At 63.7% G+C, this 47,379-nt stretch carries 52 protein-coding genes, 2 tRNA genes and 2 pseudogenes (1 of these 56 only partly in view); 24 read left to right on the plus strand and 32 right to left on the minus strand.

The window, feature by feature from the left end; genetic code table 11:
* The 4 genes and pseudogenes from E2484_RS11115 to E2484_RS11125 all read right to left on the minus strand — a co-directional run.
* Window positions 1–1,139, minus strand: the 5' portion of a protein-coding gene (locus E2484_RS11115) for a lactate racemase domain-containing protein (protein ID WP_137285251.1). It extends 100 nt beyond the left edge of the window; 1,139 of the gene's 1,239 nt are visible here — the first part of the coding sequence; its start codon is at window positions 1,137–1,139; the stop codon falls past the left edge of the window.
* 86 nt (window positions 1,140–1,225) lie between these two features.
* A complete protein-coding gene (locus E2484_RS25510) occupies window positions 1,226–1,438 on the minus strand; it encodes a hypothetical protein (protein ID WP_321112453.1) in 213 nt (70 codons plus the stop codon).
* 5 nt (window positions 1,439–1,443) lie between these two features.
* Window positions 1,444–1,581: pseudogene (locus tag E2484_RS25515) on the minus strand (methyl-accepting chemotaxis protein); the annotation flags it as partial.
* 77 nt (window positions 1,582–1,658) lie between these two features.
* Window positions 1,659–2,723: a M20/M25/M40 family metallo-hydrolase gene (locus tag E2484_RS11125; protein WP_137285252.1), complete on the minus strand. Its 1,065-nt coding sequence runs from the start codon at window positions 2,721–2,723 to the stop codon at window positions 1,659–1,661.
* 130 nt (window positions 2,724–2,853) lie between these two features.
* Between E2484_RS11125 and E2484_RS11130 the strand changes: the two genes are divergently transcribed.
* Both E2484_RS11130 and E2484_RS11135 read left to right on the plus strand, forming a co-directional pair.
* Window positions 2,854–3,144, plus strand: coding sequence for a hypothetical protein (locus tag E2484_RS11130; RefSeq protein WP_137285253.1), 291 nt, complete (start codon window positions 2,854–2,856; stop codon window positions 3,142–3,144).
* Between the two features lie 132 nt (window positions 3,145–3,276).
* Complete coding sequence (locus E2484_RS11135) at window positions 3,277–4,875, plus strand: vWA domain-containing protein (protein ID WP_170977300.1); 1,599 nt, start codon at window positions 3,277–3,279, stop codon at window positions 4,873–4,875.
* A gap of 469 nt (window positions 4,876–5,344) precedes the next feature.
* Here the strand turns inward: E2484_RS11135 and E2484_RS11140 are convergent, their stop codons facing one another.
* Genes E2484_RS11140 through E2484_RS11150 form a run of 3 tightly spaced genes read right to left on the minus strand, consistent with a single transcriptional unit; the run spans window position 5,345 to window position 7,148 of the window.
* Window positions 5,345–5,842 (minus strand): FkbM family methyltransferase, encoded by a 498-nt coding sequence (locus tag E2484_RS11140; RefSeq protein ID WP_137285255.1) that lies wholly within the window; start codon window positions 5,840–5,842, stop codon window positions 5,345–5,347.
* A complete protein-coding gene (locus tag E2484_RS11145; RefSeq protein WP_137285256.1) occupies window positions 5,839–6,276 on the minus strand; it encodes a hypothetical protein in 438 nt (145 codons plus the stop codon). Before E2484_RS11145 ends, E2484_RS11140 begins: the two co-directional genes overlap by 4 nt.
* Window positions 6,276–7,148: an NmrA/HSCARG family protein gene (locus E2484_RS11150; protein ID WP_137285257.1), complete on the minus strand. Its 873-nt coding sequence runs from the start codon at window positions 7,146–7,148 to the stop codon at window positions 6,276–6,278. Before E2484_RS11150 ends, E2484_RS11145 begins: the two co-directional genes overlap by 1 nt.
* 93 nt (window positions 7,149–7,241) lie before the next feature.
* Between E2484_RS11150 and E2484_RS11155 the strand changes: the two genes are divergently transcribed.
* A complete protein-coding gene (locus E2484_RS11155; protein WP_321112392.1) occupies window positions 7,242–7,550 on the plus strand; it encodes a hypothetical protein in 309 nt (102 codons plus the stop codon).
* A 24-nt stretch (window positions 7,551–7,574) separates the two neighbouring features.
* On the opposite strand, the gene E2484_RS11160 is transcribed toward E2484_RS11155, so the two are convergent.
* Both E2484_RS11160 and E2484_RS11165 read right to left on the minus strand, forming a co-directional pair.
* A complete protein-coding gene (locus E2484_RS11160; protein ID WP_137285258.1) occupies window positions 7,575–9,308 on the minus strand; it encodes an adenine deaminase C-terminal domain-containing protein in 1,734 nt (577 codons plus the stop codon).
* Window positions 9,305–10,261, minus strand: a complete 957-nt coding sequence (locus E2484_RS11165) for an MBL fold metallo-hydrolase (RefSeq protein WP_137285259.1) — start codon at window positions 10,259–10,261, stop codon at window positions 9,305–9,307. Before E2484_RS11165 ends, E2484_RS11160 begins: the two co-directional genes overlap by 4 nt.
* A 492-nt stretch (window positions 10,262–10,753) precedes the next feature.
* Between E2484_RS11165 and E2484_RS11170 the strand changes: the two genes are divergently transcribed.
* Together E2484_RS11170 and E2484_RS11175 are read left to right on the plus strand one after the other, a co-directional pair.
* Window positions 10,754–10,987, plus strand: coding sequence for a DUF7553 family protein (locus E2484_RS11170; RefSeq protein WP_137285260.1), 234 nt, complete (start codon window positions 10,754–10,756; stop codon window positions 10,985–10,987).
* Window positions 10,988–11,075: 88 nt separating this feature from the next.
* A tRNA-Val gene (locus E2484_RS11175) sits at window positions 11,076–11,150 on the plus strand.
* Window positions 11,151–11,285: 135 nt separating this feature from the next.
* Here the strand turns inward: E2484_RS11175 and E2484_RS25520 are convergent.
* Window positions 11,286–11,867: a hypothetical protein gene (locus E2484_RS25520; protein ID WP_321112395.1), complete on the minus strand. Its 582-nt coding sequence runs from the start codon at window positions 11,865–11,867 to the stop codon at window positions 11,286–11,288.
* A gap of 173 nt (window positions 11,868–12,040) precedes the next feature.
* A complete protein-coding gene (locus tag E2484_RS11185; RefSeq protein ID WP_137285261.1) occupies window positions 12,041–13,246 on the minus strand; it encodes a carboxylate--amine ligase in 1,206 nt (401 codons plus the stop codon).
* 247 nt (window positions 13,247–13,493) lie between these two features.
* On the opposite strand from E2484_RS11185, the gene E2484_RS11190 reads away from it, so the two are divergent.
* The gene (locus E2484_RS11190) at window positions 13,494–13,820 is read left to right on the plus strand and encodes a zinc ribbon domain-containing protein (RefSeq protein ID WP_137285262.1); all 327 of its coding nucleotides are present in this window, start codon (window positions 13,494–13,496) and stop codon (window positions 13,818–13,820) included.
* A gap of 31 nt (window positions 13,821–13,851) precedes the next feature.
* Here the strand turns inward: E2484_RS11190 and hisH are convergent, their stop codons facing one another.
* Entirely contained in the window at window positions 13,852–14,502 is a 651-nt protein-coding gene (gene hisH, locus E2484_RS11195; protein ID WP_137285263.1) for an imidazole glycerol phosphate synthase subunit HisH, read from the minus strand.
* A gap of 91 nt (window positions 14,503–14,593) precedes the next feature.
* Between hisH and E2484_RS11200 the strand changes: the two genes are divergently transcribed.
* On the plus strand, window positions 14,594–15,235 hold the full coding sequence (locus tag E2484_RS11200) for a mechanosensitive ion channel family protein (protein WP_321112398.1): 642 nt from the start codon (window positions 14,594–14,596) through the stop codon (window positions 15,233–15,235).
* 93 nt (window positions 15,236–15,328) lie between these two features.
* Here E2484_RS11200 and E2484_RS11205 read toward each other — a convergent pair whose 3' ends face one another.
* The 4 genes from E2484_RS11205 to E2484_RS11220 all read right to left on the minus strand — a co-directional run bounded on the left by E2484_RS11205 (window position 15,329) and on the right by E2484_RS11220 (window position 18,194).
* Window positions 15,329–15,571 carry a DUF7127 family protein gene (locus E2484_RS11205; RefSeq protein WP_137285265.1) on the minus strand — a complete coding sequence of 81 codons (243 nt, stop codon included), beginning with the start codon at window positions 15,569–15,571 and terminating at the stop codon, window positions 15,329–15,331.
* 110 nt (window positions 15,572–15,681) lie between these two features.
* The gene (sucD, locus tag E2484_RS11210; protein ID WP_137285266.1) at window positions 15,682–16,551 is read right to left on the minus strand and encodes a succinate--CoA ligase subunit alpha; all 870 of its coding nucleotides are present in this window, start codon (window positions 16,549–16,551) and stop codon (window positions 15,682–15,684) included.
* Window positions 16,548–17,693 (minus strand): ADP-forming succinate--CoA ligase subunit beta, encoded by a 1,146-nt coding sequence (sucC, locus tag E2484_RS11215; protein ID WP_137285267.1) that lies wholly within the window; start codon window positions 17,691–17,693, stop codon window positions 16,548–16,550. Before sucC ends, sucD begins: the two co-directional genes overlap by 4 nt.
* Window positions 17,694–17,993: 300 nt before the next feature.
* On the minus strand, window positions 17,994–18,194 hold the full coding sequence (locus E2484_RS11220) for a hypothetical protein (RefSeq protein ID WP_137285268.1): 201 nt from the start codon (window positions 18,192–18,194) through the stop codon (window positions 17,994–17,996).
* 505 nt (window positions 18,195–18,699) lie between these two features.
* Here E2484_RS11220 and E2484_RS11225 point away from each other — a divergent pair.
* The 4 genes from E2484_RS11225 (at window position 18,700) to E2484_RS11235 (ending at window position 20,518) form a co-directional block, all read left to right on the plus strand.
* Window positions 18,700–19,356, plus strand: coding sequence for a helix-turn-helix domain-containing protein (locus tag E2484_RS11225; RefSeq protein ID WP_137285269.1), 657 nt, complete (start codon window positions 18,700–18,702; stop codon window positions 19,354–19,356).
* A 69-nt stretch (window positions 19,357–19,425) separates the two neighbouring features.
* On the plus strand, window positions 19,426–19,761 hold the full coding sequence (locus tag E2484_RS11230; protein ID WP_137285270.1) for a DUF7344 domain-containing protein: 336 nt from the start codon (window positions 19,426–19,428) through the stop codon (window positions 19,759–19,761).
* Between the two features lie 45 nt (window positions 19,762–19,806).
* A complete protein-coding gene (locus tag E2484_RS24925; RefSeq protein ID WP_170977301.1) occupies window positions 19,807–19,965 on the plus strand; it encodes a hypothetical protein in 159 nt (52 codons plus the stop codon).
* Between the two features lie 277 nt (window positions 19,966–20,242).
* Window positions 20,243–20,518, plus strand: a complete 276-nt coding sequence (locus E2484_RS11235; RefSeq protein WP_137285271.1) for a YdiU family protein — start codon at window positions 20,243–20,245, stop codon at window positions 20,516–20,518.
* Between the two features lie 65 nt (window positions 20,519–20,583).
* On the opposite strand, the gene E2484_RS11240 is transcribed toward E2484_RS11235, so the two are convergent.
* Complete coding sequence (locus E2484_RS11240; protein WP_137285272.1) at window positions 20,584–21,777, minus strand: redox-regulated ATPase YchF; 1,194 nt, start codon at window positions 21,775–21,777, stop codon at window positions 20,584–20,586.
* Between the two features lie 135 nt (window positions 21,778–21,912).
* The gene (locus tag E2484_RS24930) at window positions 21,913–22,077 is read right to left on the minus strand and encodes a hypothetical protein (RefSeq protein WP_170977302.1); all 165 of its coding nucleotides are present in this window, start codon (window positions 22,075–22,077) and stop codon (window positions 21,913–21,915) included.
* Between the two features lie 81 nt (window positions 22,078–22,158).
* On the opposite strand from E2484_RS24930, the gene E2484_RS11245 reads away from it, so the two are divergent.
* On the plus strand, window positions 22,159–23,118 hold the full coding sequence (locus tag E2484_RS11245; protein ID WP_137285273.1) for an NADPH:quinone reductase: 960 nt from the start codon (window positions 22,159–22,161) through the stop codon (window positions 23,116–23,118).
* Window positions 23,119–23,225: 107 nt separating this feature from the next.
* Window positions 23,226–23,654 carry a GtrA family protein gene (locus E2484_RS11250; RefSeq protein ID WP_137285274.1) on the plus strand — a complete coding sequence of 143 codons (429 nt, stop codon included), beginning with the start codon at window positions 23,226–23,228 and terminating at the stop codon, window positions 23,652–23,654.
* Window positions 23,655–23,918: 264 nt separating this feature from the next.
* Here E2484_RS11250 and E2484_RS11255 read toward each other — a convergent pair whose 3' ends face one another.
* Window positions 23,919–25,070 (minus strand): acyl-CoA dehydrogenase family protein, encoded by a 1,152-nt coding sequence (locus E2484_RS11255; protein WP_137285275.1) that lies wholly within the window; start codon window positions 25,068–25,070, stop codon window positions 23,919–23,921.
* Between the two features lie 115 nt (window positions 25,071–25,185).
* Between E2484_RS11255 and E2484_RS11260 the strand changes: the two genes are divergently transcribed.
* Both E2484_RS11260 and E2484_RS11265 read left to right on the plus strand, forming a co-directional pair.
* Complete coding sequence (locus E2484_RS11260; protein ID WP_137285276.1) at window positions 25,186–27,159, plus strand: 3-hydroxyacyl-CoA dehydrogenase/enoyl-CoA hydratase family protein; 1,974 nt, start codon at window positions 25,186–25,188, stop codon at window positions 27,157–27,159.
* Between the two features lie 168 nt (window positions 27,160–27,327).
* A tRNA-Glu gene (locus tag E2484_RS11265) sits at window positions 27,328–27,402 on the plus strand.
* A 106-nt stretch (window positions 27,403–27,508) separates the two neighbouring features.
* Here E2484_RS11265 and E2484_RS11270 read toward each other — a convergent pair.
* Genes E2484_RS11270 through E2484_RS11280 form a run of 3 tightly spaced genes read right to left on the minus strand, consistent with a single transcriptional unit; the run spans window position 27,509 to window position 30,560 of the window.
* On the minus strand, window positions 27,509–29,005 hold the full coding sequence (locus tag E2484_RS11270; RefSeq protein ID WP_137285277.1) for a tripartite tricarboxylate transporter permease: 1,497 nt from the start codon (window positions 29,003–29,005) through the stop codon (window positions 27,509–27,511).
* Window positions 28,993–29,571, minus strand: a complete 579-nt coding sequence (locus E2484_RS11275) for a tripartite tricarboxylate transporter TctB family protein (RefSeq protein ID WP_137285278.1) — start codon at window positions 29,569–29,571, stop codon at window positions 28,993–28,995. The genes E2484_RS11270 and E2484_RS11275 overlap by 13 nt, the downstream gene beginning before the upstream one ends.
* A complete protein-coding gene (locus E2484_RS11280) occupies window positions 29,571–30,560 on the minus strand; it encodes an aminopeptidase (protein WP_137285279.1) in 990 nt (329 codons plus the stop codon). The genes E2484_RS11275 and E2484_RS11280 overlap by 1 nt, the downstream gene beginning before the upstream one ends.
* A gap of 224 nt (window positions 30,561–30,784) precedes the next feature.
* On the opposite strand from E2484_RS11280, the gene E2484_RS11285 reads away from it, so the two are divergent.
* On the plus strand, window positions 30,785–31,870 hold the full coding sequence (locus tag E2484_RS11285; RefSeq protein WP_137285280.1) for a Bug family tripartite tricarboxylate transporter substrate binding protein: 1,086 nt from the start codon (window positions 30,785–30,787) through the stop codon (window positions 31,868–31,870).
* Window positions 31,871–32,177: 307 nt separating this feature from the next.
* Here E2484_RS11285 and E2484_RS11290 read toward each other — a convergent pair whose 3' ends face one another.
* Window positions 32,178–32,468, minus strand: coding sequence for a DUF7521 family protein (locus E2484_RS11290; protein ID WP_137285281.1), 291 nt, complete (start codon window positions 32,466–32,468; stop codon window positions 32,178–32,180).
* A gap of 313 nt (window positions 32,469–32,781) precedes the next feature.
* Between E2484_RS11290 and E2484_RS11295 the strand changes: the two genes are divergently transcribed.
* From E2484_RS11295 to E2484_RS11320, 6 genes are read left to right on the plus strand one after another with little or no spacing between them, the layout of a single operon-like run.
* Entirely contained in the window at window positions 32,782–33,267 is a 486-nt protein-coding gene (locus tag E2484_RS11295; protein WP_137285282.1) for a plastocyanin/azurin family copper-binding protein, read from the plus strand.
* Window positions 33,268–35,265: a TAT-dependent nitrous-oxide reductase gene (gene nosZ, locus E2484_RS11300; RefSeq protein ID WP_137285283.1), complete on the plus strand. Its 1,998-nt coding sequence runs from the start codon at window positions 33,268–33,270 to the stop codon at window positions 35,263–35,265.
* Window positions 35,266–35,271: 6 nt separating this feature from the next.
* Window positions 35,272–36,063 (plus strand): hypothetical protein, encoded by a 792-nt coding sequence (locus E2484_RS11305; protein ID WP_321112411.1) that lies wholly within the window; start codon window positions 35,272–35,274, stop codon window positions 36,061–36,063.
* A 6-nt stretch (window positions 36,064–36,069) separates the two neighbouring features.
* The gene (gene nosD / locus E2484_RS11310; protein WP_137285284.1) at window positions 36,070–37,458 is read left to right on the plus strand and encodes a nitrous oxide reductase family maturation protein NosD; all 1,389 of its coding nucleotides are present in this window, start codon (window positions 36,070–36,072) and stop codon (window positions 37,456–37,458) included.
* Window positions 37,436–38,398, plus strand: coding sequence for an ABC transporter ATP-binding protein (locus E2484_RS11315; RefSeq protein ID WP_137285285.1), 963 nt, complete (start codon window positions 37,436–37,438; stop codon window positions 38,396–38,398). The genes nosD and E2484_RS11315 overlap by 23 nt, the downstream gene beginning before the upstream one ends.
* Window positions 38,395–39,321, plus strand: a complete 927-nt coding sequence (locus E2484_RS11320; protein WP_137285286.1) for an ABC transporter permease — start codon at window positions 38,395–38,397, stop codon at window positions 39,319–39,321. The genes E2484_RS11315 and E2484_RS11320 overlap by 4 nt, the downstream gene beginning before the upstream one ends.
* 245 nt (window positions 39,322–39,566) lie before the next feature.
* Here E2484_RS11320 and E2484_RS11325 read toward each other — a convergent pair whose 3' ends face one another.
* The 3 genes from E2484_RS11325 to E2484_RS24935 form a co-directional block, all read right to left on the minus strand.
* Window positions 39,567–40,805 carry a hypothetical protein gene (locus tag E2484_RS11325; RefSeq protein WP_137285287.1) on the minus strand — a complete coding sequence of 413 codons (1,239 nt, stop codon included), beginning with the start codon at window positions 40,803–40,805 and terminating at the stop codon, window positions 39,567–39,569.
* Window positions 40,806–40,997: 192 nt separating this feature from the next.
* Entirely contained in the window at window positions 40,998–41,384 is a 387-nt protein-coding gene (locus E2484_RS11330; RefSeq protein ID WP_137285288.1) for a secondary thiamine-phosphate synthase enzyme YjbQ, read from the minus strand.
* Between the two features lie 98 nt (window positions 41,385–41,482).
* Complete coding sequence (locus E2484_RS24935; protein WP_170977303.1) at window positions 41,483–41,653, minus strand: hypothetical protein; 171 nt, start codon at window positions 41,651–41,653, stop codon at window positions 41,483–41,485.
* A gap of 86 nt (window positions 41,654–41,739) precedes the next feature.
* Between E2484_RS24935 and E2484_RS11335 the strand changes: the two genes are divergently transcribed.
* A complete protein-coding gene (locus E2484_RS11335; RefSeq protein ID WP_137285289.1) occupies window positions 41,740–42,699 on the plus strand; it encodes a D-2-hydroxyacid dehydrogenase in 960 nt (319 codons plus the stop codon).
* A gap of 20 nt (window positions 42,700–42,719) precedes the next feature.
* Here E2484_RS11335 and E2484_RS11340 read toward each other — a convergent pair whose 3' ends face one another.
* A complete protein-coding gene (locus E2484_RS11340; RefSeq protein ID WP_137285290.1) occupies window positions 42,720–43,193 on the minus strand; it encodes a hypothetical protein in 474 nt (157 codons plus the stop codon).
* 134 nt (window positions 43,194–43,327) lie between these two features.
* Here E2484_RS11340 and E2484_RS11345 point away from each other — a divergent pair, with 134 nt between their 5' ends.
* Window positions 43,328–43,555 carry a hypothetical protein gene (locus E2484_RS11345; RefSeq protein WP_137285291.1) on the plus strand — a complete coding sequence of 76 codons (228 nt, stop codon included), beginning with the start codon at window positions 43,328–43,330 and terminating at the stop codon, window positions 43,553–43,555.
* A 26-nt stretch (window positions 43,556–43,581) separates the two neighbouring features.
* Here E2484_RS11345 and E2484_RS11350 read toward each other — a convergent pair whose 3' ends face one another.
* The 5 genes and pseudogenes from E2484_RS11350 to E2484_RS11370 all read right to left on the minus strand — a co-directional run.
* Entirely contained in the window at window positions 43,582–44,085 is a 504-nt protein-coding gene (locus tag E2484_RS11350) for a DUF2085 domain-containing protein (RefSeq protein WP_137285292.1), read from the minus strand.
* Window positions 44,086–44,170: 85 nt separating this feature from the next.
* Window positions 44,171–44,551, minus strand: coding sequence for a TM2 domain-containing protein (locus E2484_RS11355; RefSeq protein WP_394347906.1), 381 nt, complete (start codon window positions 44,549–44,551; stop codon window positions 44,171–44,173).
* A 169-nt stretch (window positions 44,552–44,720) separates the two neighbouring features.
* Complete coding sequence (gene asd, locus E2484_RS11360; protein ID WP_137285294.1) at window positions 44,721–45,755, minus strand: aspartate-semialdehyde dehydrogenase; 1,035 nt, start codon at window positions 45,753–45,755, stop codon at window positions 44,721–44,723.
* A gap of 131 nt (window positions 45,756–45,886) precedes the next feature.
* Window positions 45,887–46,060, minus strand: a complete 174-nt coding sequence (locus E2484_RS11365; protein WP_137285295.1) for a 30S ribosomal protein S17e — start codon at window positions 46,058–46,060, stop codon at window positions 45,887–45,889.
* A 129-nt stretch (window positions 46,061–46,189) separates the two neighbouring features.
* Window positions 46,190–47,379 (minus strand): annotated as a pseudogene (locus E2484_RS11370) (BREX-5 system adenine-specific DNA-methyltransferase PglX); the annotation flags it as partial.

Raw genomic sequence — 47,379 nt, forward strand, 5'->3', positions numbered from 1 at the left:
CAGTCCTCGACCACCTCGGGACGTTCGCTGTCGGTGACGAACACGTCGTACTCCCGGAGGACTCGCGCCGCGACGAAGGCGCGCTGTGCGCCGGGTTCGTAGCCCCGTCGCATCTCCTCGTAGAGCGCGTCGGCGCTCTCGGCCCGGTTCAGCCGATCGTAGAACCGCCGCTCGCCCGTGCCCTCGCCCGCGCCCTCCTGCAAGCGCGCGGGGAGGACCAGTCTCCCGCGAGAGCGCAGGGGGTCGTAATCGCCGAGCGCGACGTAGGTCGCGGCCCGCGTCGCCTGATAGAGGTTTGCGTCCTTCGGCGCGCCGACGCCTGCGACGACGGCATCGTACGTATCGCTCAGAGAAATAGAAATAGTTCTTTTACACAACTCTGAAAGGCCTCGAACCACGTCGCGATGATCGCCCGCGCTAGCGCCGAGGATGCCCGACGGACCGTGCGTGACGTTCAGACAGAAGTCCACCCCTATCAGGTCGCCCGCCTCGTCCAGCGTCTCCCGGAAGGGGTTCCCCTCTACCCTGCCGAGGCGGACCCCGTCCCGCGCGAGCATCGCCGGGCCGTGGGTGTAGCGAATCAGCGACTCCCCGCCAGCGCCGATGGCAACCGTCTTCGCGCCGCCGGAGAACCCCGCGTACTGGTGAGGTTCGACCATCCCGGTCGAGACCACGGCGTCGGCGTCGGCCACGGTGGGACCGAGTTCGACCGGGACGGATTCGCCGCCCGGCCCCTCGACTTCGCCGACGACTTCGGTCGCCTCGGCGTCGTGGTTCTCCGCGAGGTCTGCGTACTCCCCGAGCGCCGTCCGCAACTCGTCGTCGGTCATCGGGCGATGCAGGCCGAGTCCCACCACGATGCTCACCTGTTCGCGGTCGATTCCGGCCGCCCGGAGGTCCGAGAACAGCGCCTCGACCAGCACGTTGTCGGGGGTCGCGCGAGTCACGTCGGTCACGACGACTGCTACCTCGTCGTTCGCGCCGACGCGCTCGCGGAGCGGCGGCCCGTGCGGGTCGGCCATCGCTCGCTCGGCGGCCTCGCGGGGGTCCGCGGGGTCGCCGTCGGGTGGTTCTGCCACGGTGACGTTGCAGTCTGGCAGCGAGAGGTCGATGGTGGTGTCGCCGTAGGGGAGTTCCATACCGACGTGCTACGACCGGCAGGAACGTAAATCGTCGTTCTGCGACGGAACCGGCCGTCCTGTCGCCGGCGTTCGGGACTACTCCGTCACGTCTCTGGGACTCCGAGCGCCCGGGCATGCGCCCGGTCGCCGTCTGCTGTCGCCGCCGAGCGGATGCTCTCTTCGCGGACGACCCCGCCGGTCCGAATCACCGTCTCGGCCAGCGTCTCGTCCTGTCCCTCGGTTCCGAACACGTCGTAGGCGTGCTTCCCGACGACCTGCTCGCGTACCCCGTCAACGTCTCGACGGCGTGATTCCACCGGACGATGTGTCCGTCCTCGTCGACGAGAAACGCGGGTTCGGGGAGATGTTCGATCAGATTTTCGAAGGCGTGACGCCAGAAATCACCCGCGTCGGTGTCGGTACTCGGTCCAATCTTTCGGTGAGACTCGTTGATAGACATCCGTAACGCCCCCTGTCAACTCAGCGTTCCGAGGGAGGGTATAAACCTGATGCGATGACGGAGAGGGCTCGGTCGAATCAGACGTCCACGGCGAACTCCTCGCGGCCCGCCGACTCCTCGGCGAAGGCTGCCAGCAGGTCGGCCGCGGCGTCCAAGTCGTCGGTGTCGATGACCTCGACCGGGGTGTGCATGTAGCGGTTCGGCAGGCCGACGTTCAGCGACGGAATGCCGCCCTGCGAGGTGTAGAAGGCGTCCGCGTCGGTGCCGGTCGCGCGGCCCGACGCCTGCAACTGGACCGGCAGGTCGTGACTGTCGGCGGCCTCGCGAACTGCTCGGACGACTTCCGGGTGGTTCGAAGAGCCGCGGGCGACGACCGGGCCGTCGCCGAGTTCGACCTCGCCGTGTTCGTGACTCTGGTCGCTCAAGTCGGGCGAATCGACCGCGTGGGTCACGTCCACCGCGAGCGCGGCGTTCACCGGGAGGTCGAACCCGACCATCTTCGCGCCCTGCTTGCCGAGTTCCTCTTGGACCGTGCTGACCGCGTACACCGTCGCGTCCACGTCGGACTCGGCGGCGCGCCGGGCCGCCTCCGCGGCGACCCAGATGCCCACGCGGTTGTCCATCCCGCGGGCGGCCATCCGGGTCCCCTCCAGTTCACGGACCGGCGTGTCGAAGGTGATGGGGTCGCCGACGTCCACGAGTTCGCGGGCCTCTGCCTCGGTCTCGACGCCGATGTCGACGTGCTGCTCGGTCACGTCCTCGATTTCGTCGTCCTCGGTGTCCCGGAGGTGGATTGCGGTCTGGCCGACGACGCCCCGAACGGGACCGTCGTCGGTGTGAATCTCGACGTGCTGACCCTTCGTCACGGTTCGGTCGGTGCCGCCGACCCGCGAGAGGTGGACGAACCCGTCGTCGTCCACGCTGTTGACCATCATGCCGATTTCGTCGGCGTGGCCGGTGAACGCGACGGCGGGGTCGCCGGCCTCGACTACGGCCACGGCGTTGCCGTACTCGTCGGTTCGTACCTCGTCGGCGAACTCCGAGACGTACTCGACCCAGTGGCGTTGTACGTCGGCCTCGAATCCCGACGGACTCGGAGTGGTTAACAGACTGTCGAGGAAGTCGCTGTGCGCTTCGTCCATACTGGAAATAACCCATCGCGTGGTAATGAAACTTCTACTTCAGTTCGGTACTCGTCGGCTCCCCGACTCTCGAACCCCGGGTTCTCGACTGCCCCAATCGCTAAGTTCGCGCCCCGCGAAGTTCCCGAACATGGGAATCCTCGAAATCCACTTTCACGACTCGGAGTTCAGTTGGTCGATGAACTCCGGGACCGACGACGAGCGGTCGTTCTCGCTCCGTTCCGGAAGCAGGTCCGGGGCGGCCACGGACGGCGGACAGACCGACCGACCTTCGATCGTGCCGAAACTCCGGTCGCTCGCAGTGCTCGCACTGGTCGTCGGCGCAGGTATCGCGTACAACCGACTCCAGGACCGGCAGGCGCGCGAGCAGGCCGAAGCCGAGGAGTCGCGGGGTCGCCTGTCGCGTCTCCGGTCCCGGTAGAGCGAACCTCGATTCGACCCTTCCACCGCCGTCGGTTTCGGTCGTTTCGCGGCCCGTGTGACCGTAATACTCCTCCGTCGTGTCGTCAAAAATATGGAATGTAGTAAATACCAGAAAGTTGTGTTGTTTCGCATGTCGGGGGACTTTTCGAGAAGAGCGTTTCTCAGAGGAGGACTCGGAACCGCAGGATTCGCGGCGTTCGCCACTGGGTCGGCGTCGGCGGTCCGCAAACAATCGAACACGCTCCGCGTCGAGTCCGACGGCGGTGGACACGCGGCCTACGAGTTCACCGTCAGCGGGTCGGTTCGTCAGGAGGATTCCGGCGACGTGGTTCGTGGTAATCGTGCCTACGGACACGTCGGGCCGAAGCGGGGGTCGGACACGTTCAGTTACTCGGGCCAGTTGACCGGGTTCGTCCTCGCCGGACCCGCGACTACGTACCGGAACGGGAGTCGATTGAACGCGGGCGGCGTTCCCCATCCGTCGGGGTCGGTTGCCGGGAGCGACTTCCCGTCGGTACAGGGCACGAACACGATTCGCATCGAAAGCGAGGGCGGTGGAATCGCCGTCTACGAGTTCGGCGTGACAGGTTCGCTGAGTCAGGTAGATAGCGGCGACCAAGTGCGAGGGAACCGTGGATACGGTCACGTCGGACCGAAACGGGGGACCGACGAGTTCCGATACACGGGAAACGTGTCTGCTTTCAGTCTCGCCGGACCAGCCACGGTACTCCACAACGGAAGCGAAGTGAGACCCAGTGGACAACCGGGTAGCGGTGGCGGAAATCAGGGCGGCGGAAACCAAGGCGGAGGCGGTCAGAACGGGGGCACTCGTCCGGACCACGAACTCTGTATCCACGCACCTAACGACCGACTGTACCCATACCAGTTCGCGGTCGGCGGGAGCATCGACAAACTCGACGCGTCGAAAATGGCGAGTATCGACTCGAACGTGGTGACTAGCGACGCCGAGGACGACGTCGACGACTGTAGCGTCAACGGCTTCACGAGGGGCGCGTGGGACTGCTACGCTTTCACGGGTGACCTCCGCGCGTTCTCGGTTCCAGAACAGTGGATGGGGAAGTACGAAATCAGGTTCGACGGGAGTCCGGTCGGCGCGCGTCAACTCTTCACGAGTAAAGACCCCTCGGAGGTGTCGTGCGGCGGTGGAGGGAGACCGGATTGCGACCCGATTCGGAACGACGTCATGCTGGTTCTGGACCGATCGAATTCGATGACGGATCAGGCGGGGAAGTTCAACCAAGCTAAGACGGGAGCGATAAATCTCATCGACCTGTTAGCCCGAAACGACCGAGTTGGACTCGTTTCCTTCGCAACTGGCGTGAGATTGGACTCGTCACTCACCGGGAACTTCGGTCGAGTTCAGTCTCTCGTTCGTGGTCTCGACGCTAGTGGAGATACGAACTTAGGAGGTGGTGTCGCTCGCGCTCGAACCGAACTCACGAGCAACGGACGGCAGAATGCCAACAAAATCATGGTCGTACTGGCGGACGGGGAACACAACACCGGGTCTCACGGCCCAATACCGGCGGCAAACGATGCGAAGTCGGCTAACGTTCGGGTGATGACTATCGGCATCCCTCGGCTGAGAGACCGGTCTCAGTTGCAGCGAATGGCCTCTAGCCCCCGGGGAAGCAACTTTGTCAAAGCCGATAGCGTGAAGGAAATAAACGACGCGTTCGACACCATCGCCCAAGAAATCTGCCAGTGAATCTACACGATCCGAACGAGCTCTTCACTCGGTCGTCCGACTCGTCTCGTTCCCTCCACGGACAGTCCACGAAGTCGGTTTCGTCGGTCGTCTCTGTTCCATCGCCAGGGTCGGTCGTCGCAGTCGCCTCCGCCGCCGCAGTCGCGGCAACCGCGGTCGTGGTCGCGTTTTCGGTCGTCACGGTCACACTTCCGACTGTCTCGCTCTGGACCACGGTACACTCGCCGAAGTTCCGAGACTCCGACCCCTGTCGAATCGTCCCGGTCGCGCCGGTCCGGAGGTGACGACCATCGCCTGTCCGCCGTAACCGCGGGCGTCGTCTCCAGCCGAGCGTAATTAAATACCTCTCCGTTAGGATGGATATCACTGTAATTGACTCCTATCGGCTTCGACCCGTGCCTCCTCCTCCACAGTGACCGCTACAACGGGGAAACCCGTCTACGAGCCTGCTAACCGTTCAAGCTGGTCTCTATCCCTCGGGCGAATCGCCCTTTTTGAACACGTATACGTCCTTCTCCCTTCCCTCTACAGTGTCAAACGATCTTTCGAGCGATGCTCTCGTTTTGCCAGTTTCGTCGTCGAGCTGTTCGGGTTGGAATTCGACGACGATCGCCCTACAGTTCCGACGAATTACCTCTATCTCGTTTGCCAGAAGGTCGCGTTCCGATCCTTCGACATCACAAATCAAACAGAACTCGTCCAAACCATCTGTCAGGCACTGGAGCGAAACACCCTCCGTAGTGATTCCGCCCCCTCTTACCGAGGTCTGTGACGAAACGGGTGTCCGTCCGAGCGATAACCGGACATCGTTACTATCAGACGAATAGGCAGCAGGAACCAACTCGAAGCCACAATCGTTCTTCTCCGAAACGCTCTCTAAAACAGGGTGGAGATCGGGATTCGGTTCTACCACTACGTGCTTCGGAGGATCGATGTAGGTGTTCGTGTACGCAGCGACGAATCCTATTCCACCCCCAACTCTACAATCGGAGCGTCGTTTGGGAAGTACTTCTTCACGAGTTCTCGCTCTTCAGCCTCGTACACGTCTGCTACAAGCGCGGTAAGAATATAGAGTGGCAGATCGGATGGAACCTCGATACCTCGCGAGTGTACCGGTGTCCGGGACCATCGATGCAAAAGTGTCCGTGTCGTAAACACACCACCGTCCACGACCCTCGATACACCCCCTTTGGCGCACTGGTTTCTTAAGGCTGAAAGCATCACCCACACGTGCTTCACCTCGGTTTCCTGCAGTAATACTGATCTGGAGACTAGATCTATTCGGCGTGAAACACCGTGTTCTTTTTGTGGAAGACGAGCCAGGACTCTCGACAACGGCGAGGAGTCCCCGGCGACGACGAGCAGCAGTGCGAGATCGAGCGTAGAGGCTAACCCGTGCATCAGTCTGTTCCCGCAAGACCCCACCCGTGCTCGCGGAGGTACGTTTCGAGGTCCGTGAACTCCACGTCGTGGTTCGCCCGAAGCGCGTCGAGGTCGGCGTCGTACCCCTCCTCGTCGAACCACTCGAACATGTCGGCGTACTCCTCGCCCATCTGCTCGCGGATGTCCTCTACCGGAACGTGGACGGGGTCGACGTCTCGGCCCATCACCGAAGAGAAGGTTTCGGCTGCGCTTTCGAGGGTGTGTTCGTCGCTCGCCAGTTCGAAGGCCTCGCCGACGTATCGGTCGGGGTCGGCGAACGCTTCGGCGACGACCCCGCCGATATTGTCCACGTCCACCATCTGGAGCGAGACGCCCTCGGCGAGTCCGGTCGCCAGCGTCCCCTCTTCGATGTCCTCGCGCATTCCCTCGAAATTCTGCATGAAGAAGACTGGTCGGACGACCGTCGCGGGCAGGTCGAGTTCGCGGACACGCTCCTCGATCTCCCACTTCGACTCGAAGTGCGAGATGCCCGTGTCACGGTCCGCGCCGCCGACCGAACTGAAGACGAAGTGGTCGACGTCCTCCTCTGCGGCGACTTCGGCGAGGTTGGTCCCCTGCTCGACCTCTCCCTCGTAGCCAGCCTCCCAGAAGTTCGTCACCCCGTACACCGCGTCTGCTTCCTCCACGATGGGTCTCAGGACGTTCTTCTCGGCGAGGTCTCCCTCCACGACTTCGGCCCCGCGCTCGGCGAGTTTGCGTGCCTCGGTGCCGTTCGGATGGCGAGTCAGCGCGTGGACCTCGAACTCGCCGTGGTCGCCCGACAGCAGGTGGTCGGTGACTGCTCCCCCTTGATTTCCGGTCGCGCCGGTCACGAGCACAGTCGGTGGCATGACGGACCAGAGACGACGAGCACGAGCATAAACTGGTCGGTCAGTGAGGGCGACCCACACACTTTTCGCCCGGTGCGTCGAACTCCGTACGCCATGCCCGAGAGTACCTACTCCGTGTACCTCGTTCAGCGACACGGCGAACAAGGTGGCAAGCGAGAGGTCACGTCACCCGTCAGCGGCCACAGTCTGGAGTTCTACGACACCGGAGTCTGGCTGGACCGCAAGATGGGCCGGAACTTCTTCCCGTACGAGCAGATTCGGACGATTCGGGAACATCCCGAAGACGAGCAGTCCGAAAGCGAGAACCGGGACCGGACTTCTCGCCAGAGCGAAGGCGAACGACCGGGTCAGCGATCCGGGGAAGGCGACCCCGGCGCCGAAGAGGAGATGCTGGAGGAGTGACCCGGTGGGCCGACCTGCGAGCGGTCAGGGCGTCAATCCGACGACTTCCCGGTCCAGGACGTTGGCGTAGCCCGAGAACGAGAACTTGAGTCTCGGCACGCCGGGGAAGGTCAGCGTCTGGACCGCGAGCATCGGTCGGTCGCCGTCGGCACCGAGTCGCCGGAGGGCCGCCTCCACCGCGTCGTAGAGTTTCGCGGTCTCCTCGACTTCGAGGTCCGAGCAGACTCCGGCGACCCGGGTCGGGAGTTCCGCGACGACCTCGCCGTCCTCGACCACGGCCCAACCGCCGCCCATCTCGTTGACGTGAGAGACCGCGGTCCGCACGTCCGCGTCGTTCGCGCCGACCGCGAGGACGCCCGTGGTCTCCCAAACGATGCTGGTAGCGACCGCGCCAGAGTCGAGTCCGAGGCCCGTCACGAAGCCAGTGAACCCCGTCCCGTCCCCTTTCGGATGTCTGTCGAGCAGGGTCGCTTTGAGGATTCCTGCTTCCGGGTCGGCGACGAGTTCGCCGCCCTCGACCGGCGGAGAGACGGTCGTCTCGCCCGAAATCAGGCCCTGCTGGTGTTCGACCGCTCTGACCGCCCCGTCCTCGGTGACGTCGGCGGGCACCCGGAACTCGGCGGGGTCGGTCGAGACGTCCACCGAGTCGTAGAAGTGGTCGGGGTACTCGTGAGTCCGCGGGGCGACCTTCGACTCGCCCTTGTTGTAGACGACTTCGCCGCCGCTGACGACCGTCGTGACGTTCACCTCGTCGAGGTCGTCGATGAGCACGACGTCGGCGACGCTCCCGGGCGAGAGCGACCCGACGCCCTCGTCGTCGAGACCGAAGTGGCGGGCGGGGTTGAGCGTCGCCATCCGAATCGCGTCGGCGGGTTCGACGCCCTCCTCGATGGCGCGCCGGACAACCGCGTCCATGTCGCCCTCGTCGATGAGTTCGCGGGGCCACATCCCGTCGGTCGAGAGCGAGAGTTCCGCAGTCGGCACCTCGGGGTAGGCCGCGCCGATCGCCTCGACGTCGTCCCGAATCGACCCGTAGCGCCCGATGGCGTGGACGCCGTTCTCGACGCGCTCGACGATATCCTCGCCCGAGATGGCCTCGTGGTCGTCGTCGATGACGGTGGCGAAGGCCGCGAGCTTTTCGCCCGAGCATCCCGCGGCGTGGCCCGAGACCGTCTTGCCTTCTTCGCGGGCGCGTTCGTACAGCAGTTCCGCGGGCGTGTCGCGACCGACCGCGTGAATCCAGTCGGTCTCGCCCACGCCGACCACGCGGTCGTCGCCGAGCAGGTCGGCGAGGGCTCGGGCCTCCTCGTCGTTCGCTCGGCGGGGTTCGAAGGTGTCGAGCAGGGGTTGAGGCGGGACGACGGCCCGCACGCGGACCGGCAGGTAGGAGGTCGCCGCGAGGAACTGTTCGACACCCTCCGCACCGAAGGCCGGGCCGTAGCCCGTGACCTCCGAGACGACCGTGGTGGTTCCCCCTTCGATAGCGTAGTGGTAGGCGTTCTCGAACGTCTGGTGGAGGTCGAGGTGAGTGTGGGCGTCCACGAACCCCGGCGCGACGACCCGATTACCGGCGGTGATGACCTGCGTGTCGTCGCCGACGACGGGGCTGGCGTCCTCGGGGAGCGCGGCGACTCGGTCGTCCACCACCACCACGTCGCGCGACTGGAACTCGCCGATCTCCGGCAGGCAGACCCGACCGCCCGTTATCACGAGGTCGGCGGAATCGTCGCCGAGCGCGACCGACTGGAGGTCGTTCACTCTGCCACCTCCCAGACCACGACGCCGCCCTGCTCGCGGGCGTCTACCTCGCCGCGCTCGTCCAGCACGTCGAGGTGACCGACCGCCTCGCTCATCCCCGAGAAGTACTCCGTCGCGGGCAGGTCGGAGAACAGTTCGTCCATCACCTCGACCGCGGTGGTCGGGCCGCCCGCGACGATTTCTCTGACGTTCTCGGTGCGGTCCTCGTGGGACGCCAGAATCTCGCCGATGCGCTGGCTCGGGGTCTCGATTTCCTCGCGGTGGCCCGGTAGAAACCGGTCGAAGTCGCGCTCGCGGAGGTCGGTCAGCGAGCGATTGAACGCCGGGAGGACTCGCGGGCGCTCGCCGTCCTCGTCGATCGGGGGTTGCAGGAGGGGATTCGGCGTGATTCCGTTCAGCACGTGGTCGCCGACCAAGGCGCACTTCTCGCCGTCGTCGGTCTCGTAGGTGAAGACGGTCTCGCCGGGGGCGTGGCCCTGGACGGCCTCGGCCGTGACGCCGGTTCCGGCGACCTCGATGGTCTCGCCGTCTTCGAGTCGTCGGTCGGTCTCGACGCCGGGCGCGACCCCGAGGAACGACTCGGGGAGCTCGGTGACGGTCTCGGCGGTCGAGCCGGCCATCCCGTGGCGCTCGAAGAACGGCACGAAGTACGACTGCTCGTAGTCGAGTCGCGCCTCGAAGTCGGCGATGATCTCGGCGGTCGTGGGACTGGCGACGACTCGTGCGCCCGCCTCTCGGAGGCGACTCGCCAGTCCGAAGTGGTCGGGATGGGGATGGGTCACCAGCACCTGTTCGATGTCGGTCGGTCCCAACTCGCGGGCTTCGAGGCTGTCGAGCAGGGCCGCCCACGCCTCTTCGCTTCCCGGTCCGGGATCGACCAGCGTCCGCCCGACGAGGTAGGCGTTGACGGGGCCGATCTGGAACGGCGTCGGTATCGAAAGCCGCGTGAACATACGCCCACTGTGGCCGCCTGCCGATAAACCGTTTGTGACACGGGTCGCCGGTCGCCCGGCGTCGAGACGCGAGCGTTGCATCGGTCGCTGGCACGTCGCTTACGCCGGTCGGTCGTCGCTCTGTGGCGTCGGCGGCGGTTTCGAGAATCTTCACGGACCACGGGACGCGGCCGGGCCTGCGCGAGCGTAGGGAGTCCAGGCCCGGCCGGGGAGGTACGGCGGCGCGGTGGCGGTCGCGGTGCTGTACCTGCCGCTCGAACCGACGGAGGGCTGATTCCTCCCCCGGATACCACATCGAGCGATATCAGTGGGAAACAAATAAAATTCTTAAAAATAACTAAGTATGTGTTTAGGTATTGTAGAGTTATCTACACGACACTCCGCTCTTCATCGACGACGCCCGGCAGACGCCAGCACGAGACCTCGCCGCGGTTCCGACGAGGGTAAAAGCTATATCTGTCCTCGTCATAGGAACAGAATGGTGTGCGTGACATGAACAAACACTTCGAAGACGCGTGGTACTACGTCCGGCGTGCGGGCAAGCACCTCGCTCGCGGCGTGCGCGAGGAACTCGACCCGGTAGAGCGCCGCCTCCGGAAGGCCACTGGCCGCGAACGAGAGGAGACGAACCGCGCCGAGCGATGGCGCGAAGAACTGAAAAAGACCGAAGACGAGGCCGCCGAGCGAGCCCGACGAGCCGTGCGCAAGGCACGCAGGCGAGTCTGAGAGGACTCGCGTGAAGCCCCGGACGGCAGTCGGTTTTCCGACCGTAAAGTAAGCCTTAAGTCGCGGAAGAGGAAAGCATGGAGTGCACGGGTCGGTAGTCTAGTCCGGTTATGACAGCTCCTTCACACGGAGCAGGTCGGCGGTTCGAATCCGCCCCGACCCATGTTTTCCCGCGAATCACACTGCGAGCAGTTCCATCTACTCGCAACACTGTGAACGGGAAAATCGTTCGCTCCGACCCACTTCTGACGGCGTGACGTGAGATAACGGTTCTAGGATAGTGACACTGCGTGGCCAGTCACTCCGAGGTGGTGTCCTCGTCGGTCGTAGTCTCGGTCTCCGTTTCTGTGGTGGTCTCGGTCGTGGTCTCTGTTTCGGTGGTGGTCTCCGTCTCGGTCTCGGTCGGTGTCTCGCTCTCGGTAGTTGTGGTTTCGGTCGTCGTCGTTTCGGTCTCTGTCTCCGTTTCAGTCGTCGTTTCGGTGGTCGTCGTAGGCGTGGATTCCTCGCACGACCCACCGTCGTGGAGTTGGACCTCGAAATTTCCGCAAAAGTTGTTCGCGCCGGTCGCACTGAAGCGATAGGCGTCACCGACGGTCGGATTGGAGGAGCCAGCGGGAACGAGGAGATAGAACGTGTCGCCTTCGCACGTCCGACACGTGAACGAATCACCGTCGTTACACAGGCTCGAACCGTAGTATCGGAAGGTCTCGACGATACCTTCGTTTCCGGCTATCTCCGCTTCGCTTCCTTTTGTTATCCACCCTGTAGTTTCCGAATTGGAACGATTGGCGTCGGACCGGCGCGAATCGAGTACGGAAATCCCGCCGAGTATCGCACTACTGGCTTCGAGCACTCGGCGACGTGATACGTCCTCCGTCATTCCTGTTCCCCTTCTCTCAATATGTGTGGACTGTGTTAACTATTATCTAGCTAAATCTGGTAGTTCGTTCTGCTCCCGAGGTTCCGACCTCGCTTGGCCGTGTCGGAGTGACTCGAAGACGCACCGTAGCGACCGTTCGAGCCACTGAAAACTACGACCCACCGTACCGCGACCTACCGACCGAAAAACTTCGCCCCGACGTTCTTCAGGTCCTGAATCGCGGGCATCGGGTCGTCGGCGCGCAGGTAGTCGAACCGAGGATGTCGGAGTATCGACCCCGCCACGTCGCCCACCGACTCCGTGAACGACGGCCGCTCCACGAGCGGGTAGTCCTCGAACAGGATGCTGTGGAGGTGGAGCAGTTCCCCCCGAAGGAGGTGGCCCGCAATCCCCACGTCGTAGTCGGGGTCGCGCTCGGGCGGCGTCCCTCCGGCCAGCGACCAGTAGTAGTACGGGAAATCGACGCCCGCACACACCGTGAACGGGAGCGAGGTCCAGAAGCGCGGGTTGACCTCCATGAGTTCGAAGTCGCCGGTCCGAGGGTTCCGGAGGAACTCGACCATCGCCAGTCCGTGCCAGTCGAGTTCGTCGAGCAGTCGCCGCCCCGCGGCGTCCAACGCCGGAATATCGACCGATTCCCGGAACGCGCTCGGGCCGCCCGAGTACTTGTATCCCCGCCGCTGGCGGTGTTGAAACGTCGCTACTGGCTCGCCGTGGTCGTAGAGCGCGAAGAAGGCGTACTCGTCGGAGTCGGGGACGTACTCCTGCACGAGGGGGACGTGGTTCATCTCGGCGACCACCGCGTCCCGGTCGGGTTCGGTGCCCGGCGCGACGAACCGCGTCGAACTGTGCTGGGCGTGGCTCTCGCCGTCCGCACCGTCGAGGTACTCCGTCGCCCGAACCGTGTACCGCGGCTTGACGATGACCTCGCGGTCCCAGTCGTCCCACTCGTCGAGCGTTGCAGTCTCGGGCGTGGCCACCTCGGCGTCCGTCGCGGCCTCGAAGAGTCGCACCCGGTCCTGGACCGACCGAAGCCTATCGAGGTCGGGCCACGGCGTACTCACGTACTCGCCGAACGCCTCCCGATGTTTCGCCAGCACGTACACGTCCTCCTCCCGGACCGGGACGACGGTCCGAACGTTCGGGAGTGAGGCCAGCGAGAGCAGCGTCTCGGCGTAGGCCGCCAGGTCCTCGTTGGGGTCGGGAGTCGTGACCGAGTCCTCGCAGTAGTTCGACCGGAGGCCCGGTACCGCCTCCTGCTCTGAGACCGCAATCGTCGGGATGGCGCGCCGACCGAACGACCGGAGGCAGGCGGCGCTACTCGCGGCGTCGATTACCGGTACGACTACGGCGTCGGCGACTGGCGTCTCGGCCGTCATGCGAGGCGGACCCCTCCCTGCGAGTCGTTCGGACTGCCGACGAACTTGCTCGCCATCACTGTTACAGACGGGACAACGTCGTGCCGTATGAACCACTCGGCCCAGCGTGGCAAAGCAGAGCAGGGCAAGACAGCGAACGGGGTAATCGTACGAAACCGATCCGCGGTGGAGCGACACACGCGACCTTCGACCAACGGGAGTTCAAATAATCGATAGAATTAATAACTCGTACTTACGCCAGTCGGATATGAACCTCGCCCTCCGACTACTGGTCGCCTGCTTCGTGATTTCCGCACCGACGGTCCTCTTTCTCGGACTGATGCGGGGACTGGAGAGGACGCGCGACGACGCGCTCCTGATGGCGTTCGCCGAACGCGACGACGCGCCACGAGACGTGTCCAGCGCGGCCGCCGAAGCCCTCGACAAGGGACCGATTCGGGCCGACGGACGCGGGTCGAACGCGGCGGACGACCCCGCGCCCGTGGCCGACTCGTTCGTCTGTTCGACCTGCGGCGAGTCGAACATGACCGGCGCGAAGTACTGTCAGGAGTGTCTCGGGGAACTGAACCGGTAGTTTTGCGCCGGTAGATTTGGGATACTTCGCCTCAGTCTGCCGTCGTTCCGGTCGCTCGCGCCCGATACGTTTTCGCGTACTCGACGAAGTTCTGGAGGATTTCGAGTCCGGTCTCGCCGCTCTTTTCGGGGTGGAACTGGGTCCCCATCACGTTGCCCGCCTCGTTGGCGGCGACGGCCGCGAACTCGAATCCGTAGTCACACGAGGCGACCGCGTGGTCGTCGGCCTCGGCGCAGTACGAGTGGACGAAGTAGGCGTAGTCTCCGTCTTCGATACCTTCGGTCAACGGGTGGTCGCGCTCGACTCGGAGTTCGTTCCACCCCATGTGGGGAACCTTGACCTCGTTCCGGGGCAGTCGCTCGACGCGGCCGGGAATCAGGTCCAAGCCGTCTACAGTCTCGCCGTCCGGCGCTCCCTCCTCGCTCTCGGTAAAGAGGAGTTGGAGACCGACGCAGATGCCGAGAATCGGGGTGTCGTCGGCGATCTCCCGGAGCACGTCGTGGAACGGGGCGGAGTTGCGCATGCACTCCTCGAACGCGCCCACGCCGGGGAGGACGACGGCCTCGGCGTCGGCGATTGCCTCGGGGTCGTCGGTGACTTCCACGTCGGCGTCGGCCCGCTCGAGCCCCCGCCGGAGGCTCCGGAGGTTGCCAACGCCGTAATCGACGATGGTGACGTTCACAGCGGAACGTGAGGATGAGAGGTATTGGGCCTTTCCCGTTCCGGCAGAACTGCCCGAGAGTTCTTGTCTCCCGACCAGGTATTACGTACACGTGAAAGTCATACAGGACGAACCCCTCGCGGGAATCGTCACCGAGGCACTCGCAGAACTCCGGGCCGGTTTCGTAGACGCGATTCCGACGCTCATCACGGCACTCCTGTTCGTCGTCGTAGCTTATGCGACCATCAAAATCTCGATGACCCTCGTCCGGTCGGCGCTCGGACGCATCTACGCCGACGAACTCGTGGCCGACCTCTTTACCGCCGTCGTGGGCGTCTTCCTGTGGTTCGGTGCCGCGCTGACGCTCCTGAAGATTCTGGGCATGGGCGACATCGCGGCGAGTCTGGGGACTGCCACGGGGTTCATCGCCCTGGGTATCAGCTACGCGCTCTCGGACATGATCGCGGATACGGTCTCGGGCGTGTACCTCCTGCGCGACCCGGACTTCAACCCGGGCGACACGGTGGAAGCCAGCGACGTGACGGGCGTCGTGCGCGAAATCGACCTCCGGAAGACCCGCCTGGAGGTGGAAGGCGGCGATACGGTGGTCCTCGGGAACAGTTCGGTCGAAGAGAAGTGGACGAAGAAGACGGACGCGGAGACGAAGCAGTCGGAGTCAGAGGCGGTTCCGACCGGCGTTTCGGAGGCCTCGGGCGAGTCGGTGACCGACGAGGCACGAAAATCGCCAGAATAGACCCGTGGAATCGTCGGTCGGTGGCAGTTTTCGGTCGGTGGCAGTTCTCGGTCTGCCGGTGACGATCCCTGCCGACTGGTGGACGACTCTGCGCTACTCCTTGATGATGAGCATCCCGTCGTTGGTGGTCACGTCGGTCGCTTCGTCCGGAATCTCGAACTCGAACTGCCGGTCGCCAGCGACGACGATGGCCGTTCCGTCGATGACGTCGAGGTGCGCTTCGACGCCGCGGCCGAAGTCGATGACGATGACGTTCTCGTCCTCGTACTCGCGGCGACTGATGGTAATGTCCTCTTGCTCGTCCGCGGCGGTCTGAAGCGGGGCTGGTGCGTCCATACCTCTGATTGGGCTGTGTTACGGGTAAGTGCTATGCCCGCGGCCGATTCGCTCTGAAAGAGAAGAACGAAAGAGAGCGAGAAGCGAAGAGGGGAAAACGGAAGACCGCCTTACAGGAAGTCCTCGATGTGGTCGGCGACTTCGTTCGGGGTGTCGCCGACCGGGACGCCAGCGTCGTTCAGCGCGTTGATTTTGCTCTCGGCGGTACCCGTCCCGCTACCGGAGACGATTGCGCCCGCGTGACCCATGCGCTTGCCCGGCGGTGCGGTCCGGCCAGCGATGAAGCCGGCGACCGGCGTGTCCATGTTCTCGGCGATGTACCGGGCGGCTTCCTCCTCGTCTTCGCCGCCGATTTCGCCGCACATCACGACCGCCTTCGTGTCGGGGTCGGCCTCGAACAGTTCGAGGGCGTCGATGAAGTCCGTGCCGATGATGGGGTCGCCGCCGATACCGATGGCGGTGGTCTGGCCGATGCCCCGGGAGGTGAGGTTGTCCACGACCTGGTAGGTCAGAGTGCCCGACCGCGAGACCAGACCCACGTCGCCCGACTCGAAGATGTTGCCCGGCAGGATGCCGAGTTTGGACTCGCCGGGAGTGATGATGCCCGGACAGTTCGGGCCGATGAGGCGGGTGTCGACCTCCGAGAGGCGCTTGTTCACCTTCGCCATGTCCTGCGTGGGGATGCCCTCGGTGATGGCGACCACGAGGTCCAGCGACGTGTCGAGCGCCTCGAAGATGGCGTCGCCTGCGAAAGCGGGCGGGACGAAGACGACCGAGGCGTCGGCGTCTTCCTCGCGGGCGGCCTGCGCTACGGTGTCGTAGACGGGGACGCCAGCGACTTCCTGTCCGCCCTTGCCCGGCACTGCGCCGGCCACGACGTTGGTGCCGTAGTCCATCATCTGCTCGGCGTGGAACTTGCCTTCCCCGCCGGTGATGCCCTGTACGACGACTCGGGTGTCGGAATCGACTAGAACGCTCATTGTGCTTCCTCCTGGGAGAATTCGACCGTGCGTTGAACCGCGTCTTCGAGGGTCTCCTCGACCGTGACGAGTTCGTCGTTCAGAATCTCGCGGCCCTCCTCGGCGTTGGTACCCGCGAGGCGGACGACCACGGGCTTGGGAATCTCGTCGAACTGTCCGAGGGCGTCGTTGATGCCCTTCGCCACCTCGTCGCCGCGCGTGATGCCGCCGAAGATGTTGAAGACGACAGCGTCGACGTTCTCGTCGGAGAACACCATGTCCAGGGCGTTGGTCACGCGCTCGGCCTTCGCGCCGCCACCGATGTCGAGGAAGTTGGCGGGGTCGCCGCCGTAGTAGTCCACGAGGTCCAGCGTCGTCATCACGAGACCTGCACCGTTGCCGATGATGCCGACGTTGCCGTCGAGGCGGACGTAGTCGAAGCCGTACTCTCCGGCCTTGCGTTCGAGGTCGTCCTCGTAGGCTTCCTCTTCCATCTCGGCGAGTTCCTGCTGGCGGAAGAGCGCGTCGTCGTCGATGTTCATCACGGCGTCGGCCGCGACGATTTCGTCGTCCTCGGTGACCATCAGGGGGTTGATTTCGACCTCGCTGGCGTCGCGGTCGTCCCAGAGCTGATAGAGCGTCGTCAGGACCGAGGCGACGTCGTTGGCGAGTTCGCGGGGAACGCCCGCCTCGTAGACGGCCTTCCGGGCCTGATACGGGTGCATCCCGAACGCCGGGTCGACGTGCTCACGAGCGATGGCGTCGGGGTCCTCCTCGGCGACCGACTCGATGTCGACGCCGCCCTTGGTCGAGACCATCGCCACGGGCTTGCCCTCACCGCGGTCCATCGTCACGCCCACGTAGAGTTCGTTCTTGAAGTTCACGGCCTCCTCGACCAGCACGCGCCCGACGTGGTAGCCCTTGAGGTCCATGCCGATGATGGACTCGGCCGCTTCCTTGGCCTCCTCGCGGTTCTCGGCGAGTTTGATGCCGCCGGCCTTCCCGCGACCCCCGACGTGTACCTGTGCCTTGACGGCGACCGGGTAGCCGATGTCCTCTGCGGCCTCGACTACCTCGTCTACCGACGACGCCAGTTCCGCGTCCGGCGTCGGAATCCCTGCGTCGGCGAAGACGCTCTTCGCCTGATACTCGTGTAATCTCATTAGTGGCTCACACGCAACTTTCCCAGACTGAGAGTTAGTAGTTCCGGAATCGTCGGGAACTACCACGCCGTCGTCGCGTGATAGACCCGGCGTTCTGCCGACTCAGTTTTCGAGCGTTCGTCGTCCGAATGGCAGTGGGAGAGCGCCGACGTACCCGCGCTTCGACCCCACGAGGGTTCTGCTGAAACGACTACGCCGGGGCTTCCGTGCCGAACTACGCGGTTTCGGCAGAACTCCTGAGAACTCGAACCCACCGCCTCAGAGCGTGCAAAGACACCAGAAAGAACCGTGAGTGACGACTCACTTCGTCGCGTAGAATCGCACCAACCCGCACTCCGGACACCTCCGCGGAACCACGTCCAGCGTCTTCGTCACCCCGACTGCGGCCAACACGTCGTCGCTCTCGTCCTCGGTCCGGACCCGGAACTCTCCCTGTCCGGTGTAGAGGTCGGCCTCCTCCAGTGCAACGTCGCAGTCCGGACAGCGCGGGTCTCCGCCCATATCGACGGTTTTGTACGGTCTCAGGAAAAACGTGTCGAATTATATTCAACGAGACGACATTAAAGGACGGGAGGCGCGACCGATGGAATTGCCGACGAACAGGGCCAGAGCGTCGATTTCGCTACTCCGCGTAGAACCGAAATAGTCCGCACTCCGAGCAGACGTGAGCGCAGGCGTAATTGCTGTTTCCGAGTTTGCTCGGGAAACGGCCACCGTCGGGTTCGTTGAGCCGAATCTCGTTCCTGCGGTGGGTCGCGTCGTACTGGACGCCTTCGAGGGCAACGTCGCAGTCGGGGCACGTCCGGGTCGGACTCGTGGAGACGTGATTTCGGGAGATACGCCTCGCTGAAACTCTCTGATAGGATCGAACCGGTTGTGAGCGATGTTGATGTAGAGCGTGTAGTTACGTTTCAGGTGATAGTCACGCCCCCATATACGGGATTTCGTTCTTGGCTCGTCTGTACGGTCACCAGTCCTTTACCGACGGAGCGAGACAGACCGGACAATGGCCACCGAAGCGACGTTTACGGTTCCGTCCGACCAGTTCCCCTTGGGAACCGTGTTCGAACGATTGCCGGAAGTGACAGTCGAGCTGGAGCGAATTATCCCGGCCCAAGACGTCGTGATTCCCTATTTTTGGGTCCGGGGGGTCGAAGTTGACGACATCGAGGGTGCGTTTCTCGACCATCCGGGCGTGGAGAATATCCGACTCGTCGATTCCGTTGCAGACGAGTATCTACTGCGTGTCGAGTGGACGCTGAGGTACGACGGTGTTCTGAGCACGCTGATGGAGACGAAGATTCCACTGGTCAAAGCTGTCGGCACGAACGAGCAGTGGACGTTCGATATTCGGGGCGACGACCGACGTGACATCGCGGCGTTTCGAGAACGCTGTCGGGAGTTAGACATCCCCATTACGCTCACCAAACTGCACGCGCTCACGCCCATCGAGTCGGAGACCGAGATCGCACTCACCGACACGCAACAGGAGGCGCTGGTGCTCGCGTACGAACGGGGCTATTTCAACACGCCACGCGACGTGACGATGGCAGACCTCGGCGACAAACTCGGCATTTCACAGCAGGCGGTCGCGTCCCGACTCCGGCGCGGGATTAGTTCGATTCTCGGAAGTACGCTGACGGAACTACGCCCACCAGAGTGAACTCAACTTAAAAGTGGTTTGTGTACCCAAAAGCAGAGGTGAACTGCGTAGGCTGCTTATAGAAACGTAATGGTTGGGACACCCACCGAGTTCGACACGGTTCTAGACGTATGTGAACACAAACATCGTCGCATCGTCCTTGCGGCACTTGTAGATCAGCAACAGTCGGTCCCGATAAACGACCTCACGAAAGCAATCGTCAAACGTACTGCTGGTCAGACCGTAACAGAGATACAGACCGCCCTGCATCACGCCCATCTCCCGAAGTTAGAGGCGGCCGGGCTCGTCGAATACGATTCCGAGCGACAACTGGCGGAGTCAACAGCCCAGCTCAATCGGGGAGTGCCCCACCTTTCGGCGATCCTCAGTATCGATCCCGAGCTTGCAACACCACTTAACGTATAACCGCGTTTAGGATACCTAGTTACATCGCACCAGACCTATTGCACGATGACAACCAGCGACCCCCCACGCGACGACGGCGTGCACTTGACCGAACAGGAAAGAGCGGTCGAAGCACTCACCAAGGCACTCGAGACCGAAGAGTTGGACGAAAAAGACTACCAGATTCGGGAAGCACTTCAACTACTTGCACTGAAAAACGACTAGAGCGGTTTGGATGATAGATTCGCCCCACGCTTTGCTCACCTTCCCTACTGTCAGAGCCGAAGGACTTCGACAGAGCCGTGGGATACGAAAAACGTGGGGTGGCCGGACGAGAGGAGTCCAGTCCGTCGATTCCGGTAGTCCGGATCTGCTCACTCTGCACCGCAGAAGTCGGGGGTATAACGGTGTTCTCGAAAGCCTCCGCCCGGTCGCGGTCACGCGAGCGGTGCACGGCGTGATGCGCCGCGATGCGAGCGGTGCAACCGCGAGCGAAGCGAGTGTGACCTCGGAAGACGCGGGTCGTCTTCCGGCGGTCGCTCAGCGACATATCCTCGTTCGCACGACCTCGCCGATAGAGGCCGCTGAGACGACTAAATTGAACGCGACCGGGCGGCCCCTTTCTCGACCCGTCGGTGGTTCACCTGTCGAGCGTTCGCTGGTGGTTCGTCGCGTCGGGCGCTCGCATCTGGTTGGTCGGGCCGGGTGTTTCCGGCGGCTGTTCGGCCGGGCGCTCGCCGACGTCGAACTCACGTTCTACGACCGAAGGGGTGACTGAATATTGCTAAAAGAAATTAAATGCGGTGTTAGATATAGAAAAACCCTCCCTTCTACCGACTACGGTTAGTTCGTAGATACGATGTCGATGACGTCCCGGCTATCGAGTTGCGAGTCCGCGCCGACCTGTCGGTTGCTCCGGCAGTCGATGCCGTGGAGGAACCCCTCGCCGAGGTCCGAGTGGATGTGGTGGGCGAAGTCCTCGGCGGTCGCGCCCTCGGGCAGGAGGAAGCAGTCGGGCAGGACCTCGCCGTTCTCGTTGCCGAGACCGTTCGCACCACCGGGGAAGACGGGCACGAGACCCAACTCGTCGAAGAGCGCGGTTTCGAGCGCGCGCTGGACGCCCGTCCCGTCGAACTCGGCGACGAACTCCTCGATGGCTTCCAGACCCTCGCGCTGGTCGCCGGTCACGTCGGCCACGATTTCGAAGTCCGAATCGCCGGGCCGGTACTCGACCGCGCCCTGCTCGTCGGCCTGCTTGAGGGCCTTCTCGGCGTGAGCGCTCGCTGGCACGACCGTCAGATGCTCGTACTCGGGGTCGCTTGTGATTTCCTCGAAGTTTTCCTGCGCCTCCGGGGTGTCCATCTTGTTCGCGGCGACGACCATCGGCTTGGTAGTCTTGCGAATCTCGCGGGCCAGTTGCTCGCGGTCGTCGCCGTCCCACTCGTCGGGGTCCAGGTCGAGACCCAGCGAGAGAATCTCGCGCTTGATCTCGTCCTTGTTCGTCCGGAACGCGCTCATCTGCTCGGCCAACTCGACCTCGATGTCGTCGTCGTTGCCGTCGTACCCGCTCTCGTAGCGCCGGATGCCCTTCTCCAGCACTTCGAGATACCACATGTCGAGTTCGTTCTCCAGGAAGTCGATGTCCTCGCGGGGGTCGTGGCCTTCGGTGGGTTCCCCCTCGATGTCGGTCGTCCCCGAGAAGTCCACGACGTGGACCAGCACGTCGGCCTCGTTGAGGTCGGTCAGGAACTGGTTACCCAGTCCCGCGCCCTCGTGCGCGCCGGGAATCAGTCCCGCCACGTCCACGAGTTTCGTCGGCACGAATCGGGTGCCTTCCTCGCAGAAGCCGACCGACGGCGTACACTCCTCGTCGAACTCCGGCGCGGCGCACTCGACCCGGACGTAGGCCTCGCCCACGGCGGGGTCGATGGTCGTGAAGGGGTAGGCCCCCTCCGGCACGTCGTTCATCGTCGCGGCGTTGAAGAACGTGGACTTGCCCACCGAGGGCTTGCCCACGAGACCGATTTTGTAGCTCATTGACTCGGTTTGGCGGGTCGGCGGTAATAAGGCCTGCTAATGCCGGAATCGACCGGGAGAGGCTCTCGCGGTACTCGGTAGCACACTCCGCCAGATGCCGCGGAAATCGTAGACGTAGTGTCGTTGTCGAATGCCCTACTCGCCCGCCACCGGACGTCGGTCCTGCCCGCTCAGATTCTTCGTCACGATACCCTCCTTCGTCTCCGTGAGGCGCTCTCGCGTCACGGAGTCGCCGCGCGCGTTCGCCACGAGTCGGCCGACTTCGTCGTCCGGTTCGTCGTCGGCTCCGAGTAGTCCCACACTCCGGACCAGTCAGGGAACTGCTTTGAAACTATCTCCGTCGCACGCAGATTTATCCCCGGACCCTCCGTACTCGGACCCATGCGCGCAGTTCGATACCACGAACACGGTGGGCCGGGCGTACTGACGGTCGAAGACGCGGAGCGTCCCGACCCCGGGCCGGGAGAGCTACGAGTCGAAGTCCGGGCCGCGGGCGTCAACCCGGTGGACACTTACTTCCGCGAAGGGAGCTACGAACCGCCGGAACTCCCGATGATTCCGGGGTCGGACTTCGCGGGCGTCGTGGACGCCGCGGGCGAGGGCGTGGAGGGATTCGCCGAGGGCGACCGGGTGTTCGGTACGGGACTGGGCAACGACCGTCAGGGGACCTACGCCGAGTACGCGGTCGCGCCGACCGACCGCGTGGCCCGATTGCCCGACGATGTGGGGTTCGCCGAAGGGGCGGCGGCCGCACTCGTGGGCGTGACCGCGTGGCGTGCCCTGGTGGACCACGCGGGCCTCGAACCCGCCGAGACGTGTCTCGTCCACGGCGGATCGGGCGGCGTCGGTCACGTCGCGGTCCAAATCGCCGACTCCGTGGGCGCGCGGGTCGTCACCACCGCGTCCGAGGAGTACCACGACCGACTCGAAGAGATGGGCGCGGACGTCATCGTAGACTACGGTCGGGAAGACCTCGCCGACGCCGTGGTCGAAGCGGCGGGGCGGTCGGACGTGATTCTGGACCACCGACTCGACCAGTACCTCGACTTCGACGCCGAGGTGGGCACGCAGGGCGTCCGCGTCGTCGGCATCGGCAACACCGAACCCGATGCGGGATTCGACAACGTCGCGGCGGCCCGCGCCAAGGAGATGCAGTTGCAGTTGATGAGCATGTACAACACCCCGGACATGGCGGCGATTCTGCGGAAGTTGGCGTGGATGCTGGCGGAGGGCGACCTCCGACCGCGTGTCTCGAAGCGATACGACCTCGACCACGCCGCAGAGGCCCAGAAAGCGGTCCTGCACGACAGTTTCCTCGGAAAGTTGGTCGTGGAACCGTAGTTCGGTCTCGTGCGGGCCGGCGAGCAGTGTGCGGCGCGAAACGCCCGAGTTCCGGAGCGAGCAAAAACCAGAACCTACTACCCTCTCGAAGTCTTTCCGTACCTGTCGTGGGCGACTCTGGATATCGGAACGTGACGAAACATCCGACGTTCATCCGTCTCTATCGGTTCGTCATCGTCGGGGCGAGCGCCGCGCTCGTGCAGACGGCGGTCCTGTGGCTACTCGTGGAGTACGCGGGTCTCAACTACCTGGTCGCTGCCACGCTCGCCATCGAACTGACCATCGTCCTCCAGTTCGTGGTGAACAACGCGTGGACGTTCCAGCACGCGGGCCACACCGCCAGATACGACTACCTGGTGGGTCTGCTCCGGACCAACGTCGTCCGCGGGACCGCGATTCCGATACAACTCGCGCTGCTCTGGGCGTTCGTCAACTGGGTCGGTCTCGTCTACTTGCTCGCCAACGGGTTCGCCATCTTCCTCAGCGGCCTGTATCGGTACTACCTCGATTCGCGGTGGACGTGGAAAATCGCGTGAGGAACCGCATTAGGCGTGTCTAAGGTGCAAATGCACGTACCTAAGAAACATTTAGACACGTTCACCGTACATTTTCATTTCTCTAACCCACAAGAGAGCTTCGACACCGAACCTGCATAGCAGTCCGACCGCGAGCGAGGGGGCGAAGCGACCGAGCGAGCGGCTTTTTTGGTCCAGATTTTTTGAGGAGCGGTGGCCGCAGGGCGAGCGAAGCGAGCGCCCGAGGCCACCCGACGACGAAAAAGGTGGTCGTCGAAAGGCGGTCTAGAAGCCCTTTCCGAGCAGTTCGCGGGCGATGATGTTCTTCTGAATCTCCGTGGTGCCCTCGTAGATCTGGGTAATCTTGGCGTCGCGGTAGAATCGCTCGACCGGGAAGTCGTTGACGTAGCCCGCACCGCCGTGAATCTGGACGGCTTCGTCTGCCACGTCAACGGCCACCTGCGAGGCGAACTCCTTGGCCATGCTGGCGAGTTTCGTGATGTCCTCGCCCTGGTCGACGTTCCACGCGGCCTTGTAGGTCAGGTTACGCGCGGCCTCGGTCTGGGTGTGCATCTCCGCGAGTTTGTGCTGGATGGCCTGGAACTCCGAGATGGGTCGGTCGAACTGCTCGCGCTCCTGGGCGTAGTCGAGCGCGGCCTCGGACGCACCCTTGGCGATGCCGACGCCCTGCGCGGCGACCGCGGTCCGGGTCTCGTCGAAGAACTGCATCTGCTGGAGGAAGCCCATCCCGCGGGTGCCGATGAGGTTGTCCTCGGGCACGCGCACGTCGTCCAGGATGAGTTCGGCGGTGTCGGAGGCGCGGATGCCCAGTTTACCCGTAATCTTCTCGGACTCGAAGCCGTCGCGGTCGGACTCGACCACGATTTGGGAGAAGCCGTTGTACCGGCCGTCGGCGTCGGGGTCGGTCTGACAGAGGACGACGTAGTAGTCGCCGACCGACCCGTTCGTGATCCACATCTTGTTACCATTAATTACCCACTCGTCGCCGTCCTTCTCGGCGCTGGTCGAGACCGACGAGACGTCCGATCCGGTGTCGGGTTCGGAGATGGCCGCGCCCATGATGGCCTCGCCCTCCGCGACGGGGGTGAGGAAGCGCTCCTTCTGGTCGTCGGTCCCGAACTCCATGATGGCGTCCGCGCCGAACGCGGCCGACGTGATGCAGAGACCGATACCGGGGTCCACGGCGAACAGTTCCTCGGTGATGATGGCCGATTCGAGGTTGCTGTAGCCCGCACCACCGTAGTCCAGGGGGATGTGGGCACCCAGCAGTCCCATCTCGGCGGCCTTGTCCATGATTTCGTGGGGGTACTTCTCCTCCACGTCGTACTCTTTGGCTACCGGTTCGATCTCGTTCTCGGCGAACCGACGCACTTCCTCGCGGATCTGCTTCTGTTCGTCGGAGAGTCCGAAGTCCATGTGTCTGGGTTGCATAGCCTGCCCTAAATCTCTTCGTAACCGTGAGTAAACTGGAAGAGAGTTTCTAACCTCCGATAGGGAAACGTTCAAACGCCCGGCAACCGACCCCACGAACATGGAAGTCGAAGATATCAACACCATCGCGGTTCTTGGAGCGGGCAACATGGGCCACGGCATCGCCGAAGTCGCGGCTCTCGCAGGGTACGAGGTCAACCTGCGCGACATCGAAGAGGAGTTCGTCCAGAACGGCTACGACCAGATCGAGTGGAGCCTCGGGAAACTCGCCGAGAAAGACCAGATTTCCGAGGAGGAGGCCGACGCGGCCCTCGACCGCGTGACGCCCATCGTGGACTTCGAGGAGGCCGTCGAAGACGCCGACTTCGTCGTCGAGGCGGTCCCCGAGAAGATGGAGATCAAGAAGGACGTGTACGGCGAACTCGAAGAGTACGCACCCGACCGGGCCGTCTTCGCCACGAACACCTCCAGTCTCTCGGTCACGGAACTCTCGGAGGTCACCGAGCGACCCGAACGGTTCTGCGGGATGCACTTCTTCAACCCGCCTGTCCGGATGCAGTTGGTCGAGGTCATCTCGGGAGCTCACACCGACGACGCGACGCTGGACCTCACCGAGGACCTCGCCGAAGAGATGGGCAAGACGCCGGTTCGCGTCCGGAAGGACAGTCCCGGTTTCATCGTGAACCGCATCCTCGTTCCCCTGATGAACGAGGCGGCGTGGATGGTCGAGTCCGGCGACTACACCGTCGCCGAAGTCGATAGCTCGACCAAGTTCGACATGGGGCTCCCGATGGGGAGCTTCGAACTCGCCGACCAGGTGGGAATCGACGTGGGCTACCACGTCCTCGACTACATGAACGACGTGCTGGGCGAGGCCTACGAACCGTGTCCGCTCCTCGTGGAGAAAGTCGAGGAGGAGAAACTCGGCAAGAAGACCGGCGAAGGCTTCTACGACTACGACGACGGCGGTGCCGACATCCCGACCGACGCCGGGAGCGAGGACGCAGTTACCCGGCTTCAGGCAGTGATGGCCAACGAAGTCGCCAAACTCGTCGAGAACGACGTGGCCGACCCCGACGCCATCGACGACGCCGTGATGCTCGGCGCTGGCTTCCCCGAGGGACCGGCCAAGATGGCCGACGACGCGGGTCTCGACGCGCTCGCCGACACCCTCGACCGACTTCACGAGGACACCGGCGCGGCCCGGTACGAGTCCAGCGACTACCTCCGGGAAGCCGCCGACGCGGGCGGCTTCTACGGCGGTGACGAGGGCGACGACGGCGAGTACGACTACGACACCATTCGAATCGAGAAGCCCGGCGAGATGGTCGGCAAGGTCGTCCTCGACCGTCCCCACCGGATGAACACGGTCAGCGAGGAGTTGCTCGACGAACTCGGCGACGCCGTCGAGGCCCTCTCGGAGGACGACGACGTGCGTGCACTCCTGCTCGTCGGCGAGGGCGACAAGGCGTTCTCCGCGGGCGCGGACGTCCAGAGCATGGCCGGGGGCGGCGGCGATCCCCTGCAGGCGGTCGAACTCTCGAAGAAAGGCCAAGAGACCTTCGGCAAACTCGAAGCCTGCCCGATGCCCGTCCTCGCGGCCATCGACGGCTACTGCCTCGGCGGCGGGATGGAGATGGCGACCTGCGCCGACATGCGCCTCGCTACCGAACGCTCCGAGATGGGCCAACCCGAGCACGACCTCGGGCTCCTGCCCGGATGGGGCGGCACTCAGCGCCTCAAGCACATCGTCGGCGAGGGCCGCGCGAAGGAGATCATCTTCACGGCCGACCGTTTCGACGCCGAGACGATGGAGGAGTTCGGCTTCGTCAACGAGGTCGTCGAGGTGTCGGAGTTCGAGGACCGCGCCTTCGAGCTCGCGGCCGACCTCGCGGCCGGACCGCCCATCGCCCAGAAGTACACCAAGCGCGCGATGCTCGCGGGCCGCGACGACACCGACGCCGGACTCGAAGTCGAGTCCCAAGCCTTCGGCCATCTCATGAACACCGACGACCTGATGGAGGGCATCACGGCGTTCATGGGTGACGGAGAACCGGAATTCGAAGGGAAGTGAGGTGACCGTGGTCGGGGGTCACCGCCGACGGAAGCAAGCCGGAATTCGCTGGGGAGTGAACCGGAGTCGGGTGTGAACGCCCGACACGGCTGCCCTCGGGCGATAACGGAACGTTTAAACTAATCCGGCCGGAACGAAGAGATGCGCTCGTAGTGAGCGTGGACGTACGCTCCGTTGGTGTAGTCCGGCCAATCATTTCGGCCTTTCGAGCCGATGACCTGGGTTCAAATCCCAGACGGAGCATTCACATTCTCGCCTTCTCGTTGTTTCTCTACGCCAGTCGAAGGATTCCGATGGTGGAACGATCGTTCCGCTCTCTCGTCCGGTTTGAGAGATCGAAATCGGTGTACTACAATACTTGCGTTCGTAATTTGACGAGTTTCGCTTTGAGAAATGGCCCAAACAAAATGAGAACGATTCCGAGTACTAACGCGAGCGAAAGTGGGTTAGATACGAAGATTTCGAACGACCCGCCTGACAGTCGGAGTGATCGGTAGAGGTTTTCTTCCGCAATCGGGCCAAGAATCACTCCCAGAACGAATGCGATAATGGAGTAGTTGTACTTCTTCATGAAATACCCGAGAGTACCGAGAACCACGATCGTCCACACGTCGATCCAATTCGCTCGAAGTGCGATCGCACCTAACGTAGCTAAAACGACGATTACGGGGACGATGTAATCGGTGTCGATAACCGTAAGATATCCTGTTCGGGGAGTGACGAACAGTCCGAGACCGAGAATGATGACGTTCGCGATGAATATAGACAGGAAGATGCTGTACGTGATGTCGAGTTGCGTAGTGAACAGGTCGGGGCCAGGTCGTAGTCCATGCATAATTAGGCCACCTAATAACACCGCAGTTGACCCACTCCCGGGGATACCGAACGAGAGCGTTGGAATAAGTGAGCCACCAACAGTCGCGTTGTTCGCGGCGTCTGTCGCTACCACACCCTCTTCGGTACCTTCACCGAATTTTTCCGGCGTCGATGACGACCGCATCGCCTCCCCGTACGAAATGAAATTGGAAATTGCCGCACCCGAGCCAGGCACTGCTCCGATGAAAAGGCCAATAAGTGCAGATTTCAAGAGAGTCACCGGATAGCTGAACGTCGCTTGCAGACCCTCGCGAACAGTCCCCTGTAACCCGACTTCTGTATCAGCGATCTGTTCTTCACCTGCCAAACGGATCATCTCAGCAATAGCGAACAACCCGATGAGCACCGCCACGAAATCCAACCCATCGTAGAGTGACAACATCCCGAACGTGTACCGCTGTACGGGAACAGTCGGTGCGATGCCGATTGTCGCGAGGAGGAGGCCAAACGCACCGGCGGTGAGCCCCTTGACGATAGAACCTTTAGTGACCACCGTAATCATCGCAAGTCCGAGAATAGCCATCAGGAAATACTGCGGTGAGCCGAACAGGAGGACGAGTTCGATCATCAACGGCGAGAGAAGCAACAAGATAACGACGGCTACGATACCCCCGATCGCAGACGAGACTGCAGAAACAACGAGGGCATTGATCGCCTTACCCTTCCGAGCCAACGGATAGCCATCGAACGTAGTTGCGGCATCGGCTGAACTCCCTGGCACGTTCACCAGAATTGACGGAATGCTTCCGGCGTACATCGCTCCGCTATAGATACTGATCAGGAGAATAATCGCGGAGACGCCATCGAGCGGAATCGTGAGCGGCAGAACGATCGCCATTCCGAGCGTCGATCCGATACCAGGAAGGGCACCGAATACCATTCCTAGTAAGACACCTGTCACGATCCAGAACAGGATTTGGCCAGTGAGCAGGAGTTGAACTGCTTGCTGTAACGCCTCTAAAGGAGGCATACGACCACCTCACGAGGGGTGAACGTAATGTATTGGACGAGTGCACCTTCATCGAGCGGCAGATTCAAGAGTTCCATGAATCCGTACGCTAAGACAAACGAAAGGATCGTGAGAAAACCAGTCACCCACCATGGTTGTCGATACCAGCGGGAGAAGAAAAACGCAAATACGGGTGACATCCACAATAAGCCGATGTAGTAGGCGCTCACAGTGTATCCCACGATACTTGCAGTAGTGAAGATGGAATCTGGCACTGGGCGGCTAGCACTCGAGTCGTCTTCCGTCTCCACGTCTGCATCAGCGGTCGGCTCCTGTCGAGTCCTCTGTGCCGTTTCATCGCCTTCCGATGCCTCGAACAAGTTTGCAGGCTCACTCACGATCGAGCGAATAGATTTCGGAAGGAATCCTTCGAGTAGGAGAAGAAGCGAGCCGATCACTACGACACCTCCCGTTAACCGTGGGAACAGCCCTGCCGTTTCGCCGTAGGCGGACGACTTGTACACCATGGCACCGGCTACAGCAAGTAATACGACGAGAAGCCCGGTTTCCTCGATGTCTTCTGGCATCAGTCTGTCAGTAAGTCGGTGTCCAGTACGCCGTCTTTTACGACTGTCATATCGTCCAATTTGACTGTCGGCTTCCGTAGAACGCCGTCTAGATGGATTTCGCTCCGCGTACTTCCACCGAGCGATTCGTTATCGCCAATCGCGAAGTGCATCGTGCCGGCCCGCTTTTTGTCTTCCGCAGTGTTGCCGATCAGACCTGCTTTCGGGTTCGTACCGATGGCAAACTCCGCCAAGTTCCCGGCGTTCGAATCGCTGTTTGCGAGGATGTTCCGGAGTGTCTCTGCTTCGTCTCCGCCAGAAACCTCGGTTACGAACCCTTCTTTCACTTCCAATCGAATCGGCTCGTCCAGAGTACCGATGTTATCCATCGAGACGTCGATTACAATCGTTCCGTTTGCAGTACCCTCTACGGGGTGAGTGGGAGCTTCACCAGGTGGTAGCGTCGCAAATCCGTACTCTTCGTGGTAGTACCCATCGAGTGAGTGGGCCTGCGTTCCCTCGATACTGAATTCGATATCCGTACCGTTCTCACTCGTAACGTGGGCCCGTGAGGCGTCGGTCATCAACTCGGCTAGCGCCTCGGTTACTCGTCGCAGCTCTTTGAAGTCGACAGTCATCGCACCTTCGACCATCATGTCTTCGGTGACGCCGCGTAGAATACCCGATCGAGTACCTTCGTCAGCTGCTTCCAGTCGGGCACGTGTGTGGGTGATTGCGTGCGTCGTACAGGTAAAGGCAACATCAGCGGTCTTCATCGCTTCAGCGACTGTCGGAGGAGGTTCGTTGCCGTGGCTTTCGAGGAGAGGCATGATCGAGGTGACGGTCGTTGCCCCGACTGCGTTCGCTGCAGTTGCAATACTCTTTGCTACCCCGAACTTCCGAGGATCGGTGATAACGACTACTTCGTCGTCTGGCTGGACGCTGAGACACTCCTCGACGATTGCTTTCGAGGTATCGATCATTTCCAATTCGAGAACGTCGGTGGGCATACTCTGTCTCAGAAAAGGGGGTTGTACAGTATAAATTTGTAATATGGTACCACACTACGCGAACGTTGGTCGTATTAGATAGCTGAATTAAACTAGGCAAGTCGCCATCTCTGTTTATTTAACGCCAGCCTGTATTCATGGAAAGCGACTATTGGTGAAGGGTCAATTATATCAGAACTTCCAAATAACGTATTTGTTTATAATGATTGTCTGTGTTATACGCTATGCGAGAAATAAAACGGCGCGACCTGTTGAAGGCAACGGCTGGTTCAGCTACGATTGGATTCGTGGGCCTCAGCGCGGGTCAGGATGGAGGCGAGACCACGACAGCCGGTGGACAGCAAACCACGACCCAAGCACAAGCCGACTGTGATTTCTCTCCGATGGCGGAGAACTATCCCGAGTCGGGACGTACCATTTCGTACATCGTCCCGTTCAGTCAGGGTGGTGGTACGGATACCTACGCGCGTCAAATCCTTCCACAAGTAGGCGAAAACCTGAATGTCAACTTCCAAATTCAGAACATCCCCGGTAGTGCCTCTCTCCGTGGTACCGGCCAACTGGTCCAAGCAGACTCCGATGGGTACACTATGGGCGCGTTCAACCCGCCGTCCACGCCTCTCTCGTATCTAGTGTTCCAACCGGATTACGATCTCTCGCAACTCAAGGGCGTTGCTACGTACGCCCGGACTCCCTACGTACTCATCACCCAAGGAGACGCAGATGTGGACAGTTTGGAAGGGGTAATGAGCAAGTACGAAGCTGGAGACTGGCAGGCCATCGGTGGTTGTCAAGCCAGAGGAGGTCTGAACCACGTCACAGCCCTCGTTATGCAAAACGAATACGGCATGCAATGGGAGAACTACGTTGGCTACGACGGCTGTGCGCCGGCGGTGCAGGCAGTTGCCTCAGGAGAAGTTCCTGCGACGATTACCACTGACGTTGCAGCCCAAGGAACCGTCGAATCGGACCGAGCCAAGGTAGTTGCCGTTCTCTCGAGCGGTGGTAGTGGTGTCTTCCCGGAGGCCACGCCCGTTACGGAACAGGGCTTCGGGAACATCGACTACATCGGACAACTCACCCGTTCCATGTGGATGCCGTCTGGCGTATCGGATGGACAGGTGAACAAGGTCTCGTCCGCCGTTCAAGAGGCACTACAATCGGACCCCGTCCAGCAGTGGGCAGAAGAAACAGGTAACATAATCGAGTTCAGTTGTCCATCCACCACCGACGAACTCCTCCAGCAAACGTTGGAAACCCTACCTGAACAAGTAGACATCGAAAAGATCCGCGAAGAGGCGACGAGCTAACGACGGGGTGGTAGTCAATTATTTCGCAGAAAACGTCCATGGGATAACGGCGATTCTTCGATTTCGGCCCCGAGTGGGTCGAACTCGTGCGATTCGATTCTCCGAACGCCAGCGGTACCGCGTCGAGACGCTCTTTGGTCGGCCGGTCGTAGCGGCGACGCATAGATACCAGTCTCTTTTAGAAATGTATTCCAATTCTTTGGCACAGTAGATATTTCTTAGAGAACGACAGAACGGTGTTTCGGTCGACCACGTGCGTGCGCCCACCGGCATCGGTGACTGCCGACTCGCCGCGGCCCGTCGGAATCTACGTCTTCGCGTACAGCGAGTAGGTCAGTACGCCGAACCCGAGCGCGATGAACACGCTCTCGACGACGACGCCGTCCGCGATGGTGAGGCCCGTGAACTGGTGGACGACGCCGCCGAGAACGGTCCCGGTCGTCACGAGACCGAACCCGAGTGCGAGCGCCCGGAGCGCGGACACGTTCGTCCGTCGATACGCCTTGAACGCGAAGTAGGTGATGATGCCGCCGAGCGCGAGCGTGATGGTCTTGAGTGCAACCACCGTCGCCGACCCGACGAGGGCTTGCGTCGTCATACCAGTCACTACGCTCTTTTCGGCTTAGTATCGGAGCGTCGTTTTCGGAATCTGAGAATGGACCGAACACAATCGGTTCGGGGGCGGGGCCGAGCGAAGATGTCGTCCGACGTAGTCGTCCGCGCCCGAGCCGCGGTCCCCGCTCGAAACGCCCGTATCTCGGGTATCCGGGTCCGGTTTCTCGAACTTTCGGGTCACCACCGACACGGGGAGTCAACCCCAAACCGAACATATTCACTCCCTTTCTCAGCCACTGACAATCTCTAGTTGGTATAAAGGAGGCCTTCGAGCAACGCCCGACCGTGAGCAAACGATGAACCAAACCAGACGTAACGTACTTCGCGTACTCGGTGTGGCGGGTGTAGCCGGCGTCGCTGGCTGTACGACCGGCGGGTCCGACGGCTCGGACGGCGAAACGACGACAGAGAGCGAGGAGACGACCGAAGGCGGGTCGAGCGGGGAGTCGTGGGAACAGGCCAGCACGGTCGAGATGACCGACGACCTCGCGTACGCGCCCAAACGAATCGAGGTGTCGAAGGGGACGACGGTGACGTGGGAGAACGTCGGAAGTATCGGCCACACGATAACGGCCTACGAGGACGAGATACCCGACGATGCGAGCTACTTCGCGTCGGGCGGGTTCGACTCCCAGTCGGCCGCCTCGGACGGCTACCCCGACGAGGGGAACGTCAAGGAAGGCGAGTCCTACGAGTACACGTTCGAGACGAAAGGCACGTACAAGTACTACTGCATCCCCCACGAGATGAACGGGATGGTCGGTTACGTCAAGGTGGTCTAAATGAGCGATAGTGACAACTGCGCCGACGTCGACGAGATGAAGAGTCCGGACGAGATATTCGAGGAGTACGAGGCGAAACTGAACGACGCGCTCGCCGAGGTCGAGGAGCCTCCGGAAAAACCGGGCGACGGCATCCGACTCGGTCTCGGCGACCTCAGCCTCGACCGGCGGGACTTCATGAAGGCGGGCGCGGCGGTCGGTGCGACGACCGCACTCGCGGGGTGTTCCGGCTTCGGCGGGAGCGGCGGGCAGGGAACCACGTCGTCGGGCGGCCACGGGAGCGTCCCCGACCACAAGGTCGCGCCGGGCGAACACGACGAGTACTACGGCTTCTGGAGCGCGGGTCACTCCGGCGAGGTCCGGGTCGTCGGCGTCCCGTCGATGCGCGAACTCATGCGCATCCCGGTGTTCAACCCCGAGAGCGCCCGGGGCCACGGCTTCGACGACCAGTCCAAACGACTGCTCGAAGAAGGCGGCGGCTACACGTGGGGTGACTCCCACCACCCGAACCTCTCGGAGACGGACGGCGAGTACGACGGCGAGTACCTGTTCATCAACGACAAGGCCAACGGCCGCATCGCCCGGGTGAACCTCAAGTACTTCGAGACGGACGCCATCACGGACGTTCCCAACGTGCAGGCGATTCACGGCTGTTGTATCCAGAGCCCCGACACCGACTACGTGTTCGGCAACAGCGAGTTCCGGACGCCGATCCCCAACGACGGCCGCGACGTGAAGAATCCCGACGAGTACGAGTCGGTGTTCACGGCGATGGACCCCGAGAGCATGGAGGTCCAGTGGCAGGTCCGCGTGGACGGCAACCTCGACATCCTCGACACCGACAAGGACGGCCGGTGGGCCATCTCCAGCGCGTACAACGACGAGGAGGGCGTCGAAGTCGAGGAGATGACCCACGACGACCGCGACTACGTGAAGGCCTTCGACGTGCCGAAGATTCAGAAGGCGGTCGACAACGGCAACTACGAGGAGGTCAACGGTATCCCGGTCGTGGACGGCACGCAGGATAGCAAACTCAACCAGGGGAGCGACCCCATCGTACGCTACATCCCGACGCCCAAGAGCCCCCACTGCGTGGAGGTCACGCCCGACGGGAAGTACGCGATGGTAGCGGGCAAGCTCTCGCCCACGGTGTCCATCATCGACATCGAGAAACTCGATACGGCCGACGACCCCGCCGACACCATCGTCGGCCAGCCCAAGGTCGGTCTCGGGCCGCTCCACACCACCTACGACGACCGGGGGCACGCCTACACCTCGCTGTTCATCGACTCGCAGGTCGCCAAGTGGGACATCGAGAAGGCGGTCGAGGCCGAGAAGGGTTCGACCGACCCCGTCATCGAGAAGATAGACGTTCACTACAACCCCGGCCACATTCAGGCGACGCAGGCGATGTCGGCCGACCCGCAGGGCGACTGGCTGGTCGTCCTCAACAAGCTCTCGAAGGACCGATTCCTACCGGTCGGGCCGGTTCACCCCGACAACGACCAGCTCATCTACATCGGCGACGACGCCGCGGGGATGGAACTGGTGGCCGACGAACCGGTCTACCCAGAACCGCACGACGCCATCATGGTCGAGGCCGACAAGCTCGACCCCGCGACGGTCTGGGACGAGAGCGACTACGAGGGAGAGAAACCGTACATCAGCGAGGACGAGTCCGGAATCGAGCGCACGGGCGAGAAGTCGGTCGAGGTGAACGTGTCGGTCAAGCGGAGCGAGTACGGTCTGCGCGACTTCACGGTGAAGGAGGGCGACGAGGTGAAACTCACCGCGACCAACATCGAAGGGAGCCGTGACATCCTCCACGGCCTCGCCGTCCCGCAGTACGACGTGCATCTCGCGCTCGCGCCTAAGGACACCCGGCAGGCCACCTTCACGGCCGACGACCCCGGCGTGTACTGGTTCTACTGCACGTACTTCTGTAGCGCGCTCCACCTCGAAATGCGCTCGCGGATGATCGTGGAACCGAGGGGCTGATTCGCCATGAACTGGCCGACCCGCGAGGAGTTCACGGAAGTTCGGCGACTCCTGCCGGTGATAGCCGCGGTGCTGTTCGTCGGCGCGCTGGCGCTCCCGATGTGGGTCATCAACGTCCACGCGGCCCAGTACCCCGACCAGGTGCTACGGGTCCACCTGTACGCGTATCCGCACCTGACCGGCGACTACGCCGAGATGGCCACGCTCAACCACTACGTGGGGTTCTACTACCCCGACCCGGTGTACTGGACGCCGAACTACGAGGTCCACCCGCGGGCGGTCGACGTGCCCGAGTGGTCGGTCGGACCGCTCGCGTTCGTCGGGGTCGGCCTGCTCAGCCTGTTCGTCGCGCTAGCGCCAACGACCGAGAAGCTCAAACGCGGACTGAAGTGGCAACTTGCGGGCACCGTGACGGTGTTCGGAGTGATGATAGCCGACATCCAGTATCGGCTCTACCAGACGGGCCACTCGCTCGACCCCGGCGCGCCGGTGATGGGCGTCGACCCGTTCACCCCGCCGCTGTGGGGGACCTACGAAGTCGCCAACCTCACCACCTACTCGCGGCTCGGTCCCGGCGCGTACCTGTCGATAGTCGCGGTCGGCCTGCTGGTGGTCGCGTTCCGGTTCCGGAACACGGACGTTCGGGTCCACCGACTCCCCGACCGCTTCCGCGACCGTCTCGGCCGATTCCGGCGAAAGAGCGGCCGGCGTCGACGCGGCGGCACGGACGAGAACCGTGGCGGAACTGACGAGACGCCCGAAGCGGAGGCGTCGGCGGGACGCGCTCGGAGGAGGTGATTACGGATGGACTTCGGCGTCGAACGACTGTTCGCAATCGCCGCCGCGCTCGTCCTCGTCGCCTCGGCCGCGACGGTCGTCGCCGACCCCGGTGGGTCAGACCGGACGGCCGACGCCCTCTCGTTCGACGCCGGGGTTCCCGCGGAGTACGACTTCACGGTCCCGGAAACGTCCAGGACGGCGACGGTGGACGGCCAGCAGTTCGACTCGGTGCAGGCCGCGGTCGAGGCCGCCGAACCGGGTGCGACGGTGGTACTCTCCGGACGGTTCACCGAACGCGTCGTGGTCAACACCTCGGGCGTGACGCTGACCAGCGCGCCCGGCGAGTTCGCGGTCATCGACGGCCGCGGAGAGGGCGACGTGCTGACCCTGAACCGCGAGAACGCCACCGTCCGGCGCGTCTGGGTCCGGAACTCGGGATTCGACACCGAGGACAACGACGCCGGAATCTGGGTCAACTCGTCGTCGGCCCGGATAGTCGACAGTCGCGTGACCGCGACCACGTTCGGCGTCTGGGTCGACGGCGTGGACGACGTGACGGTCCGGAACAACACCATCGTCGGTCGCGAGGAGGTGACGCCGCTCTCGTATCGAGGCAACGGTATCCAGCTCTGGAAGACCGAGGAGACGGTCGTCGCGGACAACCGAATCACCGACGCTCGGGACGGCATCTACTACTCGTGGGCCTCGGAGGTCCTCGGGCGCAACAACACGATGTGGGACCTTCGGTACGGAGTCCACTACATGTACTCCGACGACTGTCGACTGGCCGGCAACGTGGCGTTCGACAACGACGTGGGCTACGCGCTCATGACCTCGGAGAACCTCGAAATCGTCGATAACACCGCGGTAAACAACACCGGGTCCAGCGGCCACGGACTCCTGCTCAAGCGCATCGACCGGACCACCGTCCGAAACAACTCGCTGGTGGGCAACGGGAACGGCCTGTTCGTCTACAACTCGGTCGAGAACACCCTCGCGGGCAATCTCGTGCTGGACAACGACGTGGGCGTCCACCTGAGCGCCGGAAGCGTGCGCCAACAGGTGGTCGACAACAGCTTCGTCGCCAATCGACAGTCGGTTCACGCGGTCGTCAGCCACCAACTCGCGTGGAACGCCACCGACCGGGGGAACTACTGGTCGGACGCGCAGGTCGTGGACTCGGACCGCGACGGCGTGAGCGAGGTCCGCTACCGACCCGCGGGGCTCGCCGAACACCTCGTCCGTACGCATCCGCAGGCGGCGGTGTTCGCCCGGAGTCCCGCGTTCGACGCCGTCAGATTCGCCGAGAGCAGCGTCCCCATCATCGAATCGCCCGGCGTAATCGACCACCACCCGCTCGCAGACTCACCACACGACTGGAGGCACTACTATGGACGCAATCGAAGTTCGTGACGCCACGAAGACGTACGGCGACGTGACCGCCCTCGACGGCCTCTCGCTGTCGGTGGAGTCGGGGACCGCGTTCGGACTCCTCGGCACCAACGGCGCGGGCAAGACCACGCTGTTCAAACTCCTCGTGGGCCACCTCCGGCCGGACGAGGGGTCGGTCTCGGTCGTCGGCCGGAACGTCGAGACCGCCGGGCCGTCGGTCCGCGAGCAGGTCGGCTACCTCCCGGAGCACGCCGGGTTCCCGCCGTCGCTGACCGGCCGAGAGGTACTGGAGTTCCACGCGAAGATGCGCGGCCTCCCGGCCGACGAGCGGGCCGACCGCATCGCCGACACGCTCGAAACTGTGGGGCTGTCCGAGGCGGCCGACCGGGCGGTCACGGGCTACTCGAACGGGATGAATCGGCGACTCGGACTGGCGACCGCCCTGCTCGCTCGCCCCGGAGTCTTGCTACTCGACGAACCGACCGCGGGGCTGGACCCGCAGGGGGTCGCCACTTTCCACCGAATCGTCGAGCGTCTCCGGGACGAGACCGACCTGACGCTGGTCGTCTCCTCGCACGTCCTCGGGGAAATCGAGCGCCTCTGCGAGGAGGTGGCGGTCGTCCACGACGGCGAACTCCGGGCCAGCGGTTCCATCGACGAGTTGCGCCGAGAGTGCGGCGACTCGGTGACGGTCCGCGCCCGACTCGCCCAGGAGACCGACCGAGAGGCCGCCGTCGATGCGGTCCGGCCGCGAGCCGAGACCCTGCGAACGGACGGGCGCGTGGTCGAGGCGACCTGCCCGCGCTCGGCGGCGACCGAACTGGTCGACGCGCTGGACGAGGCCGTCGGACTCGACGGCTTCGAGGTGCGCGAACCCGGTCTGGACGCGGTGTTCGACCGGGCGCTCGGGGCCGAGGAGTCGCCGGACTCTCCCGCCGACCCGGAGGTGGTCGCGCCGTGACCGACGACGAACTCCAGTCCCGGCCGGACGGCGGGGTCGCCACGCGACCGGGGACGGTCGCCGAGGCCGATAGCGAACCCCGGACCGACGCCGAGACGGTCGGCGAGCGACCCCGGCTCTGGCCGGTCCGGCAGGTCGCCGCGGTCGCCACGCAGGAGTATCGGCTCTCGATCCGTAACCGATGGGCGTTCGCGCTGACCGGTCTGTTCGGCCTGCTCGCGGTGGTGCTGGTGACGTTCGGCGGGTCCGGCGTCGGGCCGACCAGCCCCGACGCGTTCGTCGCCAGCCTCGTCGTCCTCGGGACGTATCTGCTCCCGCTGGCCGCGCTGGCGTTCGGTTACGACGCCGTGGTCGGCCCGGCGGAAAACGGCTGGCTCGACGTGGTGTTCGCACTTCCGGTCGCCCGGTCGCGGGTCGTGGTCGGGACGTTCCTCGGCCGGGCCGCCACGCTGGCCGCGGCGACCCTCGTCGGGTTCGGAGCCGGCGGGGTCGCGCTCGGGTTCCGTGCCGGGGCGGTCGATTGGGCGGACTACGCGACCTTCGTCCTCGCGGCGGTCGTCTGCGGAGCGGCGTTCCTCGCGCTCGGGCTACTCGTCTCGACGCTGGTCGCCGAGAAGACCCAGGCGCTCGGTCTCGCGCTGCTGGTGTGGGTCTGGTTCGTGTTCGGCCACGACCTCGTCGCGCTCGGTGCTGTCGCGGCGCTCGACCTGCCGCAGGCCGCGCTGTCGGCGTTCGTCCTCGCCAACCCGGCCGACGTCTTCCGCGTGCTGGTGTTGAGCCAGCTGGGAGCCTCGGGCGGCGGACTCGCGGCGGCCCTCGGCGGGTCCGCGCTCTCGTGGCCGGTGCTTGCGGGGGCGCTCCTCGCGTGGGTCGTCGTCCCGGTCGCGGCCGCGACCCGACTCGTCCGGCGCGTGAACGTCTGAGACGGTGTTCCGAGGCCGAGAATACGCGGCTTCTTTCCGGGTCCGGCACGTCTCGGAGCGCCTCGCCCATCACGCTGCGAGCGACGAGCAAGAGCCGTTATCGAAGGGGGAAGACGAGAGAGGACGACCGCCAGGAGCGTCGGCTGAACGCCAAAGTAACCCCTCAGCAAGGTATCGGTTCTCCGTCCCTGTGGTACCGGTCCACCCGCCCAGTCGGTCGTCCCGGCGTCTCGGTCGATGGCCGGTCATCCCGGCGTCTCGTTTCCGAACTCGGGGAGAACTCTGACGAACACCTGGTCGTCGGTTTCGCCGTCCGCTTCGACCGACAGGGCGTAGACGCCGGGTTCGACGCCGTCGGTGTCCACGGCGACCGACCAGTTGCCGTCCGAGTCCCAATCGTGAGTCCACACGACCGGAATCCGACCGGGAGTCGGACCCGATACCGCCTCGACGCTGATGGTGCTGTCGCCCGGGAGCAGATTGGTCTCCCCCGCGACGACCATCCGCTCGCCGACCGTGACGGCGTAGATTCCCTCCCGACCGAACTGGCTCTCGGGCGCGACGGTGGTAATCGTCGTGGTACTCTCGACGTAGTCGAACCGCTCGGCGACGAGGAGGTCGTCGCTCCCTGCCTCGTCTACGGTCTGGTCGAGGAATCGCTCCCGGACCTGCCGGGCGTCGAGTCTCGCGGGGTGGTGTGCGACGTACTCGGCCACCGCGTCGAGCGTCGCGTTGGTTCCGTCGGGGAGATGGCCGTCGCCGGCCCGCTCGTCCCGACCGAGCGCCAACACGTAGGCCTGTACCGGTCCCTCGGCGAGCGCGGTCCCGTCGTCGGTTCGGAGCGCGACGTCCACGTCGAACGAACCGTTCCCTCTGGGGACCTGTAGCTGGTCGGTCGCTACTCGGCCCCGCGAGTCCACGAGAACGACCAGCAACTCCCGGCCGCCGCGGGAGGTCCCCCGGACGGTGACTTCGGCGTTCTCGCTCGACAACTCGCCGCCGACCGTCACGAAACTCCCCCGGAGTCGAGTACGACTGACCCGGAGTATCGTCTGGCCGCTCTCGGCCCGGACGAATCGGGTCGGGTCGAGGCTGGTGGGGAGCGACCCGTTTGCGCCGACGTCGCTGGCGTTCACGACGCCCAGTCGGTAGTCACCCGGAAACGAGAGCAACCGGTTGGCGTTCGAGAGGACGAGGTTCCGGACCGACCAGTTGCCCTGCTCGTCCACCGCGAGCGTGTCGTCGCCACCGAGTTCGCCGTCCCGGTTCACGTCCAGCAACTGCCAGTCGCCGCCGCCGCGAGCGTAGACTGCGACCGACTCGACGCTCCGGTTCGCGCTCCCGCTGACGTTCACGGCCTGCCCGACGAAGTACTCGCCCTCGGGCGAGGAGATCTCTATCGACTCGTGGGACGCCGTCGCTACCGGCGTCCAGAACGCTCCCAGTCCACCGAGCGATACCCCCAGCGCCAGTACGACCGCCACGGCGGCCCTCGTGCGCTCCACGTTTCTCACCTATGGGATAGAGTTACAATGTCAGGCGTTATCGGTGTTCGGGCGCACGGGAGTCGGACACTCGGCGGCAGGCCGACCGGGCCAACGGGTAGTCCGACTGCTTCACCCGAACGCGCCACGCTGACCGACCGACCCGGAGGATTTCGAGGACCCGCCAGTGAATCACGACATCACGGTCACGTCCACCCGCCGGGTCCGCGGGCCGTCGCACTCCACGAACAGCACGGACTGCCACGTTCCGAGCGCGAGTTCGCCGTCCTCGACGGGGACGCTGACCGACTCGCCCAACACGGTCGCTCGGAGGTGGGCGTCGGCGTTGTCGTCGATTCGGTCGTGGCGGTAGTCGCCGTCGCTCGGCGCGAGTCCCGCCACGAACGCCTCGATGTCGTCCAGCAGGCCCGACTCGGCCTCCTGGAGGACGACCCCGGCGGTGGTGTGGCGGACGAAGACGGTGCAGATTCCCGACTCCACGTCGTCGGACACCTTCTCGGCTACGCGGTCGGTCACGTCCACGACCTGCGTGCGCTCGTCGGTCCGGACCTCGAACATGGGCGAGAGTTCGCGGACGAGCGCCGTAGTTGCACCGGAGTATCGGTACCTCGAAAACGTTCACATATGTCTTATCAATGTGAATAATCCTCTGCTACTTATATAAATTGCCGAAGGCCGACCGGGCCGTTCGACCCGGCGCGCGCCAGCGCGCGAGGAACGAGCGAGCGAAGCGAGCGAGGGGGTTGGGGAGGCATGAGGTTCGCGGTCACGGTGCTGTGCGGGGCGGTAGACTCCTTGGCGTCGGCAATAGCTAGCTCCTCTACCATTCACAATCACTCCGCGAAGGCCTCACGAGTTCTCGCTTCGCCGCTTCAGGTGGCACTTTAGTCCCGGAAGACGAAACCAGCCACGAATGACCCAAGACGCACCCGACGTGGTAGTCCTGCGGAAGAGCACGCACGGCACGCCCGTCTCGGAGTACGCCGCCGAACTCCGCGAGCGCCTGCCCGACCGCGACGTGCGCCACGCCCGAACGCCGAGCGAGGAGCGCGAACTGATAGAACGAGCGCCCGTCGTGGCCGGAATGGAGATAGACGAGGAGACGCTGGCCCGCGCCGAGAACTTGGAACTGTTCGCCTGCGCGTACGCCGGGACCGGCCACCTGCCGCTCGACGCGCTCGAAGACCGCGGCGTGGCGGTCACGAACGCCTCGGGCGTCCACGGTCCGAACATCGGCGAACACGTCGTCGGGAACCTGCTCGTCTTCGCGCGCCGACTCCACGAGGGGTGGCGACGCCAGCAGAACCGCGAGTGGCGACACTTCCGCGCCCACGAGTTGCAGGACAGCACCGTCACGGTCGTCGGACTGGGAGCCATCGGCCAGTCGGTGGTCGAGCGACTGGAAGGGTTCGGCGTCGAGACCATCGGCGTGCGCTACACGCCCGAGAAGGGCGGGCCGACCGACGAGGTGGTCGGCTTCGACGGGCCGGAGTTCGAGGACGCCCTCGCGCGCACGGACTACCTCGTGCTGGCCTGCCCGCTGACCGAGACGACCCGCGGGCTAATCGGCGAGGCGGAACTCAAGACCACGCCGCCCGACGCCGTCCTCGTCAACGTCGCCCGCGGGCCGGTGGTCGATACCGACGCCCTGCTCTGGGCGCTCCGGGGCCACCACCTCCGCGGCGCGGCGCTCGACGTGACCGACCCCGAACCGCTCCCGGAGGACCACCCGCTCTGGAATCTGGAGAACTGCCTGGTCACGCCGCACTGCTCGGGCCACACGCCGGAGTACTACTCGCGATTGGCCGACATCGTGGCCGAGAACGTGCGGCGGTTGGACGAGGGCGAGGAGTTGGAGAATCGGGTGGTGTGACGAAAGCCGACGCTACCGATTCACAGTTCCTCGCTTGGTTTCCTGATTCCCGACCGGCCGAACTCCTCGGCGTGCTGGAGGGTCTTCTCTTCCAGCGTGTCGACGAACTTCTTCGCCGTCAGGACGGCGTCGTCGACTTCGTTTCGGCTACACGTGAAATAGACGTCTCGAAGGTGGTAGTTGGGGTTGTTCGTCTTGTAGTGTGACGTGTCCCACTCGTAGTCGTCGAACATCTTGGTGGTCTCCGTCACGATCCACTTCGCCGCCGCGTGGGCACGCATCGTCTCCTCGTCGTCGAGCGTATCCGGATAGTTCTGGTCGATATCGTGTCCGAAGGGAGTCGGAACGTCCCCGACGACGACCTCGATTTCGTCGTCTCCGACCTCGACGAGAAGGATTTTCGCGTCGCCCGACACGAACGGGGTCGCTATTTCGTAGACGACGTCCGCGTCGTCTTCGCGCCAACGCGACCGTGAGTCGCTGCTTCGAGACATAGTTGGAGACAGCGAGTCCGCCCGTTTATTTTTATCTACGAAACCGAACTCGCCGGGACGAAACTCACTTCGAGCCTGTCCGAGTTCCCGCCTCGGCGACCACCTTTATCCCGCCACCTACCGACGTTCGAAGCATGCGAAAACGACTCAATCGCGTTCTGACCCGTGCCAAATACGCCGCTATCGGAGCGGGCATCGGCGGCGCACTCGGCGGACTCGTCAGTCGGAACGCCGCGAGTACCGCCGCGGGCGTCGGCGCACTCGTCGGCGCGACGGTCGGCGAGAAACGGAGTTCGGTCGATGCGGTCGTCACTCGGGTGAAGGACACGGACCGCAGTGAAAATCTGCTCCCGAGAGAGTAACCCAGGCGACCGACCACGGAGAATGGTCAATCGTTTTCGGAACGAATCTTCTCGGCAACCAGGGCGACACACGCTATCCCAGCGTAGACGACTCCAACTGCAACGACGACCGGACGGAGCGACTGCTGTGTGAGACCCACGAGACCGCACCCGTAGCCGATACCGAGCGAGAGGCCGGTCGTCGCGCGACTCAGATTGTGGCCCGTTCGGTGGGTGTACGCGGTTCGACTCCAGTCCGCGAGTGCGAAGACGGGTAACACGCCGACGAGGACGGGAATCGACTCTCGCGGTAGCAACCCGAGTACGCACGCGAGTACACCGAACGCGATTCCGGGATAGATACCGGCACACCGCGCGCACACCTGCACCGGTCGCTCTCGATTACGCCACGGTACGGACACCGCAAAACACCGGTCCCAGTCCCCCGGTTCGTGATGCGAAAGTGCGTAGCGGCGCGTCTCGCCGAGACCTTGCCGGAACTCGCGCCACCGCGTCGTCCACACGTCACCGTCGCGCTCCTCGCCGGTCATCGCGCCCACGTCCCGTTACGAGTCGGCCGTGTCGCGTAGCCCCGTCCGGTCGCCGTCGGTTCCCGGCGACGTGTCTGCATCGTCGTCACCCGTCGACGTACTTGCGCTGGAACTCCTCCTCGGACTTCGTGAAGTACATGATTCCTTCGACGAGTCCGACGATCGCCGGGACGAGAGTCCACGAGAAACAGAGGTACACCACGCCCATCTTCACGTCGTCGAGATAGAACTTGTGGGCACCGACCCCGCCGAGCAGTATCGCCAGCAAGCCCGCGGCCACCTGATCTTTGTCCGAGTCGCTCGCCGCTGATATCCCCACGGTCTGGCGGACGCCGCACTCCGGGCAGATTTCGGCGTCCCGATTGATTACCGCTCCGCAGTCCGTGCAGAACTTCTCGTCGGCCGAGCGGTCTGTCCCGCCGCTCGACGGGACCTCGGTCTGTGATACGCCACACTCCGGACACAGTTCTGCGTCCGCTACGATGCCCGCGCCGCACGAAATACAGTGTTTCTCCTTCCCGGTACCGTCTCCTCCTTCGGTCGAGTCGTCGTCCGGACCCGATGGTGTCTCGTTCGACATGGACTCTCGTTCATATGTCCCCACCAAGAAACTACCGGAAATCCTAGAAGTGGTGTTAAATCCAGCCGTCGCTCCGAAGCAGTTCCGCGTTCAGCACCGCCGCGCCCGCCGCGCCGCGAATCGTGTTGTGCGCCAGCGTGTTGTACTGGACGCCCGCCGGAGTCGCCTGCACGCCACCGGCCGCGATGGTCATTCCGCCGCCCAGGGTTCGGTCGAGTCGGGGTTGGGGCCGACTCGGGTCCTCGAACACCTCGATGAGCGGGTCGGGCGAACTCGGCAGGTCGAGGCTCTCGACGCCGCGGAACGCCTCCTCCACGTCGGCCTCGGTCACGTCGTCGCGGGTCTCGGCCCAGACGTTTTCGAGGTGGCCGTCGATGGTCGGCACGCGATTGCAGGACGCCGAGACCTCGGCGTCGTGATGGGCCAACTCCGCGCCGTCGAAGGTGCCCAGAAGCTTGCGGGATTCGGTCTCCATCTTCTCCTCCTCGCCGCCGATGTGGGGGATGACGTTGTCGATGATCTCCATCGAGGTGACGCCCGAGTAGCCCGCGCCCGAGACGGCCTGTAGGGTTGAGACGTGGACGCGCTCCAGTCCGAACTGGTCGAGCGCCGCGAGGGTCGGGACCATCGTGATGGTCGAGCAGTTGGGGTTCTTGACGACCGCGCCGTCCCACCCGCGCTCGTCGCGCTGGACTTCGAGCAGGTCGAGGTGGCCCGGGTTGATTTCGGGAATCACGAGAGGCACGTCGTCGGCCATCCGGTCGTTCGAGGAGTTCGAGGAGAGGACGTAGCCCGCCTCGGCGAAGTCGGGTTCGACTTCGGCCGCCACGCCAGATGGGAGCGACGAGAACAGCAAGTCCACGTCGTCGGGGACCTCCGACGGGTCGGTCGCCCGCACGGTCAGGTCGGACACCGCGGACGGAATCGGTGAATCGACCCGCCACTTCGCGGCCTCTCCGTAGGAGAGACCCTCGCTGTCTTCGCTCGCAGTTACCGCCGCCAGTTCGAATTCGGGGTGGCCGTCCAGCAGTTGGATACATCGCTGGCCGACCGCACCCGTCGCGCCGAGGACGCCGACTCGTACAGTCATGGTACCCATCGTTCGGCGTTACGGCGATAAAACGATTTGGGAAGGGACAGCATTTTGCGCGATTCCGCGATTCGAGTCACGGCGCTGTCACTGGTCGGCGAGTTTGCGGAGAAACCAGACAGCTAACGGCTCTACTTCTTGCGCGTGACGTAGCCCGCGATGCGGTTGCGGACGCCCTTCGACTCGATGTTGGTGAGTTTCTGGACGCTCTCTTTGTTCTGGTCGAAGTCGGTCGTGAAGGCGTCGGGGTATCGCTCCAGCAGGATGGTCCCCGTCTTCTTGACGTAGTCGGGTTTGATTGCCATGCATGGTTTTCTACGTCCGTAAAGTAAGTGCGTTGCGGTATCTGCCGGACCCTCGGGAGGGGTCCGAGCGCACCGGGGTCCCGACGGCGTCGCGGCCGCACTCGGGGACCGTCTCGGTCGGGGGCGGGGTCAGAGGACGTCGTCTTCGACGGTCTTCGGGACGATTTCGGCGTCGGCGAGCGGCGCGACGTTGACCTCCACGCCGTGCTTGCGGTTCGGCCGATACCCCGCCGTCGTGATTTCGGACCGCGCGCGGTCCTCCCACTCGTCGGAAATCCCGGCCGCGACCGCCTCGCAGGCGTCCGCAATCTCGTCGGCGAGATTTCGGTACTCGTCCACGCCACTCGCCAGTTCGGCGAGGCAGCGTCGGCGCTTCGAGACGTCGTCGTCGCTGATGCGGGCCTGGTCGGACGACTCGAACTTCTCGTAGTAGTAGGTCGTGAAGAGGATGCCGTTGCTCGCGTAGTGGGCAGAACCCACCAGGTCGTCGTAGTACGCGAACAGGTCGTAGCGGTTGGCCGGAACCGGCTCCGAGCCGTCTTCGGCGTAGGCTTCGAAGGCCGCCTCCAGGTCGGCGAGTGCGTCCAGCCATTCGTCCCGATTCTCGCGGACCGTCTCGTAGAACGAGGGGCTGAACAGTTCGCTCATCTCCGCGTCGTCCGTCTCGGCCAGTTCGTCGAGGGTCTCCAGCCGCGAGGCCGTCTCTTCTCTGAAATCTGCGACCTTCTCCGCGGCCTCCCGCGCGGTCCGCCGGTTCTCGTCGGACCAGTCGCGCGGCGAGGGCCGGGCCAACTCGCTCAGTTTCTGCTCGAACACCGTAATCTGTTCCAGACCGCTCTCGCATCGAGCATATTCCTCGGCGGCGGCCGCCTGCTCGGAGGCCGACAGCGACTCGTCGCCGCGCCGCCGATTCGCCGCGCCTCGGCGCTCGCGGAGCAGGGCCTTCCGGGGTTCGAGGTAGCGGTTCTGGAGGCGGTCGAAGACGCCCGCGTCGAGTTGGTGGTAGTCCACGAGACAGCCGAACCCCTCTCCCTCGGGGTCCGAGACGAGGCGCTCGGTCGTGAGTCGCCACAGAATCGGCGTCCGGTCGAAGGTCGAGACGTGGTAGTCGAAGAGGTCCTCGACCAGCCACGCCCGGAGGTTCGGATAGGCTCGCTCGTCGGCCGACCGACTCCCCAGGACCGAATCGACTTCGGCCAGTCTCGCCGCGGCGTGGTCGCCGAAGAGTCGCTCGAACTCGGCCTCGATGCGGGTGAGGAGGTCGGTTTCGCCCTCCACGTCGGAGAGCGGGACGACGCCGTCGTCGTCCTCGTGGACGA

This window comes from Halorussus salinisoli (assembly GCA_005239435.1).
Classification (GTDB): domain Archaea; phylum Halobacteriota; class Halobacteria; order Halobacteriales; family Haladaptataceae; genus Halorussus; species Halorussus salinisoli.

What these genes read in the sequence shown, in the direction of transcription:
- nosZ (WP_137285283.1), top strand. Translation starts at nt 33,268, where the DNA reads ATGAGCGATAGTGACAACTGCGCCGACGTCGACGAGATGAAGAGTCCG.
- E2484_RS11185 (WP_137285261.1), bottom strand. Translation starts at nt 13,246, where the DNA reads ATGACGGCCGAGACGCCAGTCGCCGACGCCGTAGTCGTACCGGTAATC.
- E2484_RS11255 (WP_137285275.1), bottom strand. Translation starts at nt 25,070, where the DNA reads ATGGACTTCGGACTCTCCGACGAACAGAAGCAGATCCGCGAGGAAGTG.
- E2484_RS11285 (WP_137285280.1), top strand. Translation starts at nt 30,785, where the DNA reads ATGCGAGAAATAAAACGGCGCGACCTGTTGAAGGCAACGGCTGGTTCA.
- E2484_RS11145 (WP_137285256.1), bottom strand. Translation starts at nt 6,276, where the DNA reads ATGCACGGGTTAGCCTCTACGCTCGATCTCGCACTGCTGCTCGTCGTC.
- sucC (WP_137285267.1), bottom strand. Translation starts at nt 17,693, where the DNA reads ATGAGATTACACGAGTATCAGGCGAAGAGCGTCTTCGCCGACGCAGGG.
- E2484_RS11340 (WP_137285290.1), bottom strand. Translation starts at nt 43,193, where the DNA reads ATGTCTCGAAGCAGCGACTCACGGTCGCGTTGGCGCGAAGACGACGCG.
- E2484_RS11345 (WP_137285291.1), top strand. Translation starts at nt 43,328, where the DNA reads ATGCGAAAACGACTCAATCGCGTTCTGACCCGTGCCAAATACGCCGCT.
- E2484_RS11330 (WP_137285288.1), bottom strand. Translation starts at nt 41,384, where the DNA reads ATGTTCGAGGTCCGGACCGACGAGCGCACGCAGGTCGTGGACGTGACC.
- E2484_RS11150 (WP_137285257.1), bottom strand. Translation starts at nt 7,148, where the DNA reads ATGCCACCGACTGTGCTCGTGACCGGCGCGACCGGAAATCAAGGGGGA.
- E2484_RS24935 (WP_170977303.1), bottom strand. Translation starts at nt 41,653, where the DNA reads ATGGTAGAGGAGCTAGCTATTGCCGACGCCAAGGAGTCTACCGCCCCG.
- asd (WP_137285294.1), bottom strand. Translation starts at nt 45,755, where the DNA reads ATGACTGTACGAGTCGGCGTCCTCGGCGCGACGGGTGCGGTCGGCCAG.
- E2484_RS11315 (WP_137285285.1), top strand. Translation starts at nt 37,436, where the DNA reads ATGGACGCAATCGAAGTTCGTGACGCCACGAAGACGTACGGCGACGTG.
- nosD (WP_137285284.1), top strand. Translation starts at nt 36,070, where the DNA reads ATGGACTTCGGCGTCGAACGACTGTTCGCAATCGCCGCCGCGCTCGTC.
- E2484_RS11295 (WP_137285282.1), top strand. Translation starts at nt 32,782, where the DNA reads ATGAACCAAACCAGACGTAACGTACTTCGCGTACTCGGTGTGGCGGGT.
- E2484_RS11275 (WP_137285278.1), bottom strand. Translation starts at nt 29,571, where the DNA reads ATGCCAGAAGACATCGAGGAAACCGGGCTTCTCGTCGTATTACTTGCT.
- E2484_RS11270 (WP_137285277.1), bottom strand. Translation starts at nt 29,005, where the DNA reads ATGCCTCCTTTAGAGGCGTTACAGCAAGCAGTTCAACTCCTGCTCACT.
- E2484_RS11170 (WP_137285260.1), top strand. Translation starts at nt 10,754, where the DNA reads ATGAACAAACACTTCGAAGACGCGTGGTACTACGTCCGGCGTGCGGGC.
- E2484_RS11155 (WP_321112392.1), top strand. Translation starts at nt 7,242, where the DNA reads ATGCCCGAGAGTACCTACTCCGTGTACCTCGTTCAGCGACACGGCGAA.
- E2484_RS11165 (WP_137285259.1), bottom strand. Translation starts at nt 10,261, where the DNA reads ATGTTCACGCGGCTTTCGATACCGACGCCGTTCCAGATCGGCCCCGTC.
- E2484_RS11280 (WP_137285279.1), bottom strand. Translation starts at nt 30,560, where the DNA reads ATGCCCACCGACGTTCTCGAATTGGAAATGATCGATACCTCGAAAGCA.
- E2484_RS11305 (WP_321112411.1), top strand. Translation starts at nt 35,272, where the DNA reads ATGAACTGGCCGACCCGCGAGGAGTTCACGGAAGTTCGGCGACTCCTG.
- E2484_RS11190 (WP_137285262.1), top strand. Translation starts at nt 13,494, where the DNA reads ATGAACCTCGCCCTCCGACTACTGGTCGCCTGCTTCGTGATTTCCGCA.
- E2484_RS11350 (WP_137285292.1), bottom strand. Translation starts at nt 44,085, where the DNA reads ATGACCGGCGAGGAGCGCGACGGTGACGTGTGGACGACGCGGTGGCGC.
- sucD (WP_137285266.1), bottom strand. Translation starts at nt 16,551, where the DNA reads ATGAGCGTTCTAGTCGATTCCGACACCCGAGTCGTCGTACAGGGCATC.
- E2484_RS11205 (WP_137285265.1), bottom strand. Translation starts at nt 15,571, where the DNA reads ATGGACGCACCAGCCCCGCTTCAGACCGCCGCGGACGAGCAAGAGGAC.
- E2484_RS11260 (WP_137285276.1), top strand. Translation starts at nt 25,186, where the DNA reads ATGGAAGTCGAAGATATCAACACCATCGCGGTTCTTGGAGCGGGCAAC.
- E2484_RS11230 (WP_137285270.1), top strand. Translation starts at nt 19,426, where the DNA reads ATGGTTGGGACACCCACCGAGTTCGACACGGTTCTAGACGTATGTGAA.
- E2484_RS11365 (WP_137285295.1), bottom strand. Translation starts at nt 46,060, where the DNA reads ATGGCAATCAAACCCGACTACGTCAAGAAGACGGGGACCATCCTGCTG.
- E2484_RS11220 (WP_137285268.1), bottom strand. Translation starts at nt 18,194, where the DNA reads ATGGGCGGAGACCCGCGCTGTCCGGACTGCGACGTTGCACTGGAGGAG.
- E2484_RS11290 (WP_137285281.1), bottom strand. Translation starts at nt 32,468, where the DNA reads ATGACGACGCAAGCCCTCGTCGGGTCGGCGACGGTGGTTGCACTCAAG.
- E2484_RS11135 (WP_170977300.1), top strand. Translation starts at nt 3,277, where the DNA reads ATGTCGGGGGACTTTTCGAGAAGAGCGTTTCTCAGAGGAGGACTCGGA.
- E2484_RS11225 (WP_137285269.1), top strand. Translation starts at nt 18,700, where the DNA reads ATGGCCACCGAAGCGACGTTTACGGTTCCGTCCGACCAGTTCCCCTTG.
- E2484_RS11245 (WP_137285273.1), top strand. Translation starts at nt 22,159, where the DNA reads ATGCGCGCAGTTCGATACCACGAACACGGTGGGCCGGGCGTACTGACG.
- E2484_RS24925 (WP_170977301.1), top strand. Translation starts at nt 19,807, where the DNA reads ATGACAACCAGCGACCCCCCACGCGACGACGGCGTGCACTTGACCGAA.
- E2484_RS11335 (WP_137285289.1), top strand. Translation starts at nt 41,740, where the DNA reads ATGACCCAAGACGCACCCGACGTGGTAGTCCTGCGGAAGAGCACGCAC.
- E2484_RS25520 (WP_321112395.1), bottom strand. Translation starts at nt 11,867, where the DNA reads ATGACGGAGGACGTATCACGTCGCCGAGTGCTCGAAGCCAGTAGTGCG.
- E2484_RS11240 (WP_137285272.1), bottom strand. Translation starts at nt 21,777, where the DNA reads ATGAGCTACAAAATCGGTCTCGTGGGCAAGCCCTCGGTGGGCAAGTCC.
- E2484_RS11130 (WP_137285253.1), top strand. Translation starts at nt 2,854, where the DNA reads ATGGGAATCCTCGAAATCCACTTTCACGACTCGGAGTTCAGTTGGTCG.
- E2484_RS11125 (WP_137285252.1), bottom strand. Translation starts at nt 2,723, where the DNA reads ATGGACGAAGCGCACAGCGACTTCCTCGACAGTCTGTTAACCACTCCG.